A 56,632-nucleotide genomic window follows, 5' to 3' on the forward strand; every position below is an offset into this window, starting at 1 on the left:
CCACAGTGGCGGCACTTGAAGCGCCCGTCAGCAAGCTTCCAGGCCCGGGTATATCCGCATTCTGTACACCGTCTCATACACAGACCAGACTAGTCGATCTGGTCCGATTTGCTTAGGAATTACCTAATAAAAAACCCTCCCCGATTGGGGAGGGAATGCTACACCCCTCGAAGAAAAGGGTTTGAACAAGGGTCGGGGTGTCGTTGCGCGGTCGTTGAAACTCAGCCGTCGATGCAGCCCTGGGGCTCCGGCAGGCCGGCGATGCGTGAACCCTGGCGCGACGGCCCCTTGGGGAAGAGGCTGTACAGGTGGTCGCGGCTGGCCCGATCCGGACCCAGTTCCTCGGCCATGTGCTTCATCAGGATCTTCACCATGGGCGTGATGCCGTACTCGAAGTAGAAACTGCGCAGGAAATTGATCACCTGCCAGTGATCCTGGGTCAGCTCGATACCTTCCTTGCGCGCCAGATGCTCGGCCACGCGCTCGTTCCAGCACGACAGGTCCAGCAGGTTGCCGGTGGGCGTGACCTCGAAGGTCTTGCCCTCGAATTCGAAGCTGCCGACGAAGTGACCGGCGGCCTCGCCAGCGCCTGCGGAAGACACCTGGCTCCGGGCCTTCGAGTTGGCATAGGTCCGCCGTTCCAGCTCGGCGTCCAGATGCGGCACCGGGATGCCGGCGATGCGGGCGCCCTGCAGGCGCACGTCACCCGGGAACAGGCCATCCAGCACGGCGTCATCGGCCAGTCCCTCGTGCCCGGCGTCGCGCAAGGCGCGCTTGAGCAGCTTGCGCACGGGCGAGACGTTATAGGTCTGATAGTAGTTGCGCATGACATCGATCACCGCCCAGTGTTCGGCGGTCAGTTCGAGGCCCTGGGCCGCGGCCATCGCGGCGGCGACATCGCGGGACCATTCGGACAGATTTCTGAGACCGCCCTCGGGCAGCACGGCAACGGACTTGCCATTGACGTTCAGGGACCCTTCGGCGGGGAAATTGACGACAGTGGAGGTGTTTGGCATGGCGGAAAACCCTTCTCGTTCGGTGGTCTTGTGCCTGCGCCGCGCATCAATGCGCTTCGCATCCGGTCACTCGGCCCGCTTGGCCGGGCTTGCGATCCCTGCCGGGATCAGTGACCGTTACCCTTCATAGCGGTCCCGCGCGAGCGAACTTGAGGCGTGGCGGCAGCTTTTTCCCGCCGCGGTTTCTCCATGTGATAACCTTTTGTTTTCAAAGAACATCGGGGACTTACCATGAAACACCAGCAGATCCGGCTGGAATGCGGCCCGGGCGTCGCCAGGCGGCTGGTGGACCTGCTTCGGGACTACACCGAAGTCGCCTTTCCGGCACACAGCACCGACTGCGCCCAGGTAGCGCGCGAGGCCATGCTGGATGCGATTGCCAGCCTGGAATCGAGCCTGCTCGCGGAGGGCCGGGCCGAGTACAGCAAGCGGCTGCGGGCCATGTTCCGTGAGGCGGTGAAAATGCACTTCGAGCTGCATGCCGCGGAAACCGGCGAATGCTGCGAGGCCCGCACCGCCGCACTGCACGCCCTGTGCGGCGGCGAAGCGCTTGCGGATGCGGACTATGCCGCGGCCGAGACACGTGACCGCGCGGCCGGCCACAAGGCCTGAGCCAACCCCGGCGGGCCACGGACTGCTCGAATCAGGGCCGGCTGTTGCACCGGTCAAGGCGCCTGCCAGGCCGTCCATGGGGGAGGTCCTGATGCAGATTCCGGTCGCAGGTGGTAGCATCGACGCCGCTCGATACCCTGTCCGGCATGATAGCACGCCGCCAGCCTGATACCAGATGTCACGCAACCGTTGAATGTCGGAGCCACCCGTGCGACCCAGGTTCAGTCTTTCCCCCGGCGCCCATGAACGCCAGCTCATGGCACGGGCCGACAACCCCTTGTTCCCCGAAGATCGGCGCTCGGTGACCGCTGCCGACGTACTGTCCGCCCAACTGCGCGACCAGAACGAACTCAAGGCCTTCATGGAGGACTTCCAGGCGCTGGTGCAGCGAGCCGTGGAACTGGAGCCGAACGCCGACAGCGAGGTGATCCTGAAACTGAAGGAAGACCTCGACCGCGCCTACGAAACCGTGTGTGGACTGATGGGCGATCTGGACGAGATCCGGCAGGCCATCCGCAGACTGGTCACTACCATCATGTCGGCCGTGCGCAAGGGCGCGGGGAACGACGCCGCTGCCCTCGCCCGGCTCGACGACGAGGATGCCGCCCGCGCCCTGCACTACCGGCTGCTGGAACACCCGCTGGTCGCCGACCTGCTGCGCGCGGATGATCTCATCAATGCGGATGAACTGCTGCCCACCCTCCTCAGCGCCGAGCCCGACGCATTCGCAGCCGCCCTGCAACTGTTCACGCCGGAGCAGCTCGGGCAGCTCATCCAGGATGGCCACCGCCTTGTGCAAGCCGCCGGCGACTCCCGGCACCCCCGGCTGCGCGACGCCGCCGAGCGACTTGCGGAAATGGAACGTCACGCGGCGGCCCTGGCCGATGACCACACGGCCAACTGACCCGACCGGCAGCCTTGCCGCCGCCAGGGGTTTGGGCTACTTTCTGCACGCTCGGCATTACGCCGCTGCTCCAGGGGAAAGGGCATCATGAGCCGTCGCAGACGTACCGATCGGGACCGCCGTTCCGGCCAGGACCGGCGCAACCATCCGGAGGATCCGCACCACCCCTACCCCATGCGCTTCCCCGGCTGGTCGGAACAGCTGGTCCAGTATCTGACCCGCTACCTGTTCTTCTTCCTCGGTCTGCTCTACTTCAATGCCATGGAGGGCATCGAGCCGACCTGGCTGACGACAGCACAACTCAATGCCGTGTACGCCCTGTACTTCGTCGTCAACACGGCCAACTTCGTGCATGCCAGCCTGCATCATGTCAGTCTGACGCGATTCCGCTTCGCCATGTGGGTGGACATCCTGATCACCACCCTCTCGGTGCTCAACGATCCCTATGACATTCCGCCCTCGCTGCTGGTATTCATCATGGTGGTGCTGGGCAATGGCATGCGCTACGGCATGCGCCTGTTCGGAGAGGCACTGGTGGCAAGCTTTGCCGCCGTCATGCTGATCTTCAGCCTGCGCTATTCGGGCATGGGCAGCGACATCACCCCGGGCATCATTTTCATGAACCTGTTCGGCGGTATCATCCTGCTCTACGCCTATATCCTGATGGGACGCATCGAGCAGTCGCGCACCATTCTCGAACGCAAGAGCCGAATCGACACCCTGACCGGCCTCATGAACCGCCGCGCGCTGCTGGAGACCGCGGAGTCCCTGTTCGATCGCACCAACTTCGAGCACGACCGCTTCGTGGTCATGTTCGCCGATCTCGACCGCTTCAAGGAGATCAACGACACCCACGGTCATGCCGCCGGGGACCAGGTGCTGCGCCGCTTCGCCGACATCCTCACCGGTACCCTGCGCGAGACCGACCATGCGGGCCGCATGGGTGGCGACGAGTTCGTGGTGATCCTCACCGACACCTCTCTGGAAGAAGCCGTGCATGCGGCCGGCCGCATCCAGAAGGCCGTGCGCGACGGCGCCGAGGAGGCCGGGCTCGACTACAGTGTCACCATCGGCATCGGCGAGGCCCCGGCCCATGGACGCACCTTCGACCGCCTGCTCGAACACGTCGACCAGGCCCTGTATCGCGGCAAGGTGGACGATCGCGGCGGCATTCGCCTGGCCGAAGCGGACGCCGCCTGAGGCCGCCACCACATGCCCGAGCTGGCGCTGTTGCGGCATGCCAAGTCCGACTGGAGCGCCAGCCTCCCCGATCGCGAACGCTCCCTCAACGCCCGCGGCCGACGCGACGCCCGCCATATCGGCCGCTGGCTCGCGGAAACCGGCTGGATACCCGACCTGATCCTCGCCTCGCCTGCGCGACGCGTACGGGAAACGCTCGCCAACCTGCGCGCGGAAACCGGCTGGCCCGAGTCGCTCGTGCGATGGGAAGACGCCCTCTATCTCGCCCCTGAGCGCATCCTCGCCGAGCGGGTGCGCCGGCTGCCCGATGATCGCGCTCGGGTGCTGCTGACAGGCCACAACCCGGGACTGGAGCAGTTACTGCTCCGGCTCGCCGAACAGCCACCCGCGCCCCAGGACAACGGCAAGCTGTTCACCACGGCCAATCTCGCCCTCATGGAACTGCCCTGCTGGCATCGTCTGGAGCCACAGGGGGCGAGGCTGCTCGCTTTCGTGCGGCCGAAGGAGCTGGATGAGGCGTGAGGCGGAGTGTAACCCGCGGATGCAGCGCGAGCGGAATCCGGGGCATCGCCATCCTGATGCCGGCCCTGCGGGCCTGCGTCCGGGCTACGCGGACGGCGTGAGCCGCGCCTGTCCGCCCATGTAACCGCGCAACACCTCGGGCACCTCCACCGAGCCGTCGGCCTGCTGGCAGTTCTCGAGGATGGCAACCAGGGTACGCCCGACCGCCAGCCCCGAGCCGTTCAGGGTATGCAGCAGTTCCGGCTTGCCGGTTTCCGGGTTACGCCAGCGGGCCTGCATGCGCCGTGCCTGGAAATCACGGAAGTTGGAACAGGAGGAGATCTCCCGGTACTTGCCCTGCCCCGGCAGCCAGACCTCGAGATCATAGGTCCGCGCGGCGGAAAAACCGATATCGCCCGCGCAGAGGAACATCACCCTGTAGGGCAGACCCAGTTTCTGCAGGATGGCCTCGGCATGGCCGGTCAGGGCCTCCAGTGCCGCATCCGAATCTTCCGGTCGCACCATCTGTACCAGTTCGACCTTTTCGAACTGGTGCTGGCGAATCATGCCGCGGGTGTCCTTGCCATGGGATCCCGCCTCGGAACGGAAACAGGGCGTATGGCAGACATGGCGCCGCGGCAACTCGGCGGCGTCCAGGATCTCGCCCCGTGCCAGATTGGTCACGGGCACCTCGGCGGTGGGGATCAGGTAGTAGCGCGGGTCGCCGCAGGTCGCGAACAGGTCTTCCTCGAACTTGGGCAGCTGGCCGGTGCCGCGCAGGCTGTCGGCGTTGACCAGGTAGGGCACATAGACCTCGCGATAGCTGTGTTCGCGGGTGTGGGTGTCGAGCATGAACTGGATCAGTGCCCGGTGCAGGCGTGCGAGATCGCCATGCAGGACGGCAAAGCGCGCACCGGACAGCTTCGCCGCGGATTCGAAATCGAGCCCCAGCGCCGCGCCCACGTCGACATGGTCGCGCACCTCGAAGTCGAAGCCGCGCGGCTCGCCCCAGCGGCGGATCTCGACATTGTCGTCCTCGCTCTGGCCGTCCGGCACTTCGGGATCGGGCAGGTTGGGCACGGCCATCAGCAGGTCATTGAGCGTGCGCTGGCAGGTCTCCAGCAGGCCCTTGACCTCGTCGAGCTCTCGACCCAGGCCGGCGACCTCGTCCAGCAGCGGCTGGATGTTCTCGCCCGCGGCCTTGGCCTTGCCGATCGCCTTCGAGCGCCGGTTGCGCTCCGCCTGCAGGGTCTCGGTGCGCACCTGCAGCGCCTTGCGTTCCTCTTCCAGCGCACGAATGCGCCCCACATCCAGCCTGAATCCGCGCCGTGCAAGCTGCGTGGCCACGGCCTCGGGATCGTTCCGCAACAGTTTGGGATCCAGCATTGTCTCTATCCGGTTGCCAGTCCGTCCCCCGGGCCAGGCCCGTCAGGGGCGGGATTTCAAATGAAGACCTGACCGGACCAGGTGACCAGGTGGCCCGGTTCCAGGATGCCATTGAGATGGGCAATGATGCCGGACACCCGTTCCGGCGTGTCGAAGAACTCGATCACCAGCGGCAGGTCCAGCGACAGGTCGACCAGGCTCGCGGTATGCACCTTCCCCGAGGACCCGAACCCGCTGATGCCACGAAACACCGTCACGCCGCGCACCGTTTCCTCGTCGTGCAGGCGGCTGACGATTTCCCGCGCGCGCGGGTCCTCCTCGGTGAGATAGATGCGCACGAAGGTCACGCTTTCGGTCTTCATAGCTGCCTCGCCATCAGTACGCCGGCGCCCGCCGCCAGCACGCACAGCGCCACGCTGAACAGGGCATTGGCCAGCGCCCGGCCCAGTGCACCCGCTTCGATCAGGCTGACCGTTTCCATGGAAAAGGTCGAGAAGGTGGTGAAGGCGCCCAGCAGGCCGATGAGCAGAAACGCCCGCCAGCCCGGACCGGCGGCGCTGCGCTCGATCAGCCACACGAACAGCAGCCCCATCAGCAGGCTGCCGGCCACGTTCACCACCAGCGTCCCCCACGGAAAGCCGCGCCCCGCCAGCAGGTACACGGCATTCGAAACCCAGTAGCGCAAGAGGGCCCCGACGGCGCCTCCGGCGGCGATGGCCAGCCACTGGTTCACTCGCGTTTTCCGCCAGGCTCCGACATGGGCGAGCATCATACAACAGAAGTGAGGCGTGAGGCGTGAGGCGAGAAAACAGGGTAGCCGGGATGCGAGCCGGTGGCCGGAATCCGGACACCGCTACAGACGCCCGGCTTTTCCCGCCCTCCCCGTCCTTCGGGCCGCCCAGCGGGCGTTCAAGGCGCTCCGCGCTTTTTCGTTTCGCCCCAGGCTACGCGCATTCGATCTCCTCACTCCCCACGCCTCACTCCCCCCGCGCCTTCCGATCCAGCGCCCGCAGGCGCTCGAGCTTGGCGCGGATCTTCTGCTCCAGCCCGCGGTCCACCGGCTCGTAGTAACGGGTCTCGGGCATCTCCTCCGGAAAATAGCGCTCGCCGGCGGCGTAGCCCCCGGGCTCGTCGTGGGCGTAGCGGTAGCGATGACCATAGCCCAGTTCCTTCATCAATCGCGTCGGTGCGTTGCGCAGGTGCAGGGGCACCTCCAGCGAACCGTAGCGGCGGGCGTCGGCGCTGGCGGCCTTGAAGGCGCTGTACACCGCGTTGCTCTTGGGCGCGCAGGCGAGATAGACCACGGCCTGGGCCAGCGCCAGCTCGCCCTCGGGACTGCCGAGGCGCGCCTGCGCGTCCCAGGCGTCGAGACACAGCGACAGCGCGCGCGGGTCGGCGTTGCCGATGTCCTCGGAGGCCATGCGCACGATGCGGCGCGCCAGGTACAGCGGGTCGCAGCCGCCGTCCAGCATGCGCGCGAGCCAGTACAGGGCCGCATCCGGCGACGAACCGCGGACCGACTTGTGCAGCGCGGAGATCTGGTCGTAGAAGGCCTCGCCGCCCTTGTCGAAACGGCGCACGCCGCCGGCGATGACCTCGTTGACCACCGCCTCGTCGATACGCGCCCCCTGCCCCTCGGCCTCGGCCAGGTCGGCGGCGATCTCCAGGAGGTTGAGGGCGCGGCGCGCGTCGCCGTCTGCCGCCCGGGCAATACGATCGCGCAGCTCCGGGGCCAGCTCGATGCCGCGGTCGCCAAGACCCCGTTCGCGGTCTTCGAGGGCCTGGTCGATGATGGCGCGCAGCGCCCCGGCATCCAGCGCCTTGAGCACATAGGTCCGGGCACGGGACAGCAGGGCGTTGTTCAGCTCGAAGGACGGGTTCTCGGTGGTGGCACCAACGAACAGCACGGTGCCGTCCTCGACGAAGGGCAGGAAGGCATCCTGCTGCGCCTTGTTGAATCGGTGCACCTCGTCGACGAACAGGATGGTCTGGCGGCCGTCGATCTCGCGCTGGCGGCGGGCGGCATCGACCGCCGCGCGAATGTCCTTGACCCCGGCCAGCACCGCCGAGAGGGTGCGGAACTCGGCATTGGCGGTACGCGCGAACAGCCGCGCCAGCGTGGTCTTGCCGGTGCCGGGCGGACCCCAGAACACCATGGAATGCAGCCGCCCCTGCTCCAGCGCCACCCGCAGGGGCTTGCCCGGCCCGAGCAGATGCGCCTGGCCGATGAATTCATCGAGGCTGCGCGGCCGCATGCGGTCGGCCAGCGGGCGATGACGGTCGTCGTTCATGCTGCGGACTTCAGGGCGCGGGCGCACGAATCACGTCGGTACCGGGGGGCGGGTCGAAGCGGAAGCGCGCCGGGTCGAGCGGCGGATTGCGACGGGGATTGCGGAAGTGGATGCGGGTGGTCTGGCCGAAGCCGTCGCCGAGTTCCATGCCGGTGAGCATGCCGCCGGAGAAGGCCAGCAGTACCCGCCGCCAGGGGCTGTCCGGGTCACGCGCGGCCAGCACCACCAGCTCGCCGCCATCGATCTCTTCACGCTGTACCACCTCGAACAGCGCGCCCACGGGCCGGTCGCTGGCCAGCAGCACTGCCGGCGTCCCGGCCAGCGCGGCCTGCTGGTCGGCGGCAGTGGCCTGCTCCAGGTCGGCATCGTAGCTCCACAGCGTCTGGCCGTCGCCTAGCAACAGCTGGCGGTAGGGACGGACATAGTCCCAGCGGAACCGGTCAGGGCGCAGGATGGCCACCTCGCCGGCGGACTGCTGGATGGTCTGGTCCTGGGCATCGATGACGGTCTGCTCGAAATCGGCAGTGAAGCCGGTTAGCCCGTCGAAGAAGCGTTCGAACTGGCCGCCCCAGGACAGGGCCGGGAACAGCAGCGAAAGCAGCAGGAGAAAACGCGGCATGGATCAGTCCTCGGGCGGGGGCGGCGCCAGCACCTCGCGGCTGCCGTTGGCCTGCAGCGGCCCGACGATGCCCGCGGCCTCCATGGCCTCGATCATGCGCGCGGCGCGGTTGTAGCCGATCTTGAGCCGGCGCTGGACGCCAGAGATGGAGGCGCGGCGCGACTCGGTGACGATGCGCACAGCCTCGTCGTAGAGCGGATCGCTTTCGCTGTCCTCGCCGCCCGCCGGGACCTCGCCCGGCAGCGCGCCGCCCGGAATGTCCGCCTCCAGGATTTCGTCGAGATAGTCCGGCTCGCCGCTGCGCTTGAGGTGGTTCACCACCCGATGCACTTCCTGGTCGGCGACGAAGGCGCCGTGCACGCGCACGGGCAGGCCGGTACCGGGCGGGAGGTAGAGCATGTCGCCGTGACCCAGCAACTGTTCGGCGCCGGTCTGGTCGAGGATGGTCCGCGAATCCACCTTGGATGACACCTGGAAGGCGATACGGGTGGGGATGTTGGCCTTGATCAGGCCGGTGATGACATCGACCGAGGGCCGCTGGGTGGCGAGGATGAGATGGATGCCGGAGGCGCGCGCCTTCTGCGCCAGCCTCGCGATCAGTTCCTCGACCTTCTTGCCCACCACCATCATCAGGTCGGCCAGCTCGTCGACGATGACCACGATGTAGGGCAGCGCGTCCAGGGTCGGCGGCTCCGGGTTCTCCTCCACGTGTTCGTCGGGATTGAACAGCGGGTCGGGGATGGGCTCGCCGGCGTCGATGGCCTCCTTCACCTTGCGGTTGAAGTTGGCGATGTTGCGCACGCCCAGCGCGGCCATCAGCTTGTAGCGGCGTTCCATCTCCGCCACACACCAGCGCAGGGCGTTGGCCGCCTCCTTCATGTCGGTGACCACCGGCGTCAGCAGGTGCGGGATGCCCTCGTAGATGGACAGCTCCAGCATCTTGGGATCGATCATGATCAGCCGCACGTCGCGCGGCAGCGCCTTGTACAGCAGGCTGAGGATCATGGCATTGATGGCCACCGACTTGCCCGAGCCGGTGGTGCCCGCGACCAGCAGGTGCGGCATGCGCCCCAGATCGGCGACGATGGGGTGACCGCCGATGTCCTTGCCCAGCGCCAGGGTGAGCGGCGAGCTGCTGGCCTCGTATTCCTGGGAGCGGATGATCTCGGACAGGGCGACGATCTCGCGGTGCTCGTTGGGGATCTCCAGCCCCATCACCGTGGTGCCCGGAATCACCTCCACCACGCGCACGCTGACCGCGGAGAGGGCGCGCGCCAGGTCCTTGGCCAGGTTGCTGATCTGGCTCACCTTCACGCCCGGCCCCGGCTGCAGCTCGAAGCGGGTGATGACCGGACCGGGTCGCACGGCCACCACTTCGACCTCGATGCCGAAGTCGGCCAGCTTCATCTCCACCAGCCGCGACATGGCCTCCAGCGCTTCTTCCGAATAACCCGTCTCGCCCGGCCGCGGCTCGTCGAGCAGCGCCAGCGGCGGCCGCTCGGTATCGGGTGGCGGATCGAACAGCGGCACCTGGCGCTCCTTCTCCACCCGCTCGCTGGGCTTGACCTTGGGCACCAGCGGCTCGATCTTCGGCGGCTTGCGCTTCTCCACCTTCTGTTTCTCGACCTTGACCACCTCCTCGCGCGCCTTGCGCGCCCGATGGCCGGCAATGGCATCGCGCAGCTGCGCCCAACCGGTACGCAGGCGCTCGATGGCGACCAGCGTCCAGTGGCCGGTGTGGTCCATGACCGCCAGCCAGGACAGGCCGGTGAACAGGGTGATGCCGGCCAGGAACAGGGCCAGCAGGAAGAGGGTCGCACCGAGGAAGCTGAAGGGCCCGGCCAGCCCCTCCCCGACTAGGTCGCCGAGGATGCCCCCGGCGCTGAGGGGCAGGGTACCGGGGGCGATGCGGAAGTGCAGGCTGGCCAGGCCGCAGCCCGCCGCCACGGTCACCAGGAAGCCCGCCCAGCGCAGCGCCAGGGTGCGGTAGTCGATGTCCCCGGCCTCGGTGCGACCGCGGAAGATCAGCCAGCCCGAGTAGCCCACCATCACGGGAAACAGGTAGGCCATGTAGCCGATCAGGTACAGGGCCACGTCGGCGAACCAGGCACCGGCGCGGCCGCCGAGATTGGCGATCTCGCCGCGCGGCCCGCTGTAGGACCAGCCGGGATCGGCGGGACTGTAGCTCAGCAGGGAGACGAACAGATACAGCGCCACCGCGCCGAGCACGATCAGCGCACCCTCGCGCGCCCCGCGACTGACATGGTGGGTGAGCGGTGTCCGGCCCCGCTGTTTTCGACGTGCCTGTGCCAAGGAATCCTTCGCTTTATAGCGTTTGTCAGGAATGTCTCGTAACTATATAGCTAATATTAAATTCTATCTACATCATCCGCCTCACGACTCCCCCACCGCCGCCCGCACCGCAGGGTGGACGATGGCACCCCCGCGCACGTTGACGCCCGCCGCCAGCGGACCGGGGCGGTCGATGACGGCAGGATCGGCGGCCAGGGCACGGGCATGGGGAATGAGTGCCGCGGAGAGCGCCTGCGAGGCGCTGCGCGGCACCGCGCCCGGCATGTTGGTGACCGCGAAGTGCACCACGCCGGCCTCGACATAGGTGGGATCGGCATAGGTGGTCGGCCGGGTGGTCTCGATGCAGCCGCCCTGGTCCACCGAGATGTCTACCACCACGCTGCCCGGGGCCATGGATTCGATGTCGGCACGGCCGACCAGGTGCGGCGCCCGCGCGCCCGGGATGAGCACGGCACCCACCAGCAGGTCGGCCTGGGCCACGGCCCGTATCAGCGCGTCCCGGTAGGGGTAGAGCGCGGTGACGTTGGGGCCGAGCGCCCGCATCCGTTCGAGGCGGTCGCGGCGACGGTCGAACACCGTGACCTCGGCGCCCATAGCCGCCGCCATGGCCGCGGCATTGCCACCCGCATTGCCCGCACCGATCACCGTCACCCGCCCCCGCTCGGCGGCGGGCAGGCCACCCAGCAGCAGGCCCTTGCCGGCGTGGGGACGTTGCAGCAGGTTGGCGCCGATCTGGATCGACAGCCGGCCGGCCACGTCGCTCATGGGCGCCAGCAGCGGCAGGCCGCCGCTCTCGTCGGTGACCGTCTCGAAAGCGATGGCGGTCAGGCCGATGCGCGCGAGCTCGCGGGCAAGTTCCGGGTTGGCGGCGAGATGCAGATAGCAGAACAGGATGTGGTCGGAGCGCAGGTGGGCGAGGTCGCCGGCAACGGGTTCCTTGACCTTGACAATGAGTTCGGCCGCCGCGTACAGGGCCGCCGCATCGGGCGCGATCCTTGCCCCGACCTCCGCATAGGCGGCGTCCGGGTAGCCGGAACCCTCGCCCGCACCCTGCTCCAGCCACACCTCGTGACCATCGGCGATCAGGTCAGCGCAGGCATCCGGCACCAGCCCGACCCGGTATTCCAGTGTCTTGATCTCGCGCGGCACCCCGATGCGCATGGCGGCTCCTTTACCCCCGGCGGCAACTTCCTTACCATTGGCGGGCCGATCGCCGGCCGCCCCGCAAGCCCTCGGAGCGCCGCGAAACGTCCTTCCAACCCATTGAACATGAAAGGTTTCTGCGGATATCCGCAGGCATCTTTCGCGTCGGAGCCATTATACACATGAGCGATGCCAAGCACTGCCGCCTGCTGATTCTCGGATCCGGGCCGGCGGGTTACACCGCCGCCATCTACGCCGCGCGCGCCAATCTGAATCCGGTGCTGGTCACCGGTCTCGAGCAGGGCGGCCAGCTGATGACCACCACCGAGGTCGAGAACTGGCCCGGTGGCCCGGCGGACCTGCAGGGCCCCCAGCTCATGGAACAGATGCGCGAGCACGCGGAGCGCTTCGGCGTGGAGATGGTCTTCGACCACATCAACCAGACCGACCTGAAGACGCGCCCCTTCAGGCTCACCGGCGATTCCGGCACCTACACCTGCGACGCCCTGATCATCTGCACCGGCGCCTCGGCACGCTATCTCGGCCTGCCCTCGGAGGAGGCCTACAAGGGGCGCGGCGTGTCCGCCTGCGCCACCTGCGACGGCTTCTTCTACCGCGACAAGCCGGTGGCCGTCATCGGCGGCGGCAACACCGCGGTCGAGGAGGCCCTGTACCTGGCCAACATCGCCTCCCATGTCACCCTCGTCCACCGCCGCGGCAAGCTGCGCGCGGAAAAGATCCTGCAGGACCGCCTGTTCAAGCGCGAGCAGGAAGGCAAGGTCACCATCGAGTGGGATCACGTCCTCGACGAGGTGCTGGGCGACGACGCCGGCGTCACCGGCATCCGCATCCGGCACGTCAGGAGCGATGAGACCAAGGACATCGACGTGCACGGCGTATTCATCGCCATCGGCCATTCGCCCAACACCGCCATCTTCGAGGGCCAGCTCGACATGGATCACGGTTACATCAAGGTGAAGAGCGGCACCGAGGGCAATGCCACCGAGACCAGCGTGCCGGGCGTGTTCGCCGCCGGCGACGTGATGGATCATGTCTACCGCCAGGCCATCACCTCCGCCGGCACCGGCTGCATGGCCGCCCTGGATGCGGAGCGTTACCTGGACGCACTCGCCGAACAGGGCGACTGAGCCGCGCCGGCGGCAGTCCCTGCCATGCAGCTCAGGGTGCTGGAGGCGATCGACGCGGTCGATGCCGCCGCATGGGATCGACTCGCCGCCCCCGCCACGCCCTTCCTCGGCCACGGCTTCCTGGCCGCACTGGAACACAGCGGCGCGGTCGGCCCGCAGTTCGGCTGGCTGCCGCGGCATCTGGTGCTCGAGAACGGCGGGGAGCTGCTGGGCGCCATGCCGCTTTACCTCAAGGACAACTCCTACGGCGAGTTCGTGTTCGACTGGGCCTGGGCGGAGGCCTTCGAGAAGGCCGGCGGACGCTACTATCCCAAGGCCGTCTGCTCGGTACCCTATACGCCCGCCACCGGACCGAGGCTGCTGGTGGCACCGGAGGCCGACCCCACTCTCGTGCGCCAGAACCTGATTCGCGGGGCCATCGAGCTGGCCCGCGAACTCGGCCTTTCCTCCGTACACTGGCTGTTCCCGGATGTCACCGACACCGATGCGCTGGAGGCCGAGGGCCTGCTGCTGCGGCTGGGCGTGCAGTTCCACTGGACCAACGCCGGCTACGCGAACTTCGACGATTTCCTTGCCACGCTGTCGGCGAAGAAGCGCAAGAACATCCGCCAGACCCGGCGCCGCGTGTTCGCGGCCGGCTTCCGCTTCCGCGTCGTTCATGGCGACGAGGCCAGCGAACAGGACCTGCAACTCGCCACCGACTTCTATACCGAGACCTTCGATCGCAAGTGGGGCACGGCCACGCTCAACCTCGCCTTCTTTCGCGAAGTCGCCCGCAACCTGGGCCGCGGGCTGGTGCTCATCTTCGCCGAGCATTCGGGCCGCACGGTTGCGGGCGCCATCCTGTTTCGCAACGAGCGCGCCCTCTATGGCCGGCACTGGGGCACCCAGGTCGAGGCCGACGGCCTGCACTTCGAGACCTGTTATCACCAGGGCATCGAGTACGCCATCCGCGAGGGGCTGGCGCTGTTCGAGCCGGGTGCGCAGGGCGAGCACAAGATCAGCCGCGGCTTTCTGCCCACGCCCACCTGGTCCGCCCACTGGCTCGCGGACAGGGCCTTTCGCAACGCGGTGGCGGACTTCCTGCAACGGGAACAGCGTGCGGTGGCCGACTACTGGCGCACGCTGAACGAGCACCTGCCCTACCGCGCCGACGCCCTGCCCCCGCCGCCCGCCCATGTACGGCCGGTCGAAAGCTGACGCCATGCTCAGCGGACAGGCCCCCTTCTGGCTCGACCCGCGGGATCCGGATGCGCCCTTCCCGCCGGTCGCCCTGGCCCTGCGCGATCCGGACGGGCTGCTGGCGGTGGGCGGCGACCTGTCGCCCCGGCGGCTGATCAATGCCTATCGGCAGGGCATCTTTCCCTGGTACAGCGAGGGCCAGCCCATTCTGTGGTGGAGTCCGGACCCGCGCATGGTGCTGGAACCGTCCCGACTCCAGCTCTCGCGCAGCCTGCGCAAGACCCTGCGCCGCGCACCCTACCGGATAACCTTCGATCGGGACTTCGCCGGCGTCATCGACGGCTGTGCCGCCCCGCGCCGCGACGGCGAAGGTACCTGGATCACGCCCGAGATGCGCGCCGCCTACCTGCGACTGCACGAACTGGGCTACGCCCACTCCGCCGAGGCCTGGGCGGGCGAGGACCTGGTCGGCGGACTCTATGGCGTCGCCATCGGCCGCATGTTCTTCGGCGAGTCCATGTTTGCCCGCGCCACCGATGCCTCCAAGATCGCCTTCGTGCATCTGGTCCGGCAACTCGAGGCCTGGGACTTCGGCCTGATCGACTGCCAGGTGGAAACCGGCCACCTGGCCCGTTTCGGTGCCGTTACGCTGCCCCGCGCCGAGTTCATCAGGCGCATGCAGCCGCTGCTCGCCCAGCCGCCGGTTCCCGCGCCCTGGACACCGATGCTCGGCCGCTCTGCGGACCCGGCATAGCGCGGATGGGCGCGCACCATGGGATTGCTACAATATCAACAGCCTGCCGGCCTCGGAGCGATCCATGAACGCACCCCGCACCATCACCCTGTTCCGCAGCCCGGCACGGCCATGCAGCTACCTGCCCGGCCGCGAGGCGGTCAACGAATGGGCGGACCCGGCGGCGGTCGATGCCCGTGTCTATGACCGCCTGATCGAGCTCGGCTTTCGCCGCAGCGGCAGCCACGTCTACCGGCCGGGCTGTTCCGACTGTGCCCGCTGTATCTCGATGCGCGTGGACGTGCAGCGATTCCGTCCCGCACGCCGCGACCGGCGCTGCCTGAACGCCAACGCCGACCTGTCCCTGCACTGGGCCGAACCCGGGTATTCGGCAGCCCACTTCGCGCTTTACCGCCGCTACCTCGCCGCCCGCCATCCGCACGGCGGCATGGACAACCCCACGCCGGAGGGCTTCCGCCAGTTTCTCATCGGCGACTGGAGCCGCACCCGTTTCCTGGAAATGCGCCGTGACGGAAAACTGCTGGCGGTGGCGGTCACCGACGAGGTCCGCGACGGCCTTTCGGCGGTCTACAGCTTCTTCGATCCCGACGAGTCCCGGCGGGGATTGGGCAACTTCGCTGTGCTGAGCCAGATCCGATTAGCGTGCGAAGCCGGCCTGCGCTGGCTGTACCTCGGCTACTGGATTGAATCATCGAGCAAAATGGCCTACAAGGGGCGATTCCGTCCGGCCGAGGGTTTCATCGAGGGCCACTGGCGGCCGCTGCCCTGAACCGGTTGGCACGAAACGTGGTTCCCCTTTGGGTCACAGGGTCGGACGGACCCGAGGAGACCCCCATGCTGAGCGCCATCTTCCGCCTCGCCGAGGACTTCGAGCGCAGTCACGCCGTGCGCCCCAATCTGCTCTACCTGCATCCCCGGCACCTGCGCGCCCTGCGCACCCACTTCGCCGGCCCCGACGCTGCCGCCGAGATCGTCGGCTGGCTGCGCATGGACCTGGTGGTGGACAGCGCAGTGATCCATCCGCACGTGGCCTGGTCACCGCTGATCGAACGCGAGGCGGGCTGAAAAAGCGGATTCCGCTCGCCGACCCGAGCCGGTATAATGCGCGCTCCCTCAAGCGCTCGCAGACAGGTCAATGGCGAAGGAAGATCTCATAGAAATGGAAGGCAAGGTCATCGAGACCCTGCCCAACACCATGTTTCGTGTCGAACTGGAGAACGGGCACGTGGTCACGGCCCACATTTCCGGCAAGATGCGCAAGCACTACATCCGCATCCTCAAGGGTGACAAGGTCACCGTGCAGCTCACCCCCTACGATCTGAGCAAGGGTCGCATCGTCTACCGTTCGCGCTGATGCCCCTGCGGCCGCGGGCACAGCGCCCGTAGCCGGCCCGCCTCAGGCCTTCTCGGCCGCTTCCGGAATCTCGATCGCCAGGTCGTCGCCCTCGAGGCGCACGCGCACATGCCCGCCGTGGGTCAGGCGGCCGAACAGCAGCTCGTCGGCCAGCGGCTTCTTGATGTGCTCCTGCACCACCCGCGCCATCGGCCGTGCACCCATCTTCGGATCATAGCCCCTCTCGGCCAGCCACAGCCGCGCCTCGTCGTCGACCTCGAGGGTCACGCCGCGCTCGTGCAGTTGCGCCTCCAGCTCGAAGACGAACTTGTTCACCACCTGGGCGATGACAGTGGCGTCGAGCTGGCCGAACTGGATGACGGCATCCAGGCGGTTGCGGAACTCCGGCGTGAACAGGCGTCGGATGGCCTCCATGCCGTCGGGGGCATGGTCCTGCTGCATGAAGCCGATCGACGGCCGGTCCATCTCCTGGGCCCCGGCGTTGGTGGTCATCACCAGGATGACATTGCGGAAGTCGGCCTTGCGGCCGTTGTTGTCGGTGAGCGTGCCGTGGTCCATCACCTGCAGCAGCAGGTTGAAGACCTCAGGATGGGCCTTCTCGATCTCGTCGAGCAGCACCACGGCATGCGGGTGCTTGATGACTGCCTCGGTCAGCAGACCGCCCTGGTCGAAGCCGACATAGCCCGGCGGCGCGCCGATCAGCCGCGACACCGTATGCCGCTCCATGTATTCGGACATGTCGAAGCGGATCAGCTCGACGCCCATGTGCAGGGCGAGCTGACGGGTGACCTCGGTCTTGCCCACGCCGGTGGGACCGGCGAACAGGAAGGAGCCCACCGGCTTCTGTTCCTGGCCCAGGCCTGAGCGCGACATCTTGATGGCTGCGGCCAGGGCGTCGATGGCGGCATCCTGACCGAAGATGACCAGCTTGAGATCTCGCGCCAGGTTGCGCAGCTTGTCCTTGTCGCTGCTGGACACGCTCTTGGGCGGAATGCGCGCGATCCTGGATACGATGCGCTCGATGTCGCCGGTGCCGATGGTCTTCTTGCGCTTGGAGGCCGGCTGCAGGCGCAGGCTGGCGCCGGCCTCGTCGATGACGTCGATGGCCTTGTCGGGCAGGTGCCGGTCGTTGATATAGCGGTCCGACAGCTCGGCGGCGACGCGCAGGGCCTTGGCCGAGTAACGGACATTGTGGTGTTCCTCGAACACCGACTTCAGGCCCTTGAGGATCTGCACCGTCTCCTCGACGGTCGGCTCGCGCACGTCGATCTTCTGGAACCGCCGCGCCAGCGCGCGGTCCTTCTCGAAGATGCCGCGATACTCCTGGTAGGTGGTGGAGCCGATGCACTTGAGTTCGCCGGAGGCCAGCATCGGCTTGATGAGATTGGAGGCATCCATCACCCCGCCCGAGGCCGCGCCTGCGCCGATGATGGTATGGATCTCGTCGATGAAGAGGATGGCGCCGGGCTCCTTCCTGAGTTGGCCCAGTACCGCCTTGAGACGCTTCTCGAAGTCGCCACGGTACTTGGTGCCGGCCACCAGTGCGCCCAGATCCAGCGAGTAGATGGTGGCATCCGCCAGCACCTCGGGCACCTCGCCGTCGACGATCATGCGCGCCAGGCCCTCGGCCAGCGCCGTCTTGCCGACACCGGCCTCACCGACGAACAGCGGGTTGTTCTTGCGCCGCCGGCACAGGATCTGCACGGTGCGCTCGATCTCCTCGCGGCGGCCGATCAGCGGATCGATCTTGCCCTGGCGGGCCATCTCGTTGAGGTTGGTCGCGAAGCTGTCCAGCGGATTGTTCTTCTCCTGCGCGTCGCCGCCCCCCCTCTCCTCGCTGTCGGTGGAAATCTCTTCCTGCTGTTCGCCACCGACCTTGGAGATACCATGGGAAATGTAGTTCACCACGTCGAGCCGGGTCACACTGTGCTTGTTCAGGAAGTAGACGGCCTGTGATTCCTGCTCGCTGTAGATGGCCACCAGCACGTTGGCGCCGGTCACTTCCTTCTTGCCCGAGGACTGGACATGGAACACCGCCCGTTGCAGCACGCGCTGGAAACCCAGTGTGGGCTGGGTCTCGCGGCTGTCGTCGGGGGGCAGCATGGGCGTGGTTTCGTCGAGGAAGGTCTGCAAGTCCCGCTTGAGCGCCTCGAGATCGGCGCCGCAGGCCCGCAGCACCTCGGCAGCCGCGGGATTGTCGAGCAGCGCCAGCAGCAGATGCTCGACCGTCATGAATTCGTGACGCTTGTCGCGGGCTTCCTTGAAGGCCAGATTCAGCGTGAATTCAAGCTCTTTGCTCAACATGGCTTAATCACCTCTGTGCCCTACCCTAAGCCTGCTCCATGGTGCAGAGCAAGGGATGCTGATGTTGCCTTGAATAATCATTAACTTGCGCCACCTTGGTCTCGGCGATCTCGTGGGTATAGACGCCGCAGACCCCCTTGCCCCGCGTATGGACGTGCAACATGATCCGCGTCGCCTGCTCGCGATTCATGCCGAAGAACAGCTCCAGGACCTCCACCACGAATTCCATCGGGGTGTAGTCGTCGTTCAACAAAACAACCTTGAAAAGCGGGGGTTCCTTGAGCTTCGGCTTGTCCTCCTGGACCGCGAGCCCGGAATCGGAACCGCCATTGGTCTTGCGTTCGCTCATGAATCCGATTCTAACCGAAAGCCGCGCCTCCCGGTCCATTTCCGGGCACGGCGTCGGGATTCCCGTGCAATCGCTTCGGGCTCGCCCACGGTCCTTTGACGCGGTCGCTCCCCCGCGGTTCCCTGCAGGATTCGTTCCGACAGCATGCCCCGCTGCGCCGCTTACTTGACTATATTAGTAAGTTGGCGGAAAGTTGGATGCGAGAAGCGCACCCATGCGCTCAGGAGGAGTCGCATGACAGGGGGAACCCGGTCATGCGGAACGGCACGACGAAGAAGAAGCGGTCAATTCAACCGCAAGCGAGGAAAGAGGGATGACATCGATGGCAAGCGGTACGGTGAAATGGTTCAGCAACGCCAAGGGGTACGGGTTCATTGAGCCGGACGGGGGCGGTGAGGACATCTTCGCGCACTTTTCCGCGATCGAGGCCGAAGGCTATCGGACCCTGAAGGAAGGCCAGAAGGTCGAGTTCGAGATCAGCGAGGGTCCCAAGGGCCTCCACGCGACCAGGATTCGCACCACCGACAGCTGAACGCTCGCCGCCGGGACGAGAACCCCGTCACGGCGGTGTTCGCCCCCTTCGACCCCGGACACCCGGGGTCGCGTGCCGGGTCACATGTTTGCGATCACCGCGTCGCCGAACGCGCTGCTGCCCAGTTCAGTGGCTCCGGCCAGCGCCCTTGCCAGGTCACCGGTGACCGTCCCGGCGGCGATCGCGCCCGCCACGCCCCGCACCACGCAATCGGCAGCCGCCTGCCAGCCCAGGTGCCGCAGCATCATCTCCGCGGACAGGATCAGCGAACTCGGATTGGCTCTGTCCTGACCGGCAATGTCGGGCGCCGTACCATGGGTGGCCTCGAATACGGCCACCTCGTCTGACAGGTTGGCCCCCGGCGAGATGCCGATGCCACCGACCTGCGCGGCGGCTGCGTCCGAAATGTAGTCGCCGTTCAGGTTCAGCGTGGCAATCACATCGCAATCCTCGGGCTGCAACAGGATCTTCTGCAGGAAGGCGTCCGCGATCACGTCCAGCACCTCGATCGTTCGCCCGGTACGCGGATTGGTGAAGACGTGACGGCCGTTGTCACCCGGTTTCGCTCCGAACTCGCGCTCCGCCAGCGCGTAGCCCCAGGCCTTGAAGCCGCCCTCCGTGAATTTCATGATGTTGCCCTTGTGCACCAGGGTCACAGAGCGGCGGTCCTCGTCGATCGCGTACCGCAGGGCCTTGCGCACCAGCCGTTCCGTCCCCTCGCGTGACACCGGCTTGATGCCGATGGCCGAACTCTCCGGAAAGCGGATGCCTTCGACCCCCAGTTCCTCGCGCAGGAAGCGGATCAGTTTGCGTGCCTCGTCGCTGCCGGCCGGCCACTCGATGCCGGCATAGATGTCCTCCGAGTTCTCGCGGAAGATCACCATGTCGGTCTTCTGCGGCTCCCGCAGGGGGCTGGGGGTGCCAGGGTAATAGCGCACCGGCCGCAGACAGACATAGAGGTCGAGCTGCTGGCGCAGGGCGACATTGAGCGAGCGGATACCACCACCGACGGGAGTCATCAGTGGTCCCTTGATGGCCACACGGAAGTCGCGCACGGCCTGCACCGTTTCTCCGGGTAGCCAGGTATCGGCGCCATACAACCGGTTGGCCTTCTCGCCGGCGAAGATCTCCATCCAGGCGATGCGGCGGCCGTCGCCGTAGGCCCGTTCGACTGCGGCATCCACCACCCTGCGCATGACGGGGGTGATGTCGACCCCGATGCCGTCGCCCTCGATGAAGGGGACGATGGGCCGGTCGGGAACAGTCAGCGAATGGTCCGCGTTGACGGTGATCCTTTCGCCCTGTTCGGGTACCCGTATGTGCCGATAGTCCATGTGCCGCCGCGCCCTGCCAGTGAAAAACAGCGGCCGATTGTAGCATCGGGGCGCTAGCCCGCATATTGCATTAGGGCGGATTTTCGCTCGGCCTCGGGGAGGGCTGGCGCCGAAATCGGATCCCGGCAGCCAGACAGGAAAAAGGGCCCCGAAGGGCCCTTTTCCATCACTGATGCCTGCTCGTGAAGAGCGGAATCAGATCTCGCCGCCGGCAGCCTCGATCAGGGCTTCCTCGATGGCGTTCGGTGCACACATGATGTTGAAGAAGGTGGCACCGGTGTCGCTCTGGATCATCGGCAGATGCGGCCAGCTGATGGCGATGCGGAAACGGGCATACAGGGCATACACGTTGCCATCCTCGTCCACCAGGATCTCATAGGGCAGATGACCGGTGGAACGCAGCTGGTCACGGTCGACACGGCTCATGATGTATTCGTCGCCGGAGCAACCCTCGGTCAGCGCGACACCGAACACGGTTTCCTTCTTGCCCGGAATGTCGATGCGATAGACCTTGTGGGCGCCGCCCTTGCCCTGCGCCAGGCCCTGCTCGACGGCAGCGATGGCCTCCTCGTAGCTGTCGTATTCAGCCAGCTCGCTGGGATCGTCGAAGTACTCCATGCCGAACATGTAGTGATACTTGCGGAGATCCTTGGCGGTCAGCTCCTTCTCGCCGGTGCCGAATTCCTTCTGCTTGCCGAGCGCGCCCTCGAGCTTGCTCAGCGCAGCCTGCAGGTCGGCCTGGTCCTCCAGCCGGTAGGCGTTGCCGTAGTACAGCGGATTGGTGTAGGACACCTGGATCTCGTCGCCCACCTTGGTCAGGGTGACGCGCTGCGCTGCGGCGTAACCGCCGTTCTCGGAGCTGGCGGCGGCACGCTTGAGCTCATCGCTGGTGATAGCGATGACCAGGGCGCCGTCATAGGGCTCGTAGGAACCGGCGATCTCGAAGCCGGCTGCGGTAATCTTCTGCTTGACGTCCTCGGCGACGGCACTCATGTCACCGGAGGTGGTGAACGCCAGAACGAAGGGCTTGAGGGCCTGCTCGGCCAGGGCGGCACCGGTTGCCGTGGCAAACAGGGCGCAGGCAACCACAAGCTTGCGGAACAATGCGATCATGATGTCTCCTCCAACATGCTGAAGTGTTTCTTGTTTGGTGGCCCGTGGAGCCAAGCCCCCGGAACCGTTCTCTTGCCCCGTGTCCGCGGTGTCCGTCGACGGGGCCGCAGTCACGATGCCATGTGGCATAGTTATTACCGGCGGCCGCTGCAAAGTCAAGGCAAAAAGACAAAAAATCGTCACGCACCGGCATTTATCTCTGCAACCTAATGATTTTTCGGTATCATCAGCGTTTCCTTATATTGAAAACCCTGGTCGAAAACGGTGTCTGAACAGGTCTGGAAACCCCGGGTTACCGTCGCCGCCGTCATCGAGCGCGACGGCCGTCACCTGCTGGTGCGCGAAACCGTGCGGGGGCAGCCGCGCCTCAACCAGCCGGCCGGTCACCTGGAACCCGGCGAGTCGCTGCTGGAGGCCGTGGTGCGCGAGGTGCACGAAGAAACCGCGCGTCCCTTCACGCCCACGGCTCTGGTCGGCATCTATCTGTGGCGCGCCGCTCCCGGTCATGACACCTTCCTCCGCGTGACCTTCGCCGGCCAGGTCGGCGAGCCGTTGCCCGGCCTGGCACTGGATCCGGACATCGATGACACCGAGTGGCTCGGCATTGCGGAAATCGAGGCTCGCGCCGACGAATGCCGCAGCCCGCTGGTACTCACCGCCATCCGCGATCACGCCACCGGTCAGGCGTACCCGCTGGCACTGCTCAAGACCCTGCTGGACACAGCCACCGCATGAGGACCGCCACCGTGACCGCCCTGCTCGCCTGTGCCAGCCTGCCCCTGGCCGCGGCGCCGTTCGTGCGCGACGACATCATCACCCGGCCGACACCGGAGGCATTCAGTGTCTGCCAGGACCAGGGCTGTCGCACCCTCAGCACCCAGTCCCTGGACGACGGCCAGTGGCAAACCGTGCGCGAGCTGTTCGGCCGGCCAGGGGACGCCGCTGCGGAACGACGCGCCATCGCGCGCGTGATCGCGCGCATGGAACAGTGGATGGGCGAACGCACTGGCACCGACGCCGACCGGCCCGGGACCTTCGCCGGCCTCGGCCGCGCGGGGCAGATGGACTGCATCGACGAGGCCACCAATACGACCACCTACCTGCGGCTGCTGGAAGGCACCGGCCTGCTCGTCCATCACCGGGTGCGCGACCCGGCGACCCGCATCAACCTGCTGGCCTGGCCCCACACCACGGCGGTCATCGAGGACAGCCAGGGCCGGCGCTTCGCGGTGGACAGCTGGTTCGAGGCCAACGGCGAGCCGCCGCATATCGTGCCCCTGGAGCAGTGGCGGCGCGGATGGAAACCAGGGCGACCATGAGCGAACGTATCATGGTGGGGCTGTCGGGGGGCGTCGATTCGGCGGTGGCCGCCCTGCGGCTGCTGGAACAGGGTCACCAGGTCGAGGCCCTGTTCATGAAGAACTGGGACGAGGACGACGCCGCCGGCCATTGCCCGGCGGCCGAGGACCTGGCCGATGCCGAGGCGGTCGCGGACCGGCTCGGCATCCGCCTGCACCGGATCAACTTCTCCGCCGAGTACTGGGATCGCGTGTTCGAACACTTCCTGCGCGAGTACCGCGCAGGACGCACCCCGAATCCCGATGTGCTCTGCAACCGCGAGATCAAGTTCCGCGCCTTCCTCGATCACGCGCTCGCGCAAGGTGCCCAGGCCATCGCCACCGGCCACTACGCCCGCATCGGCGGCACGCCCGCCGCCCCGGCGCTGCTCAAGGGACTCGACCCCGCGAAGGACCAGAGCTATTTCCTGCATCTGCTGAACCGCGCCCAGCTCGCCCGCAGCCGCTTCCCGCTGGGTGAACTGGAAAAGACCGAGGTCCGTCGCATCGCCGAACGGGCCGGCTTTCCCAATGCCCGCAAGAAGGACAGCACCGGCATCTGTTTCATCGGGGAACGCCGCTTTGCCGAATTCCTCTCCCGCTACCTGCCCGCGCAGCCGGGCGAGATCTGCACACCGGAAGGCCGCGTGCTGGGCGAGCACCGCGGTCTCATGTACCACACCATCGGCCAGCGTCAGGGTCTGGGCATCGGTGGCCTGCGCGACGCCGGAGGCGAGCCCTGGTACGTCGCCGCCAAGGACCTGGAACACAACCGACTGATCGTGGTACAGGGCGGCGACCACCCCTGGCTCCATGCCCGTGAACTGCTGTTCGAAAACCTGCACTGGATCGATGACGGGCCGCCGGATGCCCCCTTCCCCTGCCAGGCCCGCATTCGCTATCGCCAGTCCGACCAGGCCTGCCGCATCGAGCCGCTGGACGACGGCCGCTGGCGCGCCCGTTTCGAACAGCCGCAGCGCGCCATCACCCCGGGCCAGGCCATCGTGCTCTACGAGGGCGAACGCTGCCTCGGCGGCGGCACCATCCTCGGCGCGGCGGACGGCCCGGTCGCCGAGGCCGGACTTTCCGTGGCCGTATCCGATGCGGTAGGCTCGGCGCCCTGAGCCGTTCCGGGAAATCCCCATGAGCCGTACCGTCGCCGACCGCTGCCTTGCCCTCGCCGGAATCTTCCAGGCAGTGGAGGCCGTGCATGAAGTGGCGCAGTCCGGTACCGTGCCACCGGAGCGGATCCGTCCCCTGCTCGACAGCCTGTTCGTCATCGACGCCGAAAGCACTGCAGAGGTCTACGGTGGCGTCTCCGGCCTGCAGCCGGGCCTGAGCGCGGTGGTGGCACGCCTTTCTGGCAACACCGGCCGCGAGGGCCTGGCCGTCACCCGGCACGTGATCACCCTGATCCACCTCGCCGGCAAGCTGCGGCACCGCCCGGAACTCGTGGAAACACTGCGCGATGGCATCGAGGCCGCCCGCGGCCAGCTCGCCTATTTCGGCGACGTGACCCATGAGACGGTGCTCGCGGCACTGGCGACGCTGTACCAGAAAACGGTCAGCACCCTGAGCCCCCGCGTCATGGTCCAGGGGGACCCGGCCGTCCTCGCCCGGCCCGAGCACCAGAACCTGATCCGCGCCCTGCTGCTGGCCGGGATCCGCTCCGCCATCCTCTGGCACCAGTCCGGCGGCCGGCGCTGGCAGCTGCTGCTGCGCCGTCGCGCCTTCCAGGAGGCCGCCGACTCGCTGCTGGCCACGGTCGCCTGAGCGCAGGCCACTGATTTTCTGCCGATCACCGGGACAGATCGTGAAACCCGGCGCCAAATCCGACATAATCGCGCGCTGGCATTTCCAACCCACCCGGGGCCCCGGGTCTTCCGAGAACATCAGGAGCACGCATGTCCAACAGCTTTGCCGCCCGCGGTGACCTTCAGGTCGCCGACCGCAGCTACGAGATCTTCCGCCTGTCCGCACTGGAATCCGAGTACCGGGTATCCCGCCTGCCCTACTCGCTCAAGGTGCTGCTGGAAAACCTGCTCCGCTTCGAGGACGGTCGCACCGTCACCGCCGACGACGTGCGGGCACTGGCCCAGTGGGACCCCAAGGCCGAGCCCAGCCGCGAGATCGCCTTCCGACCCGCCCGGGTGCTGATGCAGGACTTCACCGGCGTGCCCGCCGTGGTCGACCTGGCCGCCATGCGCGACGCCATGCAGGATCTCGGCGGCGACCCGGAGAAGATCAATCCGCTGCAGCCGGCAGAGCTGGTCATCGACCACTCGGTGCAGATCGACGCCTTCGGCCGCAAGGACGCCATGGATCTCAACGCGACACTGGAATACCAGCGCAATCGCGAGCGCTATGCCTTTCTCAAGTGGGGGCAGAAGGCCTTCTCCAATTTCAAGGTGGTACCGCCCGACACCGGCATCGTGCACCAGGTCAATCTCGAATACCTGGCCCGGGCCGTGTTCGCGCAGACACGTGACGGCGTCACCGAGGCCTATCCCGACACCCTGGTCGGCACCGATTCCCACACCACCATGATCAACGGTCTGGGCGTGCTGGGCTGGGGCGTGGGCGGCATCGAGGCCGAGGCGGCCATGCTTGGCCAGCCGGTGTCGATGCTGATCCCGCAGGTGGTCGGCTTCAAGCTCACCGGCGCGCTGCCCGAGGGTGCGACCGCCACCGACCTGGTGCTGACGGTGGTGGAAATGCTCCGGCAGCACGGCGTGGTGGGCAAGTTCGTCGAGTTCTTCGGTGACGGCCTAGAGCACCTCTCTCTGGCCGACCGCGCCACCCTGGCCAACATGGCCCCCGAGTATGGCGCGACCTGCGGCATCTTCCCCATCGACGACGAGACCCTGAACTACCTGCGCCTGTCCGGCCGCGACGAGGCCCAGATTGCGCTGGTGGAAGCCTATGCCCGCGAGCAGGGCCTGTTCCGCCTCCCCGGCCAGCCCGATGCCGAGTACTCGAGCGTGGTGGAGCTGGACATGGGCACCGTGGAGCCGAGCATCGCCGGCCCCAAGCGGCCGCAGGACCGGGTGCCGCTGCGCGAGAGCAAGTCCCGCTTCCGCGAGGCGCTGGCGGCGCTGAAGCAGGAACGCAACATCCAGAGCCGGCCGGCAACCACCGAGATCGGCGGCGAACAGGTCACGCTCGACGACGGCGCCGTGGTCATCGCCTCCATCACCTCCTGCACCAACACCTCCAATCCGGGGGTGATGCTGGGCGCGGGACTGGTGGCGCGCAAGGCCCACGAGCGCGGCCTGAAGGTGCAGCCCTGGGTGAAGACCTCGCTGGCGCCGGGATCGCGCGTGGTCACCGAATACCTGGAACAGGCAGGGCTGATGGACGACCTGGAGGCGCTGGGCTTCCATGTGGTCGGGTATGGCTGCGCCACCTGCATCGGCAACTCCGGCCCCCTGCCCGAGCCGGTATCGAAGGCCATCTCCGAGGGCAACCTGTCGGCCTGCTCGGTGCTCTCCGGCAACCGCAACTTCGAGGGCCGGGTGCACGCCGAGGTGCGCATGAACTACCTGGCGTCGCCGCCGCTGGTGGTCGCCTACGCCATTGCCGGACGCATGGACATCGACCTGTTCAATGAACCACTGGGCCAGGACGCCGAGGGCCGCGATGTCTATCTCCGCGACATCTGGCCCAGCCAGAAGGAGATCAACGAGACCATCGAGGCCAGCGTCAACCGCGAGGAATTCACCGAGGCCTACCGCGAGGTCTACAAGGGCGAGAAACGCTGGCTGGAACTGGCCTCGCCCGAAGGCCAGCGCTTCCGGTGGGATCCCGCATCGACCTACATCCGCAAGCCGCCCTACTTCGAGGGCATGGGCCGCGAGCCGGGCGAAGTCAGCGACATCCGCGGCGCGCGTGTGCTCGCGCTGCTGGGCGACTCCGTCACCACCGACCACATCTCCCCCGCCGGCGCCATCAAGCCCGACAGCCCGGCCGGGAAATACCTGCTGGAGCACGGCGTCAAGCCCGAGGACTTCAATTCGCTGGGCTCACGGCGCGGCAACCACGAGGTGATGATGCGCGGTACCTTCGCCAACATCCGCCTGCGCAACCTGCTGGCACCTGGCACCGAGGGTGGCGTGACCCTGCACCTCCCCGACGGCGAGCAGATGTCCATCTATGATGCGGCCATGAAGTACCGCGACGAGGGCGTACCGCTGGTGGTGATCGCGGGCAAGGAATACGGCTCCGGCTCCTCGCGCGACTGGGCCGCCAAGGGCCCGCGCCTGCTGGGCGTGCGTGCGGTGATCGCGGAAAGCTACGAGCGCATCCATCGCACCAACCTGGTGTGCATGGGTGTGCTGCCGCTGCAGTTCCGCGACGGCGAGAACGCCGAATCGCTGGGGCTCAGTGGCCGCGAGGTCTATCATGTCGAAGGCCTGGGCGACGGCTCCGCAGACAGCGTCACCGTGCGCGCAGTCGCCGACGACGGCAGCGAAAGGCGCTTCGAGGCCCGGGTGCGCATCGATACCCCGCAGGAAGTCGAGTACTACCGCCACGGCGGCATCCTGCAGTACGTCCTGCGCCAGCTGGCAAGCTGAACAGTGTTCCGAAAACCGAAGAGCGCCACGAAAGGCACGGAAGACACGGACAATACAAGGGGAGGGCGACTCGCCGGGAAGCGAATCGCAGTGGCTTGAGCCTCCCGATGACAGGGACGGGATCACGCGTTGCATTCGCACCCGGGATCCAAGCAGGGATGCGACCGGATATCCGGACATGATGTATCCGTGCATTCCGTGCCTTCCGTGGCGCTCTTCAGAACCTGCACAACGGATGAAACAACGATGGACCTGACACCCCTGACCGCCGTATCGCCCGTCGACGGCCGCTATGCGAGCAGGACCGAGGCGCTGCGCCCGATCTTCAGCGAATATGGCCTGATCCGGCACCGCGTACTGGTGGAGGTGCGCTGGCTGCAGGCACTGGCCGACCACGAGGCCATTGCCGAAGTGCCGGCGCTGTCCGAACACGCCCGCCGCATCCTCGACGATATCGTGGACAAGTTCTCGGAGGAGGACGCGCGCCGGGTCAAGAACATCGAGCGCACCACCAATCACGACGTCAAGGCCGTCGAGTATTTCCTCAAGGAGAAGACCGCGGGCAACAGCGAACTCGAGGCCATCAGCGAGTTCCTGCACTTCGCCTGTACCTCCGAGGACATCAACAATCTGGCCTATGGCCTGATGCTGCGCGAGGCGCGCGGCCAGGTGCTGCTGCCGAAGATCGACGACCTCATCCATGCCGTGGTGGAACTGGCGCACCGCAATGCCGACCTGCCCATGCTGTCGCGCACTCACGGCCAGCCGGCCTCGCCCACCACCCTGGGCAAGGAGATGGCCAACGTGGCCTACCGCCTGCGCCGCCAGCGCGACCAGATCGCCGCGGTGCCCATGCTGGGGAAGATGAACGGCGCGGTGGGCAACTACAACGCCCACATGATCGCCTACCCGGAGGTCGACTGGCCGGCCCTCGCCGAACGCTTCGTCACCGATCTGGGGCTGGACTGGAATCCCTACACCATCCAGATCGAGCCGCACGACTACATGGCCGAACTGTTCGATGCCCTGTCCCGCTTCAATACGGTGCTGATCGACTTCTCCCGCGATGTCTGGGGCTACATCTCGCTGGGCTACTTCCGCCAGCGCACGGTGGCCGGCGAGGTCGGTTCCTCCACCATGCCGCACAAGGTCAATCCCATCGACTTCGAAAACGCCGAGGGCAACTTCGGCATCGCCAATGCCCTCTATGCCCATCTGGCCGCCAAGCTGCCGGTATCGCGCTGGCAGCGCGACCTGTCCGATTCCACCGTGCTGCGGAACCTGGGCGTGGGCATCGCCCACACGGTGATCGGCTACGATGCGCTGCTCAAGGGCATCAGCAAGCTGGAGGCCGATCCGGCGCGTCTGGCGCAGGACCTGGATGCCACCTGGGAGGTACTCGCCGAGGCCGTGCAGACGGTGATGCGTCGCTACGGCATCGACAAGCCCTACGAAAAGCTGAAGGAACTGACGCGCGGCAAGGGCATAGACGCGGAATCCCTGCGCGCCTTCATCGACGGCCTGGACATCCCCGAGGAAGCCCGGGACCGGCTTCACGCCCTCACCCCACACACCTACATCGGCAACGCCGTGGATCAGGCGCGCGACATCTGATCCCCGGCGCCGGCACAAGGCGTCTTGCCATGCGCCTTCGAAACGCAAGGGGCCGAAACGGCCCACTCGTCCGGATTCGGCAGGCGCTCGTCGGTGCCGGCGTGACCAGGCCGCCGGAAGCACCTAGACTCCCCTGAAACAACCGGCAACGACCGGGGAGGGGCACCATGAGCGAGGGTTTTCTTGTCGCGCGGGCGGACTGGGAGGCCGACCGCTCGGCCATCCGCCGCATCCGCGAACAGGTCTTCGTCCACGAACTTCAGGTTCCCGCGGAGCTGGAATGGGACGGGCTGGACGCCGACTGCGTGCACCTGCTGGCCTACGACATGGAGGGCCGGGCCATCGCCACTGCACGCATGCAGGCCAATGGCCACATCGGCCGCATGGCGGTGCTCGCCGAGTGGCGGGGACAGGGCGTGGGCAGCGCCCTGCTGCTGACCCTGCTGGAGCTGGCCGGCGAACACGGCCTGGAGGAGGTCTTCCTCAACGCCCAGACCCAGGCCGCGCCCTTCTATCATCGCCATGGTTTCATCGCCGAGGCCGAACCCTTCGAGGAAGGGGGCATTCCGCATCTGCGCATGTCCCGCTTCTGCGCCGATCCCGCAGCCACCAGCGCGCTGGGCGAATGATCGCACTGGCCGAGGCCGATCCGGCCGAGCTCGAGCTGGGCTACTTCGATCAGCCCCTGAGGCTGACCGATCGCAGTGACAACCAGACCGCCGTGGATCTGCTGCTGGGGCAGGCACGGCAGCGAGTCGAACTCTTCACCCCGGACATGGAACCCTGGCTGTACGACCGCGGCGAAGTGGTCGAGGCCCTCAACCGGCTGGTGCTGCGTTCCCGCCACGGCCGGGTGCGCGTACTCACCATCGATACCGAGCGCGCCATCAAGGACGGCCACCGCCTGATCGAACTGGCGCGGCGCCTGTCCAGCTACATCGAGATCCGGCGCGTGCACGAGGACTACCGCGACACCCCGGAGACCTTTCTGCTCGCCGACGACGCCGGCATGCTCCGCCGCCCGGTGTCGGGCCGCCCGGAGGGACAACTGCTGCTGCGGATTCCCATGGAAGTGCGGCAGAAGCGCGCCTGGTTCGACGAGGTCTGGGAACGGAGCACTGTCGATCCCCAGTTCAGGCGGCTATATTTGTAGCTATGCCTGTCCCAGCCATGCTGCTCGCGGTCTTCCTCTGCCTCCCCCTGGCCCCGTCCCTCGCCCAGGGCAGCCTGACCCTGATCGACCTCCGGCACCGGCAGGCAGAGGAAATCATCCCCATCCTTGAACCCCACCTCGACGAGGGCGAGGGCCTGAGCGGCAGCGGCAACCGGCTGGTGCTGCGCGCCTCGCCGGAGCGGGCCGCCGAGCTGCGGCAACTGATCCGGCAACTCGATACCGAACGGCGCCAGCTGCGCATCAGCGTGCGACGCGGCCGCCTCGAAAGCAGCCAGCGCGGCGAGCTGTCCGGCGGCGCCGAGGTCGAACTCGAGGAAGGCGGCAGCGCGGTGGATGCGCAACTGCGGATACTGGAGACCGCCGAAAAACGGCGCGACCGTCACACCCAGAGCCTGCTCGCGCTCGAAGGCACACCCGTGTACATCCGGGAGGGGGTCGCTTTCCCCGTGGCCACCCGGCGCCAGGTGGTCACGCCCGAGGGCCTCGTGGTCACCGACCGGGTCGAATACATGGACACCTTCGCCGGCTTTCATGCCCTCGCACGGGTTCAGGGTGACGAGGTCGTCGTTCGCATCAGCCCCTCGCGGGAACGGCTTTCGCCCGAAGGCGGGGGGCGCATCGAGCACGAGGCGCTGGTAACCGAGGTCCGCGGCCCCCTGGGAAGCTGGCTGGCCATCGCCGAAACCGGCGCGCGGCAGCGCGAGGCTGGACGCGGCATGCGGCATCGCACCCGGATCCGGGCCAGTGACGGTCAGGCGCTCTGGATCAAGGTCGAGCTGGCGCAATGAGCCGCATAGCGCTCCCGCAACCCGTACACCCGCACCGGCAAGACCGCCCGTGACGACACGCACACTGCGTTTCCGGCTGGACATTCCTGCCGACGAATACCTCTACTACTACCGAGGCACCGCGCGCGAGGTACTGGCCACCACCGAGGATGGACTGCGGGTGCGCTTCCCCGCCGGGGCGTTGCAGCCCCACGTCACCCACGACGGCATTCATGGCTGGTTCGAGATCGAGTTCGATGCCGAACACAGGTTGCGCGGACTGCATCGCGTATCGGACTGACCCCGCGCTCGCGATCCCCCGCAAAGGAATCAGTCCACCTGCTCCGGACCCACGTTGATCCCGATCGACAGCCGCAGCCGGTCACTCCGGTTGACCGTGACCTCGTGAGGCAGGTCGGGCGGGAACAGGACCATGCGTCCTGCCCGCGGTTCGATGCGTGCGGGCGGATCACCCAGCAGCAGATCGCCGGAACCCGGAGACACCTGGACATAGTAGACCGCCGACATCAGTTCATCGTCGTCATCGTGGGTATGCGGCAGCGTCCGCTGTCCGGGCTCCATGGCATTGAACCAGAAGCCCGCGCGCAACGGGAAATCGATGCCGAGCAGCGCCTGCGTCTCGCGCACGGCCAGCGCCAGCACCGCCTCGATGGCGGGCAGCCGCTGGCGCGGGACGTAGAGATTCTCGTAGCGCCCCTCCAGCCAGTGGCTGCGGCGCAGGTCCGGGGCGTCGCGCGCGGCGAGGAAGCCCGCCAGCAGGGCGCGATTGACGGCGACGTGGCCGGGCAGTTCGACCAGGCGACAAGCAGATGGAAGGAGCGCCGAATTCATCGCGCCATTGTACTATTGCATCGGTACGGAAGAAGAAGGGTCAGAGAATGGCCTCAACCACCAGCTGCAGGGACTCCGCGCCGCGCCATTCGTTGACATCCAGACGATAGACCAGCGCCAGTTCCTCGCCCGGCGCGACGGCGTGCTCCGCCTGATTGAAGGCGATCGCATCCAGGGGCTGTCCCCCCGCCTCCAGCGTCAGCTTGAGATGACGCTCGCCGACGATGCGCGACGAACGCACCCGGAAACGGCCTTCGAAGCTGGGCTCCGGGAAGCCCTGCCCCCAGGGACCGGCGCGACGCAGGGCGTGGGCCGTTTCCAGCGTAAGCTCTTCCTCGGCCAGCTCGCCATCCGTGTGCAGCACTTCGTGCAGATCGTCGGCATCCAGCCGCCGTGCGGCCTCGGCATCGAAGGCCTCGCGGAAGGCCTCGAAGGCATCTTCTCCCAGGCTCAGGCCGGCGGCCATGGCATGGCCGCCGAACTTGCGGATCAGCCCCGGGTGCCGCTTGTCGACGGCGTCCAGCGCATCGCGGATATGGAAACCGGGAATGGAACGCGCGGAACCCTTGAGTTCGCCGTTGCCGGCGTGGGCGAAGGCGACCACCGGCCGGTGCCAGGCCTCACGGACGCGGGCGGCGAGGATACCGATCACGCCCTGGTGCCAGTCGGGCCGGTACAGCGCGACCCCGGTCGGCAGCTCGCGCGCTTCGTCGAGGTGCAGGGCCTCGAGTTCGGCCAGGGCCTGGGCCTTCATGTCGGCCTCGATCTCCCGCCGCTCGCGGTTCAGCGCATCGAGCCGGCCGGCGATGTCCCGCGCCGCGCCCGGGTCATTCGCGAGCAGACACTCGATGCCCAGCGACATGTCCTCCAACCGGCCAGCGGCATTGAGCCTCGGTCCTGCGACGAACCCCAGGTCGGTGGCCACGACACGGGCCGGGTCCCGACGACCGACCTCGAGCAGGGCGAGAATGCCCGGCGCCGCCTTGCGCGCACGGATGCGGCGCAGGCCCTGTTCCACCAGGATGCGGTTGTTGCGGTCGAGCGGCACCACGTCGGCGACCGTGCCCAGCGCCACCAGGTCCAGCAGCTCGGCCAGGTTGGGTTCGGCCCGCCCCCGGCCGAACCAGCCGCGGGCACGCAGTTCGGCGCGCACACCCAGCAGCAGGTAGAAGGCGACGCCGACCCCGGCGAGGTACTTGCTGGGGAACGGATTGTCCGGCAGGTTGGGATTGACGATGGCATCGGCCGCCGGCAGCCGCGCGCCGGGCAGGTGGTGATCGGTGACAATGACCTGCATGCCGGCCGCGCGTGCCGCGTCGACGCCGGCGACACTGGCCACGCCGTTGTCCACCGTCAGCAGCAGATCGGGCGAACGCCCGGCCGCCACGGCAACGATCTCCGGCGTCAGTCCGTAGCCGAACTCGAAGCGGTTGGGCACCAGATACTCGATGCGCGCGAGCCCCAGCGCCCGCAGGCCGCGCAGACAGAGGGCAACGCTGGTGGCGCCATCGGCGTCGAAATCACCGATGACGGTCACTGCGCGATCCTCGGTAACGGCATCGGCCAGCAGCGTCACGGCACGATCGAGTCCGCCCATTTCCTCGGGCCGGAGCAGGTGCCCGAGGCCCAGATCGAGCAGCTCGCCACGATCGACGCCACGCGCCGCGTACACCCGCCGCAGCACCGGCGGCAGCGCCGCCGGCAAGGCCTCGGGATCGGCAAGCAGCGGCCGCCGTTCCACCCGCGGCGTCATGCCGCCTCTCCCAGCCATTGCGCCAGCGGCCGCGGCCGCCGCCACAGGCGCAGCGCATCAACCCGGCGAAGCAACAACTGCCGGCCGCGGCCATCCAGCAGCCGCAGCGCGCGCAGCCGGCCCCGCATCAGCGCCGACGCCAGCGGCGTGAACCACTCCCGTTCCAGCATTTCCAGCACTTCCAGCCAGTCCTCGAAGCGGCCGTAGGCCCAGGCCGCCTCCGCGTGCCCCAGCCACACCAGATGCCGCCCGCCGCCCCTGCGCGCCAGCCATTCGCGCGCATCGGCCGGCAGGTCGTGGCGCTCGATCCCGGCATGCCGCGCCCAGCCGATCCACACCGGCTCGTCGCTCCACAGGCCATCCAGTGCGCTCACCGCCGCCGCGGGACACAGCGACGCCTCGCCCCAGGCCCAGAGGCCACTGATGACGGGACGCCCGGCCGCCAGCCGCGCCTCGTTCACGGGATGCGCGAAGAACAGCATCTGGATCTCGTTCAGCAGTGCGCGCCACCCGGGATCGCTGGCCACCGGCGGCTCGCGCCCCAGCACGGCGGTCAGGGGCGGCAGGCCCGGTCCCTGCGTCTCCCGGTGGTGGAGATACCAGCGCGCCGGCCGCGCCGCCTCCAGCCGCAGGCCCTGGGGTTCGAAGTGGCGATTGAAGGCCTCGACCAGGGCCTCGGCCTCCTCCGGCTCGATGGCGAGCGTCTCCGGGCCGAACAGCAACAGCCGGTCACGATCGGCGCGCAGATGCACGGGTTCGGCACAGAGGACACCGGCAGGTGGGGCGTCGCCCAGATCGGCAAGATGGCACAACCCGGCGAGACTCGGCCCTGCGCCGGGCTCGCCGAGCCAGTCGTCGGGCAGGCGCGGCCCCCGCTCAAGCCGGCCGCGTGCCAGCCAGCGCTCGAGCACCGGCAGGCGCGTGCCGCAGCCGGCCGCCATGCCCCCGGGCCAGGGGCCCAGCAGGCCGGGGACGACCAGCGTCAGATCGGCTGCGGTGGTCACGGGCGCAGTCGCGCCCTCAGTCACTCATGTTGCCGAGGATGGCGTCGCGCACCGCATCCAGCGTGGCGTCGATGGTGACCACGCCGCCGTCCGACTCGCACTGGCGAATGGCCGTGTCCGGGTCCTTGAGGCCGTGACCGGTCAGGGTGCAGACCACAGTACTGCCCTCGGGGATCTTGCCGCTGCGGATGTCGCGCAGTGCTCCGGCCAGCGAGGTCGCCGAGGCCGGCTCGCAGAACACCCCTTCCTTGCGGGTGAGCAGCTTCTGCGCGGCCAGGATCTCCTCGTCGCTGCACTCGTCGAACCAGCCGTCGGATTCCTTCTGTGCCACCCAGGCCTTGTCCCAGGACTGGGGATGGCCGATGCGGATGGCCGTGGCCACCGTCTCCGGATTGTCGACCATGTGCCCGCGCAGGAAGGGCGCGGCGCCGGCCGCCTGGTAACCGACCATGCGCGGCCGCTCGTTGACGATGCCGTGCTCGAAGTATTCGGTGTAGCCCATCCAGTGTGCGGTGATGTTGCCGGCGTTGCCCACCGGCAGACAGTGGAAGTCGGGCGCGCGTTCCAGCTCCTCGATGATCTCGAAGGCCGCGGTCTTCTGGCCCTGCAGGCGATAGGGATTGATGGAGTTCACGATGGTCACCGGCGCCGATTCGGCGACGTCCTTGACCAGTTGCATGCCCTCGTCGAAGTTGCCGCGAATCTGCAATACCACGGCGCCGTGGATCATGGCCTGGGCCAGCTTGCCCATGGCGATCTTGCCCTCGGGAATGAGCACGAAGGCGGTGATGCCCGCGCGCGCTGCATAGGCCGCGGCCGCCGCCGAGGTATTGCCGGTGGAGGCGCAGATGATGGCCTTGCTGCCATCCTCCACCGCCTTGGTCACGGCCATGGTCATGCCACGATCCTTGAACGAGCCGGTGGGGTTGAGGCCCTCGTACTTGACGTAGATGTCCACCTCCTTGCCGAGCTCGCGCGGAATGTTGTTCAGCCGGATCAGCGGCGTGTTGCCCTCGCCGAGACTGATGATGCGCGTGTCGTCGTGAATGGGCAGACGATCGCGGTACTTCTCGATCAGTCCGGTGTAACGGGGTCGGAATGGCATGGCTGTTCCTCTGTTCGTTGTCTACGGGGATCGATGGCCACGATACCCACGGAATCCACTGAAGGGCGCCAGCAAATCATGGTGTCGCCCGGACCGTATATGAAGGAATGGAAGCCTCCCTGGATTCAGTGGATTCCGTGGCCATCCCCCCTCACGCATTCAGATGTTCCAGGCGAATGCGGGTAACGGACCCACACACGGCATCCAGTGCCTCGATCCGGCCGATGGCCTGGTTCATCTGGCCCTCGCGCACCCGGTGGGTGAGCATGATGATGGGTACTTCCGCAGCGTCGCCGACCGGCTCCTTTTGCAGGATGGCCTCGATGCTGATGCCGAGATCGCCGAGGATGCGGGTGATCTCGGCCAGCACGCCGGGGCGGTCAGCAGCGCACAGCCGCAGATAGTAGGCGGTCTCGATGTCGTCCATGCCCAGCACCGGCAGGTCGGACAGGGCGTCGGGCTGGAAGGCCAGATGCGGCACCCGGTTTTCGGGGTCTGCGGTCAGCACGCGGGTGACATCAACGATGTCGGCAACCACGGCCGAGGCCGTCGGCTCGGCACCGGCGCCGGCACCGTAATAGAGGGTGGGTCCGACGGCATCACCCTTGACCAGCACGGCGTTCATCACACCGTCGACATTGGCGATCAGCCGGCGCTCGGGGATCAGGGTCGGATGCACGCGCATCTCCACCCCGGCCTCGGTCTTGCGCGCGAAACCGAGATGCTTGATGCGATAGCCGAGCTGTTCCGCGTATTCGACATCCGCGCGGGTGATGCGCGAGATACCCTCGGTGGAGCACTTGTCGAACTGCAGCGGAATGCCGAAGGCCAGCGAGGCGAGAATGGTGAGCTTGTGCGCGGCATCGATGCCCTCGACATCGAAGGTCGGGTCGGCCTCGGCATAGCCCAGCGCCTGGGCCTCCTTCAACACCTCCTCGAAGTCACGGCCCTTGTCGCGCATTTCGGTGAGGATGAAATTGCCGGTACCGTTGATGATGCCGGCCAGCCATTCGATGCGGTTGGCGGCCAGACCCTCGCGCACCGCCTTGATGACCGGAATGCCACCACCGACCGCGGCCTCGAAGGCCACCATCACGCCCCGCTGCTGTGCGGCGGCAAAGATCTCGTTGCCGTGCATGGCAATCAGGGCCTTGTTGGCCGTGACCACATGCTTGCCGTTTTCGATGGCCTTGAGTACCAGCTCGCGCGCGGGCGAATAGCCCCCGATCAGTTCCACGACGATATCGATCGAGGGATCGTCGACCACCGCGAAGGCGTCGTCGGTGACATCGATATCGGCAATGCCGGGCAGCCGTTCCGGATCGAAGTCGCGCGCCGCGGCACGGCTGATCTCGATGCCCCGCCCCGCGCGCCGGGCGATCTCCTGTGCATTGCGGCGCAGCACGTTGAAGGTGCCGCCACCCACGGTTCCCAGGCCCAGCAGGCCCACCTTGACCGGATTCACGTTGTCTCTCCCCCACTGGCTTCCGCCAGCCTTGCGTCTTTGCGAAACATTTCCCGGATGCCGCGCACGGCCTGCCGGGTGCGATGTTCGTTCTCGATCAGGCCGAAGCGCACATGGTCGTCGCCGTAGTCACCGAAACCGATACCCGGAGACACGGCCACCTTGGCCTCGGCCAGCAGCTTCTTGGAAAATTCCAGTGACCCCAGGTGGCGGTATTGCTCCGGAATGGGTGCCCATACAAACATGGTCGCCTTGGGCTTTTCCACCTGCCAGCCAACGGAGTTGAGGCCGTCGCAAAGCACATCGCGGCGACTGCGGTACATGTCGCGGATCTCGGCCACACAGTCCTGCGGCCCTTCCAGCGCGGTGATGGCAGCGACCTGGATGGGCGTGAACATGCCGTAATCGAGATAGGACTTCATGCGCGCCAGTGCCGACACCAGTGTCTCGTTGCCGACCATGAAACCGACCCGCCAGCCCGGCATGTTGTAGCTCTTGGACAGCGAGAAGAACTCGACCGCGACATCCATGGCGCCCGGCACCTGAAGAATGGAGGGGGCCACATAGCCGTCGAACACCAGGTCGGCGTAGGCCAGGTCCTGCACCACCCAGATCTCATGCTCGCGCGCGATCGCCACCACCCGCTCGAAGAAATCCAGTTCGACGCACTGGGTGGTCGGATTGCCCGGAAAGTTGAGCACCAGCATCTTGGGCTTGGGCCAGGAGTCCTTGATCGCCTTTTCCAGCTCGACGAAGAAGTCGATGCCCTCCACCAGCGGCACGTGACGGATGTCGGCGCCGGCGATGACGAAGCCGTAGGGATGAATGGGATAGGCCGGGTTGGGCACCAGTACGGCATCGCCCGGACCCACGGTGGCCAGCGCCAGATGCGCCAGGCCTTCCTTGGAGCCGATGGTCACGATGGCATGGCGTTCCGGGTCCAGCACCACGTCGTAGCGGTTGCGGTACCAGTTGCAGATGGCACGGCGCAGGCGCGGGATGCCCCGCGAGAGCGAATAGCGGTGGGTGTCCTTGCGCTGCGCCGCCTCCACCAGCTTGTCGACGATGTGCTGGGGCGTCGGCTGGTCGGGATTGCCCATGCCGAAATCGATGATGTCCTCGCCACGCGCCCGGGCCCGGGCCTTGAGCTCGTTGACGATATTGAACACATAGGGCGGCAAGCGCTTGATTCTTGGGAATTCTTCGAACAAGTCTGGACGCTCGACTGGTGCGGTGAACGAGGCCGGGCCGGAACCCGGATCAAGCGCTGCAATTTACTGAAAACCCCCCGGGGATACAAGCGCGGACGCCGTACATTCTTGCGGAAAGCGACTGAAAATTCGGTGCTTTTGATCCATCTCCCCGATGGCCCTTTGGCCACCCGCGCACGCCTGCTAACCTTGTGCCATGCACTTCGCCGAGGATCACAACATTGGCCGTTACCGGATCCGCAGCTATCGTCCCGGCGAGCTGCGCGTGAACGAGGAAACCTACCGCAGCAGCCTGTTGCTGGGTGTCGACGCGCTGCTTACCGACTGGCCGCCGCGCTGCCTCGACGAGCTGCGACCGGAACACCTGCAAACCCTGGCCGAGTGGCAACCCGATCTGGTGCTGCTGGGCACCGGTGCCCGCCAGCGGTTTCCCGCCGCGGCACTGCTCGCCCCGCTGTACCAGGCGGGCATCGGGGTGGAGGTCATGGATACCGGCGCCGCCTGCCGCACCTACAATGTGCTGGTCGCCGAGGACCGCCGCGTGGCCGCCGCCCTGCTCATCGACTGACCCCCTCCCCGCCGGTCACCGTTCGCGCGGGCGCCACCTGTCTGTCCACGGCAGTCCCGAACAGGCAGAAGAGCGCCACGGAAGACACGGAGTGCACGGACGAAATCCGGGTGCGAGAACCCTGTGGTCAGGAGGCAGGCGGAACGGGAGGCGGCGTGCTGCTTGCGGTCGCTCGCTGCGCCATGAACGGAGAACCGACGCATGCGGCCCCATCCCGTTGGCCACGCCCAACACACATTCCGTGCACTCCGTGTCTTCCGTGGCGCTCTTCGGCTCTGGCGCTCTTCGGCCTTGCTAGCGCAACAGTGCGTCCTGGGAAAAACCCTCGCTCTCGAGGATCTCGCGCAGCCGCTTGAGCGCATCCATCTGGATCTGGCGTACCCGTTCGCGGGTCACGCCGATCTCGTTGCCGACCTCCTCCAGGGTGCAGACCTTGCGCCCGCGCAGACCGAAGCGGCGCTCCACCACGTCGCGCTGCTTGTCGTTGAGCTGCGACAGCCAGTAGTCGAGGTTCTCCTGCACGTCCGACTCGGCCAGCAGCTCGGAGGGATCGGGGTTGTTCTCGTCGGGGATGGCGTCGAGCAGGGATCGGTCCGAATCGCGACCGATGGGCGAGTCCACCGAGGCAATGCGTTCGTTCAGGCCGAGCATGCGCTTGACATCCTCGATGGGCTTGTCGAGCAGTTCGGCGATTTCCTCGGCGGTCGGTTCGTGATCCAGCTTCTGCGCCAGCTGGCGCGCGGCGCGCAGATAGACGTTGATTTCCTTGACCACGTGGATGGGCAGGCGCACGGTGCGGGTCTGGTTCATCAGGGCACGCTCGATGGTCTGCCGGATCCACCAGGTGGCATAGGTGGAGAAGCGGAAGCCCCGCTCGGGATCGAACTTCTCGACCGCACGGATGAGTCCGAGGTTGCCTTCCTCGATGAGATCGAGCAGCGCCAGGCCACGGTTGAGATAGCGCCGGGCGATCTTGACCACCAGCCGCAGGTTGGACTCGATCATGCGCTGGCGAGCGGCCTCGTCACCCCGCTGGGCGCGACGCGCATAGTAGACTTCTTCCTCGGCGGTCAACAGCGGAGAGAAACCGATCTCGCTGAGATACAGGCGGGTCGCGTCGAGATGCCTGGAAGGAATCTCCCCCGCCTCGAAGACCTGGGCCTCCTCCTCTGCCTCGATTGCCTTGTCGTCGGCATCAACCGGCCCCACCGGCACATCGGCGGGCACCGCGCCCTTGTCGACGAGCTGCTCCGGAGTCTTGCGACTGTCGGCCATCCTCACCTCCAATCCTGACACCTGTCGGCACCACCCCCCAGCGGCACCCCGCAACGCCCTGTCGCGCCCGAGCCCTCCCTAGCGCCGCGGCAGATAGCGCAGCGGATCGACCGGCTTGCCGTAACGGCGAATCTCGAAGTGCAGCATCGTCCGCCGGGTACCACTGCTGCCCATGCGTGCGATGACCTGCCCCGCCTTCACCCGGTCACCTTCCCTGACCAGGATCTCGCGGTTGTGCCCGTAGGCACTGAGATAGATCTTGTTGTGCTTGATGATGATAAGCCGCCCGTATCCGACAAGTCCACTGCCGGCGTACACCACCCGACCGGCGGCAGCCGCGCGCACCGGCGTGCCCGGGCGGCCACTGATGGCAATGCCCTTCTTGCCGGGGTGTTTCGGATCGAAACGCTTGATGATCCGGCCCTCTGCCGGCCACTGCCAGCGGGCAACGGGCGCCGAGGTGGTGGCTGGCGGGGCCTTGGCTACCGGCTTGCGGGTACTGGGCTTGGGTGCGGCAGCGGGCGGCGGGGACCTGCGCGCCGGTTCACGACTGGTTGAAGCCGATGGTGTCGGCTTGCGGGTCGCAACCGGCGCCGCCGCGCGTGCAGGCGGTTTGAGCCGCAGCCGCTGGCCGGCATAGATGGTGTAGGGTGGACCGATGCCGTTCCAGCGCGCCAGGGTCTGGTAGTCGAGATCGTGCTGGAAGGCGATCGAGAACAGGCTCTCGCCCCGGCGTACCACATGAAACCCCGTATTCGTTGTGGCCTTTGGCAGTCGTTCACCCACCGGCGCCCGCACCGCGCCGCCACAGGAAGACAGCAGAGCTGCTGCCAGCAGGCTGCACACCAGTGCAAGGAAACAGCGCAGGACAGGACCCTGGCCGGTCATGCCCATATCCTCAGTGGCGGAAAGCCAGGTAGCCGCCGACGAGCAGGATCACCATCGCCCAGCCGATGCGTTCCACCCAGTCCTGCAACTTCCGCTCCAGCCGCGAACCGCCCCAGGCAAGCAGGCCGGCGACCAGGTAGAACCGCGCCCCGCGCCCCACGGCAGAGGCCGCCACGAAGGGCAGCAGCGGCATGGCCATGGAACCCGCCGCGATGGTGAACACCTTGTAGGGGATGGGTGAGAATCCGGCCACGAACACCGCCCAGAAGCCCCACTGGTCGAACCAGGCACGCGCTTTTCCGTAAGCGGGCATGTAACCCAGATCGACCAGCCAGGGCTCGATGGCGGCCATGGCGAAATGGCCGATGAGATAGCCGAGCAGGCCGCCGATCACAGAGGCCACCGTGGTCAGGGCAGCAAAGTGCAGGGCGCGCTTCGGCTGCGCCAGGCTCATGGGCGCCAGCATCACGTCCGGCGGCACCGGGAAGAAGGAGGATTCGGCAAAGCTAAGCATCGCCAGGTAGCGCGGCGCATGCGGCGAGCGCGACCAGCGCATCACGCGCTCGTAGAGGCCGCGGAACAGGGCCATCAGCCCGCGCCCCCGAGCAGCGGCACGAAGCTCGCCGGCTCCAGGTCTTCACGTTCGCAGACATTGCCCTTGCGGGTGATGCGGGCCAGGGTCTGGCTGCCGCGCTCGCCCACCGGGATCACCATACAGCCCCCATCGGCCAGTTGCGCCAGCAGCGCGGCCGGGATCTCGGCCGGTGCAGCGGTGACCACGATGGCATCGAACGGCCCCTGCGTCTCCCAGCCCCAGCTGCCGTCGCTGTGCTTGACGCGGATGTTGCGCAGACCCAGCTGGCGGAAGCGCGCGCGCACCTGCCGCACCAGGGCGTCGATGCGCTCCACCGTGCACACCTCGTCCACCAGCAGTGACAGCACCGCGGCCTGGTAGCCGGAACCGGTGCCGACCTCCAGCACCTTGCGCGGCGCGCAGGCCAGCACTGCCTCGGTCATCCGCGCCACCGTGTAGGGCTGGGAGATGGTCTGGCCGAAGCCGATGGGCAACGCGGTGTCCTCGTAGGCGCGACTGGCCAGTGCCTCGTCCACGAACAGGTGGCGCGGCAGCTTGCCCATCACCTCCAGCACCCGCGCGTCGCCGATGCCCTGCTCGCGCAGCCGCTGCACCATGCGGTCACGGGTACGCTGGGAGGTCATGCCGATGCCGGACAGACGCGAATGCATGGGTTCAGTCCGTGGGCAGCCAGTCCGCCACCGTGGGGATGGCGTCGTGACGGGTGAGGTCGACGTGGATGGGGGTCACCGAGACGAAACCGTTGCGCACAGCGTGGAAGTCCGTGCCCTCGCCCGCATCCTGCTCGGCGCCTGCCGGCCCCACCCAGTAGATGTCGCGACCGCGCGGATCGGTCATGCGGATCACCGGTTCCGACTTGTGCCGATGACCCAGCCGGGTCGCCCGCAGGCCCGCGATCTCCTCCCAGGGCAGGTCGGGGATGTTGACGTTGAGGATGGTATCCGGCGGCAGCGGCACCGCCCGCAGGCGCTCGACAAGGATGCGTGCCACCCGCCCGCCGGTATCGAAGTGTCGCGGCTGGGCGGCCACCATGGACAGGGCGATCGCCGGCAGGCCCAGGAAGCGCCCCTCCATGGCCGCGGCCACGGTGCCCGAGTAGAGCACGTCGTCACCCAGGTTGGCGCCGGCATTGATGCCCGACACCACCATGTCCGGCTCCTCGTCGAGCAGGCCGGTGATGGCCAGATGCACGCAATCGGTCGGCGTGCCGTCGACGCGGATGAAATCGTCCGGCATCTCGGTGGCGCGGATGGGGTTGTCCAGGGTGAGGGAGTTGCTGGCCCCGCTGCGATCCCGGTCCGGGGCGACCACCGTGACCCGGCCGATCTGGCCAAGCGACTGGGCGAGCATGCGAATGCCGGGGGCCTGGTAGCCGTCGTCGTTGCTGATCAGGATGTGCATGCGGTTCGGTTTCAACTGCCTCAGGGCATCACTATACTGGAAGCCGCAATCAGGCCCTAGCCCGGAGCCCCGCGTGGCCAAGGACAAACCCCAGCAGACATCAGGAATCAGCGGCGAGGACGCCCGCCTGTTCCGCGAGGCCATGCGCGACATCCGGCCGCTGGAGCACGACCGCGTGCTGTCCCGGCCCCCGCCGCCGCGTCCGCGGCCGAGGTTCCGCGAGCGCGACGAGGCCGAGGTGATGCGGGACCTGCTCTCCGACGCCTTCGACCCGGCCGACCTGGAGACCGGTGAGGAACTCCTGTTCGTGCGCGCCGGCATCCAGAAACAGCTGCTGCGCAAGCTGCGCCGCGGACAGTTCGCCATCGGCGGCGAATGCGACCTGCACGGTCTGACCGTACCCGAGGCACGCAGGCACCTGGCCGAGTTCATCACCGCCAGCCGCGGCGCAGGCCGTCGCTGCGTGCGCATCATCCACGGCAAGGGGCTGGGCTCGCGCAACCGGATCCCGGTACTCAAGCACAAGGTCGACAAGTGGCTGCGTCAGTGCGACGACGTGCTCGCCTACTGTTCGGCCCGACCGGCCGATGGCGGCACCGGCGCCCTCTACGTGCTGCTGCGCTCGCCGCGCTGAAGCGTCTTCAGGCCCTCGACCAGTTCGCGAAAATGACGGTCCGGATCCACCCTGCGGTAGATGCGGCGCAGCCGTCCCTGCGGATCGATCAGGAAACTGTGCCGCCGGGCAAACTTCAGCGGCCCCAGCGCCCAGAGCGCGCCGTAGCGGGCGGCAACCTCACCGCTGGTGTCGGACAGCAGCGGAAACGGCAGGCCATGGCGCTCGGCAAAGGCACGATGGCTGTCCGCATCGTCCACTGACACCCCGACCACGCGCGCGTCCAGTTGCCCCAGCTCGACCAGCCCGTCGCGGAAGGCGCAGGCCTCGCGGGTACAGCCGGGGGTGTCGTCCTTCGGGTAGAAATAGAGCACCAGCCAGTGGCCGCGATAGTCCGCCAGTGCATGCAGCCGCCCGTCCTGGCCCGGCAGGCTGAAGTCGGGCGCCAGTTCGCCCGCATGCACCCGGCCGTTGCGCAAGCCGCCCAGCCAGTACAGCAACAGGACCAGCGCCGCAGCCGCCAGTATCCAGAACAGCATCCGCATCAGGCCGCCGCCTCCCGGGCCGCGTCCTCGACGTCCAGCAACTGATCGAGCAGGACGGTCGCAAAGCTTCCCGCCGGCAGGGTGAAGGTCAGCAGGGCCTCGCCAGGCACATCGAAGGCACAGTGCAGGTCGTCGACGCGTACCCGCAGGCTGCGCCGGTCGGCCTCGACCCCGGCCCGGTCCAGGCCCTCGATCCAGTCGCTCCAGGGGGCGAGCACGGCCTGCTCGACGGGACTCAGATCGGCCAGCGGCTCGCCGCGCCCGCACAGCGGCCCGGTGGGATGGATCTCGAGTGCCGCGGCGCGGGCCATGACCTCCTCGTCGGGCCGTTCGATGGCAAACAGGCTGCGGCGGCCATTGAGCTGCATGCGGTCCCCGGGGAGCGGCCTGCCCCAGGTGCCCGCCTCGATGCGCGCCGCCAGCACCCGGTTGAACAGTTCGCTGCGCGCGGCCGAAAGATACAGCCCGCGTTCCTCGCGGCGCAGGCGACGACGCTCGCCACCGAGCAGCCTGCGCGCAGCCTCCAGATTGCCGGCATCGCGGCCGAAGCGCTGGACGCCGAAGGCATTGGGACAGCCGGCACGACGCAGGGCCTCGATCCGGGACTGCAGGGCCGCAGGATCGGCGTCGAGATCGCGCAGGCGAATCCCGAAACGGTTGCCGCGGAGCGCGCCACGCCGGAGCTTGCGGCCATGCCGGCGCGATGCCAGCAGCTCGACACCCTCGATGGCGCAGGCGCCGATGTCCGGATCCGCGCGCCCCGGCAGATGGATGGAGAACCACTGCTCGGTGACGGCATGACGATCCTTGAGCCCGGCGTAGCCGACCGCGCCCGGTCCGACGCCGGCCCAGCGCGCCAGCTGACGCGCCACCCAGGCGGTATTGGCGCCGCGCTTGCGCACCCGGAGCCAAAGATGTTCCCCCTCGCCCGCCGGTTCGCACACCGGGATCTCGGTGACACGGAAATCCTCGGCCATGACCCGGATGCGGGCCTGCCCCAGCGATGACCCGAAGGCAGGCGGAACAGGGATGGCGACGAGTTCGGGGAGTCCGGTCACGATTCAGGCATCGGCCGGCGCCAGCAGCACCACGGCCAGGGCGGCGATACCCTCGCCACGCCCGGTGAAGCCGAGCCGCTCGGTGGTGGTGGCCTTGACGGCGATGGCACCGACCTCGACACCGAGATCCCCGGCGATGTTGGCACGCATGGCCTCGACATGCGGTGCCAGGCGCGGTGCCTGCGCAATGAGGGTGGTATCGGCATTCACCAGTCGCCAGCCGGCCGCGGACACCTTCGCATACACCTCGCGCAACAACACCCGGCTGTCGATGCCGGCGTAGCGCGGATCACTGTCCGGGAAGTGATGGCCGATGTCACCCAGCGCGGCCGCGCCCAGCAGTGCGTCGCACAAGGCATGCAGCAGCACGTCGCCGTCCGAATGGGCCGCCAGACCTCGATCGTGCGGGATCTCGACGCCGCCGAGCACCAGGCGCCCGCCTTCCCTGAAGGCGTGCACGTCGAAGCCCTGTCCGATTCTCATGAGGCTGTTCCTGTGTGGCTGCTGCAGCCGTGAGTGTCCGGCATGGTTCGCTTTTTCCCAGTCCCTTGTCTGCTGATCATCGGAAGAGCGCCACGGAATCCGCTGAAGGCACGGAAAGGGCGCATGCATTGATGGGCACGCTTCGCTTTGCCCATCCTACAGGCCATGAATTCCTCCATGCCGTCGGTGGATCCCGTGGCGATCTTCCGGCCTTCACAGCCGCCCCTGGGCGCGAAGGAAGAACTCGGCCAGCGCCAGATCCTCGGGGCGGGTAATCTTGATGTTGTCCGCATGCCCCTCGACCAGGCGCGGCGCCAGGCCGGCAGCCTCCATCGCCGAGGCCTCGTCGGTGACCGCGCGTCCTGCTGCCCGCGCAGCCTGCAGGGCATCGCGCAGGGCGCCCAGGCGAAACATCTGCGGGGTAAGCGCATGCCACAGGCGCGAACGATCCAGCGTCTCCGCCACCCGGCCGCCCTCGTCGGCAGCCTTCATGGTATCGCGCACCGGCACCGCCAGCAGCCCGCCGACGGGATCGTCCCGCAGGGCCTCGATCAGCCGCTCGACGTCGCCACGGCGCAGACAGGGCCTGGCGGCGTCGTGCACCAGCACCCAGTCGTCGGTGTCGGCATGCGCGGCCAGCACGGCCAGCCCGTTCATCACCGAATCGGCGCGTTCGGCGCCACCGTCGGCCGCCCACAGCGGGCGTTCGTGCCAGAGCTTCAGTTGCGGCCAGAAGGGATCCTCGGCGCTGCGCACCACCACCGCGCCGGCGATGGCCGGCACCTGCCACAGCGCATCCAGGGTGTGCTCCAGCACGGTGCGCTCGCCGAGCCGCAGATACTGCTTGGGACGATCGGCCCGCATACGCCGGCCCACGCCCGCGGCCGGGACCAGCGCCCAGTACTGCTCAGTCATCTGCCGGCTCCGCTCCGGGTTCCTCGACGATCTGGTAGAACACCTCGCCCTCGCGGATCATGCCCAGCTCGCTGCGGGCCCGCTCCTCGACCGCCTCCAGCCCTTCCTTGAGATCGCGGACTTCCGCATCCAGGGCCTGATTGCGCTCCTGCAGTCGCGCATTCTCCGCCCGCTGCTCGGCGACCGCACCGCGCAAGCGCCAGACCTCGGCAAGGCTGCCGTCGCCGACCCACAGCCGGTACTGGAGATAGATCAGCAGCGCCACCAGCAATGCGATCAGCCAGCGCATGGCGATCGCGCGCCGGCCTCAGCCGAGACGCGGAAAGGCCGCGCGGCCGATGTAGCTGCCCTTGTCCTTGAGCTGGTCCTCGATGCGCATCAGCCGGTTGTACTTGGCGACGCGATCGGAACGCGACAGGGACCCGGTCTTGATCTGGGTGGCCATGGTACCGACGGCGATGTCGGCGATGACCACGTCCTCGGTCTCGCCCGAGCGGTGCGAAACGATGGAACTGTAGTTGTTGGTGGTGGCGAGTTCGATGGCGTCCAGGGTCTCGGACAGGGTGCCGATCTGGTTGACCTTGATGAGAATGGCGTTGCCGACCCCCTTGTCGATGCCCTCGGCCAGGATCGCCGGATTGGTCACGAACAGGTCGTCGCCGACCAGCTGGATGCGGTCGCCGATGCGTTTGGTGAGGATCTTCCAGCCGTCCCAGTCGTCCTCGGCCATGCCGTCCTCGATGGAGATGATGGGATAGCGGTCGCAGAGGTCGGCCAGATAGTCGGCAAAGCCCACCGAGTCGAAGCTGCGCGCCTCGGAGGCCAGGCGGTACTCGCCGTCGCCGTAGAATTCGGAGCTGGCCACGTCCAGCGCGAGGAAGATGTCCTCGCCCGCCTTGTAGCCGGCCTTGTCGATGGCCTCCAGGATGACCTCCAGCGCGGCCTCGTTGGACGGCAGGTCGGGCGCAAAGCCGCCCTCGTCACCGACCGCGGTGTTCAGGCCACGATCGGACAGGACCTTCTTCAGCGCATGGAAGACCTCCGCGCCATAGCGCACCGCCTCGCGGAAGCTGGGCGCGCCGGCGGGCACGATCATGAACTCCTGCAGGTCCACGCTGTTGTCGGCATGGGCGCCCCCATTGAGGATGTTCATCAGCGGCACCGGCAGCTGGAAGGGGCCCTCGCCACCGAGCACCCGGTACAGTGCCCGCTCGGCCTCACGCGCCGCCGCCTGCGCTGCCGCCAGCGACACGGCCAGGACGGCATTGGCACCGAGACGGCCCTTGTTGGGCGTGCCGTCGAGCTCGATCAGCTTCTCGTCAATGGCGCGCTGATCCGCCGCATCCATGCCCAGCAGCGCCTTGCGGATGTCCTCGTTGACATGCCCGACCGCCTTCAGCACACCCTTGCCGTTGTAGCGCTTCGGGTCGCCATCACGCAGCTCGACGGCCTCCCGGGTGCCGGTGGAAGCCCCGGACGGCACCGCCGCCCGGCCCACGGCACCGGATTCGAGCAGCACATCGGCCTCGACGGTGGGGTTGCCGCGCGAATCGAGGATCTCGCGCCCGCGGATGTTGGTGATCTGAGACATGTTTACTCCAGTTGACCAGTTCTTGTTTCAGGAATGCTCGCGGCCGCCTATTCCCGCATCAGCGCCTGTTCGGGGAATCCGGCTGCCTTCACCGTGCGGTCCAGCGCTTGCAGGGTTTCCAGCAGCGCCTGCATGCGGCCCAGCGGCCAGGCATTGGGGCCATCCGACAGCGCCTTGTCCGGATCGGGGTGCGTCTCCATGAACACGCCCGAGACACCCGCCGCGACCGCGGCACGCGCCAGTACCGGCACGAATTCGCGCTGGCCGCCGGAAGAAGTCCCCTGCCCGCCCGGCTGCTGCACCGAGTGGGTGGCATCGAACACCACCGGGCAACCGGTGGCGCGCATGATGGCCAGACCGCGCATGTCCGAGATCAGGGTGTTGTAGCCGAAGGACACGCCCCGTTCGCAGACCATCAGCTGCTCGTTGCCGACCTCGCGGGCCTTGTCCACCACGTTCTGCATGTCCCAGGGCGCCAGGAACTGACCCTTCTTGAGGTTCACCGGCTTGCCCCGGCGGGCGACATTCTGGATGAAATTGGTCTGGCGGCAAAGAAAGGCCGGCGTCTGCAGCACGTCGACCACCGCGGCCACCTCGCCGAGCGGCGTGTCCTCGTGCACGTCGGTCAGTACCGGCACCCCGATCTGGCTGCGCACCTTGTCCAGGATCTTCAACCCTTCTTCCATGCCCGGACCGCGAAAGCTGCGCGTGGACGAGCGGTTCGCCTTGTCGAAGGACGACTTGTAGATGAAGGGCATCCCCAGCGCCGCGGTCATTTCCTTCAGCTGTCCGGCGGTATCCAGCGCCAGCTGCTCGGACTCGATCACACAGGGGCCGGCGATCAGGAACAGGGGACGGTCGAGACCGACTTCAAAGCCGCACAGTTGCATGGGGAGTCCTTGCTCGTTGGCGAAACGTCATGCCGCTCAGGCAGTGGCGGCCGCCTCGTCGGGACGGCCCTCGCGCGCGCGCGCCGCCATGACGAAACCGGAAAACAGCGGATGACCGTCACGCGGTGTGGAGGTGAATTCGGGATGGAACTGGCAGGCCAGGAACCAGGGATGGTCGGGGATCTCGACCACCTCGACCAGCTCGCCGTCCAGCGAGGTGCCCGCCAGCGACAGGCCGGCCTCGGAAAGCGGCTCGCGATAGCGGTTGTTGAACTCGTAGCGGTGGCGGTGCCGTTCCTCGATGACGTCCTTTCCGTACAGGCGATGCGCCAGCGAACCCGGCTTGAGGCGGCATTTCTGCGCGCCCAGGCGCATGGTGCCGCCCAGATCGGAATCTGCGCTGCGCTTCTCCACCCGGCCATCCTCGGTGACCCACTCGGTAATCAGCGCAATCACCGGTTCCGGTGTGTCGGGCTGGAACTCTGTACTGTGAGCGCCCTCCAGGCCGGCCACGTGGCGGGCGTATTCGATCACCGCCACCTGCATCCCCAGGCAGATGCCCAGGTAGGGCACCCGCCGCTCGCGGGCAAAGCGCACCGCGGCGATCTTGCCCTCCACACCGCGTTCGCCGAAGCCGCCCGGCACCAGGATGGCATCGACGCCTTCAAGTTCCGCCGTGCCTTCCTGCTCGATACGCTCGGAATCCACGTAGCGGATATCGACCCGGGTCCGGGTATGAATGCCGGCGTGGATCAACGCCTCGGACAACGATTTGTAGGACTCGGTGAGATTGACGTACTTGCCGACCATGGCCACCGTGATCTCGGCCTCGGGGTGCTCCATGTCGTGGACCACCTTGTCCCACTCCGACAGATCCGCCGGCGGCAGGTCCAGGCCCATCTTGTCGACCACGATCTGGTCGAGGCCCTGGTCGTGCAGCACCTTGGGGATCTTGTAGATGCTGTCGACATCCGGCGCGGAAATGACCGCCCGCTCCTCGACATTGGTGAACAGCGCGATCTTGCGGCGCTCGTCATCCGGCAGCCTGCGATCGGCGCGACAGAGCAGGATATCGGGCTGGATACCGATGGAACGCAGTTCCTTTACCGAGTGCTGGGTCGGCTTGGTCTTGATCTCGCCGGAGGCCGCGATGTAGGGCACCAGCGTCAGATGCATGAACAGGGCCCTGTCGTGGCCCAGTTCGACCCCCATCTGGCGGATGGCCTCCAGAAAGGGCAGCGACTCGATGTCGCCCACCGTGCCGCCGATCTCGACCATGGCCACGTCGGCATCCTCTGCCCCGGCCTGGACGCTGCGCTTGATCTCGTCGGTGATGTGGGGAATCACCTGCACCGTACCGCCCAGGTACTCGCCGCGCCGCTCCTTGCGGATCACGTTCTCGTAGATCTGGCCGGTCGTGAAATTGTTCTTGCGCGTCATGGTGGTACGCACGAAGCGCTCGTAGTGACCCAGGTCGAGGTCGGTCTCCGCGCCGTCCGCCGTGACGAACACCTCGCCGTGCTGGAAGGGGCTCATGGTGCCGGGATCGACGTTGATGTAGGGGTCGAGCTTGAGCAGCGTGACCTTCAGCCCACGGGCCTCCAGCAGCGCGCCGAGCGAGGCCGCTGCGATGCCCTTCCCCAACGAGGAAACGACACCACCGGTGATAAAGATGTATCGGGTCATGGACTCTCGAACAGTCTGGACGGACAGGGACCGCGACCCTCGGCCAGCCGCCGACCGCACGGAGAAAGGGCGGGCCAGGCTGATGAGCAGTGCGCGCTCGGGACGGGATTGAACGATACCAGAAGGCCGGGGGCGGCTCAATCTGGGCGACTTCGGACAAAGGGTTCGAGGCGACTCCAGCGCGGCATGCCGGCCCGCCCGCCGGGCAGGCCCTGGCAGCCCTCCGCCACCCACAGCGAAGGCACCGCGACCAGACGGTCGCCGGCATACAGCAGCGGCAACCGTTCACGCTCCCAGGGTGGAATACCGGCCGCCTGCAGCAGATGCTTGAGGCTCTGGTGCTCGCGGCGGCCCACCGCCCGCAGGCGTTCCCCGCCGCGACGCAGTTCCAGCCGCAACCCCGCCCCGATCAGGCTCGCGTCCACCCCTTCGCCCGGCATCCATTGGAGCGTGCCGCCCAGTTCCGGCAGCTTCAGGGTTTCGCCGTGCCACAGGCCGTGACGACCGGCCAGGGCCGGCGCAGGCAGCGGTGCCATGGCATACAGCAGCCCGCGATGCCGACGCACCTCCCCGCCCGCCCAGCGGACAACGGGCATGGCGTCCGGGCGCGCCGCCGGAACCGTCCGCCGCAGGTGCTCCAGCACCCGCTGCGACGGCAGCCGCAGACCGGCCCGGCGCAGCCAGTGGCGCAGCAGGTTGCGCTGGCGGTCGGCATCCAGCGCCAGCAGCCGCTCGCAGTCCAGCGTCCCCGGCACGCGTCCGGCGACCACCGCCAGATCCTGTTCCGCCACCTGCGCCAGCAGGCGCGAGGCCTCCGCCTGCAGGCCGGCGGCGCGGGCGATCACCGCGCGCGCGGCCGGCCAGCGCGTCTCCAGCATCGGCAGCAGTTCATGACGGATGTAATTGCGATCGAAACGGCGGTCGGCATTGCTGGGGTCCTCGCTCCAGACCAGACTGCGGACCCGCGCCCGGGCCTCGAGCTGGGTCCGGGGGACATCCAGCAACGGCCGCAGCAACACCCCACGACCCAATGACGCGACCGCCGGCATGCCGGCCAGCCCGTCCGGGCCGGCGCCGCGCAACAACTGCAGCAGCAGCGTCTCGGCCTGGTCGTCGCGATGGTGGGCCGACAACAGCGCGCCGCCCGCCGGGAGCCAGTCCGCCAGTACCCGGTAGCGTGCCTCGCGGGCAGCCGCCTCGGGACTGGCGCCCGGTGCGGCCCGGGCATCGACGGCGAGGCGGACCAGCGGCAGGCCGAGGCGCGCCGCGCGTTCCGCGCAGTGCTCGGCCCAGGCATCGGCCTCGGCCTGCAAGCCATGATGGACATGGACCGCAGCGAGCGGTGCAGGGAGCTGTTCGCGACCCTCGGCAAGCAGATCGAGCAGCACGCTGGAATCGACCCCCCCGGAGAAGGCCACCCAGTAGCCGCTCGCGCCGGGGGCGGCCGCCCGCACCCGCTCGATGATGCGTTCGGGGTCCAGGCTCACGGTCACGGTGCCCGGTTCAGGCCTTCTCTTCGAAGACCCCGTAGCCCATCAGCCGGCGATGGCGGGCCTCCAGCAGCGCCTCCGGGTCGAGTGTCTTGATGGCGTCGAGCTGGGTCACCAGCTCGTCGTGGATGGCGGCAGCCATGGCGTCGACATCGCGGTGCGCCCCACCCAGGGGCTCGGCGATGACACCGTCGATCAGACCCAGCTCCAGCAGCCGGCCGGAGGTGATACCCAGGGCCTCGGCCGCCTCCGGCGCCTTCTCGGCACTCTTCCACAAAATGGATGCGCAGCCCTCGGGCGAGATGACCGAGTAGGTGCTGTACTGCAGCATCAGCACCCGATCGCCGACCCCGATGGCCAGCGCGCCGCCCGAACCGCCCTCGCCGATCACGGTACAGACGATGGGCGTTGCCAGCTCGGCCATGGCCTGCAGGTTGCGGGCAATGGCCTCGCTCTGTCCGCGTTCCTCCGCGCCGATGCCGGGATAGGCGCCCGGCGTGTCGATGAAGGTGAACACCGGCATCCGGAACCGTTCCGCCATCTCCATCAGCCGCAGGGCCTTGCGATAGCCCTCGGGCCGCGGCATGCCGAAGTTGCGCCTGAGCTTCTCGCGGGTGTCGCGACCCTTCTGGTGGCCGATGACCATCACCGGCTGGCCATCCAGTCGCGCTGGACCCCCGACTATAGCGGGGTCGTCGGCATAGGCACGATCGCCGTGCAGCTCCTCGAAGTCGGTGAAGATGCGCTCGATGTAATCCAGGGTATAGGGACGTTGTGGATGCCGCGCGAGCTGGGCGATCTGCCAGGGCGTCAGCTTCGAGAAGATGGACTCGGTCAGTGAGCGGCTCTTCTCCTGCAGCTTCGCGATCTCCTCCGTGATGTTGATCTCGGCATCGTTGCCCACGAAGCGAAGTTCCTCGATCTTCGCTTCAAGTTCGGCGATCGGCTGTTCAAAATCCAGGAAATTCAGGTTCATGCGTCCAGTTCCCGCGCCCGGCGCGCTGCATCCGTCCGCGGATTGTACCGGGTTAGCCTGGGGGCTGCACGACGCCGGTCAAGGGTGCTCGCCCGCGTACTCCAGCCGCACCGCCTCCGGTCCGGCCAGTTCACCCAGCCGGCTGAGCAATTCGTCGGCGGGATGCACCCGCCATTCCTCGCCCAGGGCCAGCTCGGCCCGGGCGCTGCCATTGCGGTAGTCGACCCAGACCGGGCAGCGGCCCTCGCGGAAGGGCTTCAGCGTTTCCTCCAGATGGCGCACGAAGCCGTTGCCGGCACGCCCCGAGTCCACGGAGATCACCAGCCGCCGCGCGAAGGCCTCGCGGGCATGGGTGATGTCGAGAATCTCCTCGGCCGTGAGCTGGTAGCCGCCGGAGTAGTCGTCCAGCCCCAGACCGCCGCGCACCACCAGCACCCGATCCTTCGCCAGCAGGTTGCGGCAATGCTCGAAGACATCCGAGAACACCCGCACCTCGAGGCGCGCGCTGCGATCGTCCAGCGTGAGAAAGGCCATGCGACCACGCCGCGTGTTGCGCACCCGCAGTGCCACCACCAGGCCCGCTGCGGTCACCTGGCGCTCGCCGCGTCGCCCCGGCGGCTCGGCACCGTTGCCGCCCTCTGTCAGCAGCGCGGCCAGACGGCCACTGGTGATGCCGGCCAGTTCGTCCTCGTAGCGGGCAAAGGGATGACCGGTGAGATACAGGCCCAGGGTTTCCTTCTCCCCTTGCAGCCGCGTCTCCTCGTCCCATTCCGCCAGCTCGGCGCGTTCGATCGGCGCCTCCACCGGTGCCGGCCCGCTGCTGCCGAACAGGTCGCTCTGGCCCATGCCGCTATCGCGCTCGTGCTGCTCGGCGAGACGGATCGCCGCGGGCAGGTCGGCCATGAGGCTGGCACGGTTGCGGCCGAGACGATCCAGCGCGCCGGCACGAATCAACGCCTCCAGCACGCGCCGGTTGACCTTGCGCAGATCCACCCGGCGACAGAAGTCGAACAGGTCGGCAAAGGTGCCGTTCTCGCCACGCTCGGCGAGAATGGCCTCGATGGCCGACTGGCCGACGCCCTTGATGGCACCCAGGCCGTAGACGATGGTGTCCCCGCCCTGCGCGGTAAAGCGGTAGTCGGAACGGTTCACGTCCGGTTCCACCACGCCCAGCTTCATCTCCCGGCATTCGTCGATCAGGGTCACCACCTTGTCGGTGTTGTCCATGTCCGCCGACAGCACGGCGGCCATGAAGGCGGCCGGGTAATGGGCCTTCAGCCAGGCGGTCTGGTAGGACACCAGCGCATAGGCCGCCGAGTGGGACTTGTTGAAGCCATAGCCGGCAAACTTCTCCATTAGGTCGAAGATGTAGGTCGCGGTCTTCTCGTCCACGCCACGCTCCAGCGCGCCACGGGTGAAGATCTCGCGCTGCTTGGCCATCTCCTCGGGCTTTTTCTTGCCCATGGCGCGACGCAGCAGGTCGGCGCCGCCCAGGGTGTAGCCGGCCAGCACCTGCGCGATCTGCATCACCTGCTCCTGATACAGAATGACGCCATAGGTGGGCTTGAGGATGGGCTCGAGGTCCGGATGCGGATACTCGACCCTCTGCCGACCGTGCTTGCGGGCGATGAAGTCGTCGACCATGCCCGACTGCAACGGCCCCGGACGGAACAGCGCGACCAGCGCCACGATATCCTCGAAGCTGTCCGGCTGCAGGCGACGGATGAGGTCCTTCATGCCGCTGGATTCGAGCTGGAAAACGGCCGTGGTGCGGCAGGCCTTGAGCAGTTCGAAGGCATCCGCATCGTCGAGCGGGATGCGCTCGATGGCCACCGGCGGCTGGCCGTCCGCCTCGCGCTGGGCATTGATGGTCTTCAGCGCCCAGTCGATGATGGTCAGGGTACGCAGGCCGAGGAAGTCGAACTTGACCAGGCCCACGGCCTCGACATCGTCCTTGTCGAACTGGCTGACCAGGTTCTGGCCGCCCTGTTCGCAGTACAGCGGGGTGAAGTCGGTCAGCCGCGAAGGCGCGATCACCACGCCGCCGGCGTGCTTGCCCGCATTGCGCGCCAGCCCTTCGAGAGAACGCGCCATGTCGATGATGGCCGCGACCTCCTCTTCCTGCTCGTAGACCTCGCGCAGCGCCTCCTCCTGCTCCAGCGCCTTGTCCAGGGTCATGCCGATCTCGAAGGGAATCAGCTTGGCGATGCGATCGACGAAGCCATAGGGGTGGCCGAGCACGCGGCCGACATCGCGCACCACGGCCTTGGCGGCCATGGAGCCGTAGGTAATGATCTGGGATACCTTGTCCCGGCCATACTTCCGCGCCACGTAGTCGATCACCCGGTCGCGCCCCTCCATGCAGAAGTCGACGTCGAAGTCCGGCATGGACACGCGTTCCGGATTGAGGAAGCGCTCGAACAGCAGGTCGTAGGCGATGGGATCGAGGTCGGTGATGGTCAGCGCATAAGCCACCAGCGAGCCGGCGCCCGAACCGCGCCCGGGCCCGACCGGCACACCGTTGGCCTTGGCCCACTGGATGAAGTCGGCGACGATGAGGAAGTAGCCGGGAAAGCCCATCTGGATGATGACGTCGAGCTCGATCTCCAGGCGCTCGTCGTACGGTCGCCTGCGCTCGGCGAAATCCGGCGCCCCGGGATCGAACAGGGTCGCCAGCCGCCGCTCCAGTCCTTCCTTCGCCTGCTGCCGGAAGTATTCGTCCATGGTCAGCCCGGCGGGAATCTCGA

57 protein-coding genes (1 of these 57 cut by a window edge) are annotated in these 56,632 nt (G+C 67.4%); 23 read left to right on the top strand and 34 right to left on the bottom strand.

The genetic code is table 11. The features are described 5' to 3' along the window. Positions 1-221: 221 nt before the first annotated feature. Positions 222-1,016, bottom strand: a complete 795-nt coding sequence (locus MVF76_RS10535) for a TusE/DsrC/DsvC family sulfur relay protein (protein WP_297528889.1) — start codon at positions 1,014-1,016, stop codon at positions 222-224. A 231-nt stretch (positions 1,017-1,247) separates the two neighbouring features. On the opposite strand from MVF76_RS10535, the gene MVF76_RS10540 reads away from it, so the two are divergent. The 4 genes from MVF76_RS10540 (at position 1,248) to MVF76_RS10555 (ending at position 4,254) form a co-directional block, all read left to right on the top strand. After that, the gene (locus MVF76_RS10540; RefSeq protein WP_297528891.1) at positions 1,248-1,628 is read left to right on the top strand and encodes a hypothetical protein; all 381 of its coding nucleotides are present in this window, start codon (positions 1,248-1,250) and stop codon (positions 1,626-1,628) included. Between the two features lie 208 nt (positions 1,629-1,836). Next, positions 1,837-2,532: a hypothetical protein gene (locus MVF76_RS10545; RefSeq protein ID WP_297528893.1), complete on the top strand. Its 696-nt coding sequence runs from the start codon at positions 1,837-1,839 to the stop codon at positions 2,530-2,532. 87 nt (positions 2,533-2,619) lie between these two features. Then, a complete protein-coding gene (locus tag MVF76_RS10550) occupies positions 2,620-3,732 on the top strand; it encodes a GGDEF domain-containing protein (protein WP_297528895.1) in 1,113 nt (370 codons plus the stop codon). 12 nt (positions 3,733-3,744) lie between these two features. Further along, positions 3,745-4,254: a SixA phosphatase family protein gene (locus MVF76_RS10555; protein WP_297528897.1), complete on the top strand. Its 510-nt coding sequence runs from the start codon at positions 3,745-3,747 to the stop codon at positions 4,252-4,254. A gap of 84 nt (positions 4,255-4,338) precedes the next feature. Here the strand turns inward: MVF76_RS10555 and serS are convergent, their stop codons facing one another. The 7 genes from serS to ald all read right to left on the bottom strand — a co-directional run bounded on the left by serS (position 4,339) and on the right by ald (position 12,003). Beyond that, positions 4,339-5,619: a serine--tRNA ligase gene (gene serS / locus MVF76_RS10560; RefSeq protein WP_297528899.1), complete on the bottom strand. Its 1,281-nt coding sequence runs from the start codon at positions 5,617-5,619 to the stop codon at positions 4,339-4,341. Between the two features lie 56 nt (positions 5,620-5,675). Beyond that, positions 5,676-5,981, bottom strand: coding sequence for a DUF190 domain-containing protein (locus MVF76_RS10565; RefSeq protein WP_297528901.1), 306 nt, complete (start codon positions 5,979-5,981; stop codon positions 5,676-5,678). After that, entirely contained in the window at positions 5,978-6,352 is a 375-nt protein-coding gene (gene crcB, locus MVF76_RS10570) for a fluoride efflux transporter CrcB (protein ID WP_297528903.1), read from the bottom strand. The genes MVF76_RS10565 and crcB overlap by 4 nt, the downstream gene beginning before the upstream one ends. A 244-nt stretch (positions 6,353-6,596) precedes the next feature. Next, a complete protein-coding gene (locus MVF76_RS10575) occupies positions 6,597-7,910 on the bottom strand; it encodes a replication-associated recombination protein A (protein WP_297528905.1) in 1,314 nt (437 codons plus the stop codon). 10 nt (positions 7,911-7,920) lie between these two features. Continuing rightward, positions 7,921-8,529, bottom strand: a complete 609-nt coding sequence (gene lolA, locus MVF76_RS10580; protein ID WP_297528907.1) for an outer membrane lipoprotein chaperone LolA — start codon at positions 8,527-8,529, stop codon at positions 7,921-7,923. 3 nt (positions 8,530-8,532) lie between these two features. Further along, positions 8,533-10,842: a DNA translocase FtsK gene (locus MVF76_RS10585; protein WP_297528909.1), complete on the bottom strand. Its 2,310-nt coding sequence runs from the start codon at positions 10,840-10,842 to the stop codon at positions 8,533-8,535. An 81-nt stretch (positions 10,843-10,923) separates the two neighbouring features. Then, on the bottom strand, positions 10,924-12,003 hold the full coding sequence (gene ald / locus MVF76_RS10590) for an alanine dehydrogenase (RefSeq protein WP_297528911.1): 1,080 nt from the start codon (positions 12,001-12,003) through the stop codon (positions 10,924-10,926). Positions 12,004-12,167: 164 nt separating this feature from the next. On the opposite strand from ald, the gene trxB reads away from it, so the two are divergent. The 6 genes from trxB (at position 12,168) to infA (ending at position 16,423) form a co-directional block, all read left to right on the top strand. Next, a complete protein-coding gene (gene trxB, locus MVF76_RS10595; RefSeq protein ID WP_297528913.1) occupies positions 12,168-13,133 on the top strand; it encodes a thioredoxin-disulfide reductase in 966 nt (321 codons plus the stop codon). A 24-nt stretch (positions 13,134-13,157) separates the two neighbouring features. Beyond that, positions 13,158-14,333 carry a GNAT family N-acetyltransferase gene (locus MVF76_RS10600; protein WP_297528914.1) on the top strand — a complete coding sequence of 392 codons (1,176 nt, stop codon included), beginning with the start codon at positions 13,158-13,160 and terminating at the stop codon, positions 14,331-14,333. 4 nt (positions 14,334-14,337) lie between these two features. After that, complete coding sequence (aat, locus tag MVF76_RS10605) at positions 14,338-15,069, top strand: leucyl/phenylalanyl-tRNA--protein transferase (protein WP_317622962.1); 732 nt, start codon at positions 14,338-14,340, stop codon at positions 15,067-15,069. A gap of 64 nt (positions 15,070-15,133) precedes the next feature. Then, positions 15,134-15,838, top strand: a complete 705-nt coding sequence (locus MVF76_RS10610) for an arginyltransferase (RefSeq protein WP_297528916.1) — start codon at positions 15,134-15,136, stop codon at positions 15,836-15,838. Between the two features lie 65 nt (positions 15,839-15,903). Further along, positions 15,904-16,134, top strand: coding sequence for a hypothetical protein (locus MVF76_RS10615; RefSeq protein ID WP_297528918.1), 231 nt, complete (start codon positions 15,904-15,906; stop codon positions 16,132-16,134). Between the two features lie 70 nt (positions 16,135-16,204). Next, the gene (infA, locus tag MVF76_RS10620; RefSeq protein WP_297528920.1) at positions 16,205-16,423 is read left to right on the top strand and encodes a translation initiation factor IF-1; all 219 of its coding nucleotides are present in this window, start codon (positions 16,205-16,207) and stop codon (positions 16,421-16,423) included. A 42-nt stretch (positions 16,424-16,465) separates the two neighbouring features. On the opposite strand, the gene clpA is transcribed toward infA, so the two are convergent. Further along, positions 16,466-18,727, bottom strand: coding sequence for an ATP-dependent Clp protease ATP-binding subunit ClpA (gene clpA, locus MVF76_RS10625; protein WP_297528922.1), 2,262 nt, complete (start codon positions 18,725-18,727; stop codon positions 16,466-16,468). A gap of 25 nt (positions 18,728-18,752) precedes the next feature. Next, a complete protein-coding gene (gene clpS / locus MVF76_RS10630; protein WP_297528924.1) occupies positions 18,753-19,076 on the bottom strand; it encodes an ATP-dependent Clp protease adapter ClpS in 324 nt (107 codons plus the stop codon). A 322-nt stretch (positions 19,077-19,398) separates the two neighbouring features. On the opposite strand from clpS, the gene cspD reads away from it, so the two are divergent. Beyond that, positions 19,399-19,608 carry a cold shock domain-containing protein CspD gene (cspD, locus tag MVF76_RS10635; protein WP_297529104.1) on the top strand — a complete coding sequence of 70 codons (210 nt, stop codon included), beginning with the start codon at positions 19,399-19,401 and terminating at the stop codon, positions 19,606-19,608. An 80-nt stretch (positions 19,609-19,688) separates the two neighbouring features. On the opposite strand, the gene icd is transcribed toward cspD, so the two are convergent. Both icd and MVF76_RS10645 read right to left on the bottom strand, forming a co-directional pair. Beyond that, on the bottom strand, positions 19,689-20,942 hold the full coding sequence (icd, locus tag MVF76_RS10640; protein ID WP_297528926.1) for an NADP-dependent isocitrate dehydrogenase: 1,254 nt from the start codon (positions 20,940-20,942) through the stop codon (positions 19,689-19,691). 195 nt (positions 20,943-21,137) lie between these two features. Then, entirely contained in the window at positions 21,138-22,055 is a 918-nt protein-coding gene (locus MVF76_RS10645; RefSeq protein WP_297528928.1) for a hypothetical protein, read from the bottom strand. A 264-nt stretch (positions 22,056-22,319) separates the two neighbouring features. Here MVF76_RS10645 and MVF76_RS10650 point away from each other — a divergent pair, with 264 nt between their 5' ends. From MVF76_RS10650 to MVF76_RS10695, 10 genes are all read left to right on the top strand, one after another. Next, the gene (locus MVF76_RS10650) at positions 22,320-22,790 is read left to right on the top strand and encodes an NUDIX hydrolase (RefSeq protein WP_297528930.1); all 471 of its coding nucleotides are present in this window, start codon (positions 22,320-22,322) and stop codon (positions 22,788-22,790) included. Then, a complete protein-coding gene (locus tag MVF76_RS10655) occupies positions 22,787-23,374 on the top strand; it encodes a hypothetical protein (RefSeq protein WP_297528932.1) in 588 nt (195 codons plus the stop codon). The genes MVF76_RS10650 and MVF76_RS10655 overlap by 4 nt, the downstream gene beginning before the upstream one ends. Further along, positions 23,371-24,516, top strand: a complete 1,146-nt coding sequence (gene mnmA, locus MVF76_RS10660) for a tRNA 2-thiouridine(34) synthase MnmA (protein ID WP_297528934.1) — start codon at positions 23,371-23,373, stop codon at positions 24,514-24,516. The genes MVF76_RS10655 and mnmA overlap by 4 nt, the downstream gene beginning before the upstream one ends. A gap of 19 nt (positions 24,517-24,535) precedes the next feature. Beyond that, positions 24,536-25,165, top strand: coding sequence for a high frequency lysogenization protein HflD (gene hflD / locus MVF76_RS10665; RefSeq protein ID WP_297528936.1), 630 nt, complete (start codon positions 24,536-24,538; stop codon positions 25,163-25,165). A gap of 131 nt (positions 25,166-25,296) precedes the next feature. Continuing rightward, complete coding sequence (gene acnA, locus MVF76_RS10670; protein WP_297528938.1) at positions 25,297-27,966, top strand: aconitate hydratase AcnA; 2,670 nt, start codon at positions 25,297-25,299, stop codon at positions 27,964-27,966. Between the two features lie 246 nt (positions 27,967-28,212). Beyond that, positions 28,213-29,580 (top strand): adenylosuccinate lyase, encoded by a 1,368-nt coding sequence (purB, locus tag MVF76_RS10675; protein ID WP_297528940.1) that lies wholly within the window; start codon positions 28,213-28,215, stop codon positions 29,578-29,580. Between the two features lie 167 nt (positions 29,581-29,747). After that, positions 29,748-30,209 carry a GNAT family N-acetyltransferase gene (locus MVF76_RS10680; RefSeq protein ID WP_297528942.1) on the top strand — a complete coding sequence of 154 codons (462 nt, stop codon included), beginning with the start codon at positions 29,748-29,750 and terminating at the stop codon, positions 30,207-30,209. Then, positions 30,206-30,733 (top strand): DUF7931 domain-containing protein, encoded by a 528-nt coding sequence (locus MVF76_RS10685; RefSeq protein WP_297528944.1) that lies wholly within the window; start codon positions 30,206-30,208, stop codon positions 30,731-30,733. The genes MVF76_RS10680 and MVF76_RS10685 overlap by 4 nt, the downstream gene beginning before the upstream one ends. Before the next feature lie 17 nt (positions 30,734-30,750). Further along, positions 30,751-31,542: a secretin N-terminal domain-containing protein gene (locus tag MVF76_RS10690; RefSeq protein ID WP_297528946.1), complete on the top strand. Its 792-nt coding sequence runs from the start codon at positions 30,751-30,753 to the stop codon at positions 31,540-31,542. A gap of 49 nt (positions 31,543-31,591) precedes the next feature. Beyond that, positions 31,592-31,822, top strand: a complete 231-nt coding sequence (locus tag MVF76_RS10695) for a DUF2835 domain-containing protein (RefSeq protein ID WP_297528948.1) — start codon at positions 31,592-31,594, stop codon at positions 31,820-31,822. A 29-nt stretch (positions 31,823-31,851) separates the two neighbouring features. Here the strand turns inward: MVF76_RS10695 and MVF76_RS10700 are convergent, their stop codons facing one another. From MVF76_RS10700 to alaC, 6 genes are all read right to left on the bottom strand, one after another. After that, positions 31,852-32,373, bottom strand: a complete 522-nt coding sequence (locus MVF76_RS10700) for a 2OG-Fe(II) oxygenase (protein WP_297528950.1) — start codon at positions 32,371-32,373, stop codon at positions 31,852-31,854. A 40-nt stretch (positions 32,374-32,413) separates the two neighbouring features. Then, a complete protein-coding gene (gene recJ, locus MVF76_RS10705; protein WP_297528952.1) occupies positions 32,414-34,126 on the bottom strand; it encodes a single-stranded-DNA-specific exonuclease RecJ in 1,713 nt (570 codons plus the stop codon). After that, complete coding sequence (locus tag MVF76_RS10710) at positions 34,123-35,154, bottom strand: hypothetical protein (protein ID WP_297528953.1); 1,032 nt, start codon at positions 35,152-35,154, stop codon at positions 34,123-34,125. Before MVF76_RS10710 ends, recJ begins: the two co-directional genes overlap by 4 nt. Next, positions 35,147-36,235, bottom strand: a complete 1,089-nt coding sequence (thrC, locus tag MVF76_RS10715) for a threonine synthase (RefSeq protein WP_297528955.1) — start codon at positions 36,233-36,235, stop codon at positions 35,147-35,149. The genes MVF76_RS10710 and thrC overlap by 8 nt, the downstream gene beginning before the upstream one ends. A gap of 151 nt (positions 36,236-36,386) precedes the next feature. After that, a complete protein-coding gene (locus tag MVF76_RS10720; RefSeq protein WP_297528957.1) occupies positions 36,387-37,700 on the bottom strand; it encodes a homoserine dehydrogenase in 1,314 nt (437 codons plus the stop codon). Continuing rightward, positions 37,697-38,911, bottom strand: a complete 1,215-nt coding sequence (gene alaC, locus MVF76_RS10725; protein WP_297528959.1) for an alanine transaminase — start codon at positions 38,909-38,911, stop codon at positions 37,697-37,699. Before alaC ends, MVF76_RS10720 begins: the two co-directional genes overlap by 4 nt. A gap of 196 nt (positions 38,912-39,107) precedes the next feature. Between alaC and MVF76_RS10730 the strand changes: the two genes are divergently transcribed. Beyond that, positions 39,108-39,479 carry an Mth938-like domain-containing protein gene (locus MVF76_RS10730; RefSeq protein WP_297528961.1) on the top strand — a complete coding sequence of 124 codons (372 nt, stop codon included), beginning with the start codon at positions 39,108-39,110 and terminating at the stop codon, positions 39,477-39,479. 294 nt (positions 39,480-39,773) lie between these two features. On the opposite strand, the gene rpoS is transcribed toward MVF76_RS10730, so the two are convergent. The 5 genes from rpoS to surE form a co-directional block, all read right to left on the bottom strand. Then, positions 39,774-40,754 (bottom strand): RNA polymerase sigma factor RpoS, encoded by a 981-nt coding sequence (gene rpoS / locus MVF76_RS10735; RefSeq protein WP_297528963.1) that lies wholly within the window; start codon positions 40,752-40,754, stop codon positions 39,774-39,776. Between the two features lie 78 nt (positions 40,755-40,832). Beyond that, a complete protein-coding gene (locus MVF76_RS10740) occupies positions 40,833-41,642 on the bottom strand; it encodes a peptidoglycan DD-metalloendopeptidase family protein (RefSeq protein ID WP_297528965.1) in 810 nt (269 codons plus the stop codon). A 10-nt stretch (positions 41,643-41,652) separates the two neighbouring features. Further along, positions 41,653-42,231: a YqaA family protein gene (locus MVF76_RS10745; protein WP_297528967.1), complete on the bottom strand. Its 579-nt coding sequence runs from the start codon at positions 42,229-42,231 to the stop codon at positions 41,653-41,655. Continuing rightward, positions 42,231-42,887, bottom strand: coding sequence for a protein-L-isoaspartate(D-aspartate) O-methyltransferase (locus MVF76_RS10750; RefSeq protein ID WP_317622963.1), 657 nt, complete (start codon positions 42,885-42,887; stop codon positions 42,231-42,233). The genes MVF76_RS10745 and MVF76_RS10750 overlap by 1 nt, the downstream gene beginning before the upstream one ends. A 4-nt stretch (positions 42,888-42,891) precedes the next feature. After that, positions 42,892-43,638, bottom strand: coding sequence for a 5'/3'-nucleotidase SurE (gene surE / locus MVF76_RS10755; protein ID WP_297528969.1), 747 nt, complete (start codon positions 43,636-43,638; stop codon positions 42,892-42,894). A gap of 142 nt (positions 43,639-43,780) precedes the next feature. Between surE and MVF76_RS10760 the strand changes: the two genes are divergently transcribed. Further along, the gene (locus MVF76_RS10760; RefSeq protein WP_297529108.1) at positions 43,781-44,272 is read left to right on the top strand and encodes a Smr/MutS family protein; all 492 of its coding nucleotides are present in this window, start codon (positions 43,781-43,783) and stop codon (positions 44,270-44,272) included. Here the strand turns inward: MVF76_RS10760 and MVF76_RS10765 are convergent. The 11 genes from MVF76_RS10765 to dnaE form a co-directional block, all read right to left on the bottom strand. Then, positions 44,245-44,796 carry a peroxiredoxin gene (locus MVF76_RS10765; RefSeq protein ID WP_297528971.1) on the bottom strand — a complete coding sequence of 184 codons (552 nt, stop codon included), beginning with the start codon at positions 44,794-44,796 and terminating at the stop codon, positions 44,245-44,247. The genes MVF76_RS10760 and MVF76_RS10765 overlap by 28 nt on opposite strands. After that, positions 44,796-45,854, bottom strand: a complete 1,059-nt coding sequence (truD, locus tag MVF76_RS10770; RefSeq protein WP_297528973.1) for a tRNA pseudouridine(13) synthase TruD — start codon at positions 45,852-45,854, stop codon at positions 44,796-44,798. The genes MVF76_RS10765 and truD overlap by 1 nt, the downstream gene beginning before the upstream one ends. 3 nt (positions 45,855-45,857) lie before the next feature. Then, positions 45,858-46,337: a 2-C-methyl-D-erythritol 2,4-cyclodiphosphate synthase gene (gene ispF, locus MVF76_RS10775; protein ID WP_297528975.1), complete on the bottom strand. Its 480-nt coding sequence runs from the start codon at positions 46,335-46,337 to the stop codon at positions 45,858-45,860. A gap of 213 nt (positions 46,338-46,550) precedes the next feature. Next, positions 46,551-47,252: a 2-C-methyl-D-erythritol 4-phosphate cytidylyltransferase gene (gene ispD / locus MVF76_RS10780; protein WP_297528977.1), complete on the bottom strand. Its 702-nt coding sequence runs from the start codon at positions 47,250-47,252 to the stop codon at positions 46,551-46,553. Continuing rightward, positions 47,245-47,541: a cell division protein FtsB gene (gene ftsB / locus MVF76_RS10785; protein WP_297528979.1), complete on the bottom strand. Its 297-nt coding sequence runs from the start codon at positions 47,539-47,541 to the stop codon at positions 47,245-47,247. The genes ispD and ftsB overlap by 8 nt, the downstream gene beginning before the upstream one ends. An 18-nt stretch (positions 47,542-47,559) precedes the next feature. After that, a complete protein-coding gene (eno, locus tag MVF76_RS10790; protein ID WP_297528981.1) occupies positions 47,560-48,843 on the bottom strand; it encodes a phosphopyruvate hydratase in 1,284 nt (427 codons plus the stop codon). Positions 48,844-48,890: 47 nt separating this feature from the next. Further along, positions 48,891-49,733, bottom strand: coding sequence for a 3-deoxy-8-phosphooctulonate synthase (gene kdsA / locus MVF76_RS10795; protein WP_297528982.1), 843 nt, complete (start codon positions 49,731-49,733; stop codon positions 48,891-48,893). 36 nt (positions 49,734-49,769) lie between these two features. Next, positions 49,770-51,419: a CTP synthase gene (locus MVF76_RS10800; protein ID WP_297528983.1), complete on the bottom strand. Its 1,650-nt coding sequence runs from the start codon at positions 51,417-51,419 to the stop codon at positions 49,770-49,772. Positions 51,420-51,556: 137 nt separating this feature from the next. Next, entirely contained in the window at positions 51,557-52,912 is a 1,356-nt protein-coding gene (tilS, locus tag MVF76_RS10805; RefSeq protein ID WP_297528984.1) for a tRNA lysidine(34) synthetase TilS, read from the bottom strand. 10 nt (positions 52,913-52,922) lie between these two features. Beyond that, a complete protein-coding gene (locus tag MVF76_RS10810; protein ID WP_297528986.1) occupies positions 52,923-53,885 on the bottom strand; it encodes an acetyl-CoA carboxylase carboxyltransferase subunit alpha in 963 nt (320 codons plus the stop codon). 78 nt (positions 53,886-53,963) lie between these two features. Beyond that, positions 53,964-56,632 carry the 3' portion of a DNA polymerase III subunit alpha gene (gene dnaE, locus MVF76_RS10815; protein WP_297528988.1) on the bottom strand. The gene runs 838 nt beyond the window's last position, so the window shows 2,669 of its 3,507 coding nt (coding positions 839-3,507); the start codon falls outside the window, past its right edge; it ends in the stop codon at positions 53,964-53,966.

Source organism: Thiohalobacter sp. (genome assembly GCF_027000115.1).
Lineage (GTDB): Bacteria > Pseudomonadota > Gammaproteobacteria > Thiohalobacterales > Thiohalobacteraceae > JALTON01.

Coding starts and splice junctions, on each gene's coding strand:
- MVF76_RS10740 (WP_297528965.1), bottom strand. CDS start 41,642: ATGACCGGCCAGGGTCCTGTCCTGCGCTGTTTCCTTGCACTGGTGTGC.
- MVF76_RS10575 (WP_297528905.1), bottom strand. CDS start 7,910: ATGAACGACGACCGTCATCGCCCGCTGGCCGACCGCATGCGGCCGCGC.
- MVF76_RS10655 (WP_297528932.1), top strand. CDS start 22,787: ATGAGGACCGCCACCGTGACCGCCCTGCTCGCCTGTGCCAGCCTGCCC.
- MVF76_RS10550 (WP_297528895.1), top strand. CDS start 2,620: ATGAGCCGTCGCAGACGTACCGATCGGGACCGCCGTTCCGGCCAGGAC.
- thrC (WP_297528955.1), bottom strand. CDS start 36,235: ATGCCATTCCGACCCCGTTACACCGGACTGATCGAGAAGTACCGCGAT.
- MVF76_RS10540 (WP_297528891.1), top strand. CDS start 1,248: ATGAAACACCAGCAGATCCGGCTGGAATGCGGCCCGGGCGTCGCCAGG.
- MVF76_RS10760 (WP_297529108.1), top strand. CDS start 43,781: ATGCGCGACATCCGGCCGCTGGAGCACGACCGCGTGCTGTCCCGGCCC.
- MVF76_RS10565 (WP_297528901.1), bottom strand. CDS start 5,981: ATGAAGACCGAAAGCGTGACCTTCGTGCGCATCTATCTCACCGAGGAG.
- MVF76_RS10810 (WP_297528986.1), bottom strand. CDS start 53,885: ATGAACCTGAATTTCCTGGATTTTGAACAGCCGATCGCCGAACTTGAA.
- kdsA (WP_297528982.1), bottom strand. CDS start 49,733: ATGCAACTGTGCGGCTTTGAAGTCGGTCTCGACCGTCCCCTGTTCCTG.
- infA (WP_297528920.1), top strand. CDS start 16,205: ATGGCGAAGGAAGATCTCATAGAAATGGAAGGCAAGGTCATCGAGACC.
- MVF76_RS10600 (WP_297528914.1), top strand. CDS start 13,158: ATGCAGCTCAGGGTGCTGGAGGCGATCGACGCGGTCGATGCCGCCGCA.
- MVF76_RS10765 (WP_297528971.1), bottom strand. CDS start 44,796: ATGCGGATGCTGTTCTGGATACTGGCGGCTGCGGCGCTGGTCCTGTTG.
- recJ (WP_297528952.1), bottom strand. CDS start 34,126: ATGACGCCGCGGGTGGAACGGCGGCCGCTGCTTGCCGATCCCGAGGCC.
- purB (WP_297528940.1), top strand. CDS start 28,213: ATGGACCTGACACCCCTGACCGCCGTATCGCCCGTCGACGGCCGCTAT.
- aat (WP_317622962.1), top strand. CDS start 14,338: ATGCTCAGCGGACAGGCCCCCTTCTGGCTCGACCCGCGGGATCCGGAT.
- clpA (WP_297528922.1), bottom strand. CDS start 18,727: ATGTTGAGCAAAGAGCTTGAATTCACGCTGAATCTGGCCTTCAAGGAA.
- hflD (WP_297528936.1), top strand. CDS start 24,536: ATGAGCCGTACCGTCGCCGACCGCTGCCTTGCCCTCGCCGGAATCTTC.
- serS (WP_297528899.1), bottom strand. CDS start 5,619: ATGCTGGATCCCAAACTGTTGCGGAACGATCCCGAGGCCGTGGCCACG.
- lolA (WP_297528907.1), bottom strand. CDS start 8,529: ATGCCGCGTTTTCTCCTGCTGCTTTCGCTGCTGTTCCCGGCCCTGTCC.
- MVF76_RS10610 (WP_297528916.1), top strand. CDS start 15,134: ATGAACGCACCCCGCACCATCACCCTGTTCCGCAGCCCGGCACGGCCA.
- MVF76_RS10700 (WP_297528950.1), bottom strand. CDS start 32,373: ATGAATTCGGCGCTCCTTCCATCTGCTTGTCGCCTGGTCGAACTGCCC.
- MVF76_RS10645 (WP_297528928.1), bottom strand. CDS start 22,055: ATGATCGCATTGTTCCGCAAGCTTGTGGTTGCCTGCGCCCTGTTTGCC.
- MVF76_RS10535 (WP_297528889.1), bottom strand. CDS start 1,016: ATGCCAAACACCTCCACTGTCGTCAATTTCCCCGCCGAAGGGTCCCTG.
- ald (WP_297528911.1), bottom strand. CDS start 12,003: ATGCGCATCGGGGTGCCGCGCGAGATCAAGACACTGGAATACCGGGTC.
- trxB (WP_297528913.1), top strand. CDS start 12,168: ATGAGCGATGCCAAGCACTGCCGCCTGCTGATTCTCGGATCCGGGCCG.
- MVF76_RS10800 (WP_297528983.1), bottom strand. CDS start 51,419: ATGACCCGATACATCTTTATCACCGGTGGTGTCGTTTCCTCGTTGGGG.
- MVF76_RS10745 (WP_297528967.1), bottom strand. CDS start 42,231: ATGGCCCTGTTCCGCGGCCTCTACGAGCGCGTGATGCGCTGGTCGCGC.
- acnA (WP_297528938.1), top strand. CDS start 25,297: ATGTCCAACAGCTTTGCCGCCCGCGGTGACCTTCAGGTCGCCGACCGC.
- ispD (WP_297528977.1), bottom strand. CDS start 47,252: ATGACTGAGCAGTACTGGGCGCTGGTCCCGGCCGCGGGCGTGGGCCGG.
- ftsB (WP_297528979.1), bottom strand. CDS start 47,541: ATGCGCTGGCTGATCGCATTGCTGGTGGCGCTGCTGATCTATCTCCAG.
- MVF76_RS10750 (WP_317622963.1), bottom strand. CDS start 42,887: ATGCATTCGCGTCTGTCCGGCATCGGCATGACCTCCCAGCGTACCCGT.
- icd (WP_297528926.1), bottom strand. CDS start 20,942: ATGGACTATCGGCACATACGGGTACCCGAACAGGGCGAAAGGATCACC.
- surE (WP_297528969.1), bottom strand. CDS start 43,638: ATGCACATCCTGATCAGCAACGACGACGGCTACCAGGCCCCCGGCATT.
- MVF76_RS10680 (WP_297528942.1), top strand. CDS start 29,748: ATGAGCGAGGGTTTTCTTGTCGCGCGGGCGGACTGGGAGGCCGACCGC.
- rpoS (WP_297528963.1), bottom strand. CDS start 40,754: ATGGCCGACAGTCGCAAGACTCCGGAGCAGCTCGTCGACAAGGGCGCG.
- MVF76_RS10730 (WP_297528961.1), top strand. CDS start 39,108: ATGCACTTCGCCGAGGATCACAACATTGGCCGTTACCGGATCCGCAGC.
- ispF (WP_297528975.1), bottom strand. CDS start 46,337: ATGAGAATCGGACAGGGCTTCGACGTGCACGCCTTCAGGGAAGGCGGG.
- mnmA (WP_297528934.1), top strand. CDS start 23,371: ATGAGCGAACGTATCATGGTGGGGCTGTCGGGGGGCGTCGATTCGGCG.
- clpS (WP_297528924.1), bottom strand. CDS start 19,076: ATGAGCGAACGCAAGACCAATGGCGGTTCCGATTCCGGGCTCGCGGTC.
- MVF76_RS10690 (WP_297528946.1), top strand. CDS start 30,751: ATGCTGCTCGCGGTCTTCCTCTGCCTCCCCCTGGCCCCGTCCCTCGCC.
- MVF76_RS10555 (WP_297528897.1), top strand. CDS start 3,745: ATGCCCGAGCTGGCGCTGTTGCGGCATGCCAAGTCCGACTGGAGCGCC.
- eno (WP_297528981.1), bottom strand. CDS start 48,843: ATGTCTCAGATCACCAACATCCGCGGGCGCGAGATCCTCGATTCGCGC.
- MVF76_RS10685 (WP_297528944.1), top strand. CDS start 30,206: ATGATCGCACTGGCCGAGGCCGATCCGGCCGAGCTCGAGCTGGGCTAC.
- MVF76_RS10615 (WP_297528918.1), top strand. CDS start 15,904: ATGCTGAGCGCCATCTTCCGCCTCGCCGAGGACTTCGAGCGCAGTCAC.
- cspD (WP_297529104.1), top strand. CDS start 19,399: ATGGCAAGCGGTACGGTGAAATGGTTCAGCAACGCCAAGGGGTACGGG.